The following is a 57671-nucleotide window of genomic DNA, read 5'->3' as shown; positions in this document are numbered from 1 at the left end:
TCAGAAAATGAAAGAGTATGCTGCGGAAGAATTGGTCGAGTTGGCAAACGATTGGCTGCAGGATGATGAGGAAGCAGAGTTCGATGAGATCACAAAGGAAATCTTCATCGAATCAATGAAGTTAAGCACTATATGTGTTTATCCAGAAGGTGATTTTGAAGTATATTACTCTGATGGAGATATGTTTTATGGGCATTCTATTATTGTATGTGGAAATATTAATGGGGAATTTGAAGCGGCTGAGATAGCGGGTTAATAATAATTGCACATTTTTTTTTTTTATGTTAAATTTATTTCAATTAAATAAAGCGTTAAAGGATAGCAACAATAAATAGAAGTCATCACCTATTACTGTCTAGATTGCAGACAAAGTCAAGATTGAATTCATTTCTTGACTGGTCAGTCGAGGCGCATAGTGCGGAAAGCGAATAGAACAGCCGTTCATAAGTTCGTTAGTCAACAGTCTAAAGACAGTGATTAATTGATGACTGTCTCTTTCAATTATTTTTTATGATTAGAGGGGATCTCATGTATTTGCAAGGTTCAGCAAAAGTAAATGAACAAGGTCACTTAGAAATTGGGGGCGTTGATACAATTGATTTGGTTCGAGAGTACGGAACCCCTTTATATGTTTATGATGTTGCTTTAATTCGGAAGCGGGCTGCAGATTTTAAAAGGAAATTTGAACAGTTAGGAGTTAAAGCGCAAGTTGCCTATGCAAGTAAAGCTTTTTCAACAATTGCAATGCTGCAATTAGCTAATGAGGAAGGTCTTTCACTCGATGTAGTTTCAGGTGGAGAGCTTTATACAGCGATTGTTGCAGGATTTCCACCTGAAAAAATTCATTTCCATGGTAATAATAAAAGTTTTGAAGAACTAGAGATGGCGTTAAAATATCATATTGGATGTATCGTAGTTGATAATTATCATGAGTTGGACATGTTAATAAATATTTGTAAACAAAAGAGATGTAAGGTTAACATTTTAATTCGCGTTACACCGGGAATAGAAGCACATACACATGATTATATTTTAACAGGTCAGGAAGATTCGAAATTTGGTTTTGACTTACAAAATGGCCAAGCAGAAGAAGCTCTCAAAATGGCATTGAAGTCAGAGTGGTTAAATATTCTCGGTATTCACTGTCATATAGGTTCACAAATATTCGATACAACAGGATTTCTATTAGCTATAAGAAAAATTTATGAAAAGCTAAATGAATGGAAAGAAAAATTTAATTACGAACCTAAAGTTGTTAATTTAGGCGGTGGCTTTGGGATCCGTTATACTAACGAAGATGAGCCTCTTTCTCCTTCCCAATACGTTGAGGAAATTATTTATGAAGTAAAATGCCAAGTGGAGAAATTTTCTATGTCTATGCCCGAAATATGGATTGAACCAGGGCGATCATTAGTAGGGGATGCGGGTATTACATTATATCAAGTTGGTTCAAGAAAAGAAGTTCCGAACGTACGAAAATATATTGCGGTTGATGGTGGAATGAGTGATAATATTCGTCCAGCACTTTATCAAGCAAAATATGAAGCAGTTTTAGCAAATAAACCGTATGCAAAACATGAAGAAACAGTATCTATTGCAGGAAAGTGCTGTGAATCTGGAGACATGCTTATTTGGGATTTACCACTCCCAAAAGTAAATAGCAATGATGTACTAGTTGTATTTAGTACAGGTGCTTACGGATACTCAATGGCTAATAATTATAATCGAATTCCTCGACCCGCTGTTGTTTTCGTTGAAAATGGAGAAGCAGCTCTTGTCGTCAAAAGAGAAACTTATGAAGATCTTGTCCGCCTAGACATCCCTTTAAAAGAAAAAATCAAAGGCTAAAAAATACTGAGTTCTGGGAATTTTAGCTTATAGACAAAAGTCAATATTTCAAGAAACATCTCTTGAATGGTTGATGATTGAACCATATATTAAAACATAGCATAAGTGGGATCGAATAGAACGATGTAGTTCATGACCTTATAACGAAGTGAAAATACGAGTGAAGCTGCCGAATATTGGCAGCTTGATTTTATTAGAACGAAATTTCCTTAAATAAAAAAATAAAAACTGTTATAATAGGTTTGGCAAATGTTTTTTTTAAATATTGTGATTGAATAAATGTTTTGTTGCCAATCAAGGAAAATTCAAGTTAAAGCGATGAGAAAAAAGAGATTGTGTCCTTAAAGTGAACTAAAAATGTCAACATATTGTTTCTTTTCGAAAAAACTTCCCTTTCTCTTACTAAAAGAGGAGAATAATATTTAGGAGGAGAAGAGATTAGATGAAAAAATGGATTGTATTCATCTTATTGTTAGCGATATCGATCATTTGGGGTTTAATCTATTGGTTTGTTATTGCTCCTGGAAAAGTTTGACTTTGAATCGTGGTTTTTTTAGTTTATTGTATATAGTATGATTATTTTATTCGATATAAATGAGTATAAAAGTGCAGAGAAGCATATAATAAAAGAGTAGTTATAATTAACTAAAAATGGAAATCGATACTAAATAAAACATACAAAGAGATTCTACGAAATTAATGAGGGATTAACATGTTAATTCGTTACAAAAAAGCGTTTGAAAAAATAGCAATGGGCTTATTATCGTTCATGCCAAATGAAAAAGATTTGAAAAAGCTTCAACAAACAATAAATCAATATGAAAATGAAGACGACAGACAATTGTTTTTATGGAGAGAGGGAGAAGATTTTATTGGCCTAATTGGTGTATTACTTAAAGATCCTAATATTGTTGAAGTTCAACACATATCGGTAAATCCCTCCCATCGTAAGCAAGGAAAGGGAAAATGCATGGTTAAGGCATTACATGACTTTTACACAGAAAAGGAAATTAAGCCATGTGATGAAACAGCACCGTTTCTTAACTGTTGTAAGTTTGATGACGATATACCTAAAGGGAACGAATGAAATATTCGTTCCCTAAGCTTTTTAGACAATGTCAAATAAATGCCCGAAAGACTAGCTTGGCAACGCTTGTCCTTCGAGGCGCGCAGCACAAGGCGAAATCGAATAAAATAGTCGTTGATAGTTTCCGATGAAGTGTATGTAACGAAGAATGCGACCATTTGTCAATAGTCTAAGATAATGAATGATCATTCGTTGCCTTTTCTTTTCAATAATTGTTTTCTCCTCTCTTGAATTACATTACTTCGATCCCTTAATGTATGGCGATGTATAAGAAAGTCGTTCGTTAAATCACTTGCTGCTCCCCATTTACAACCTTTGGAAGTGCATCTTTCTTGACATAATTTTTTTAGTGTTGAATCAGCAATAGGCAGTTGAATACTTTCGTACTTTTCACCAGATTCAATTTTATTTAATTGTTTTTGCATCAATGAAATGAATTCGTCATCAATAAGACCAAGGGAGCTAATTTGCCGGTATTCTTTGTTAAATAGGTCGATTGCTTTTCTTAACGTTCGTTTCGCTCCATTTTAATTATTACGACGATAATGATAGTTAGCAACAGCAAGTAAAATTAGTCCAACCCAAATCGAATCGTTTTTACTTTGTTCAGTTTTTTTCCAATATTCTTCTAAAATTTCATGGCATTCAAAATAATCTCGTTCACCGTGAAAGAAAATGAGATAATCAATATATTCGTTTGGATATTTCAACTTTTTCACTCCTTGAGAGTAAAGGCTAAACTTAGTTTATCATAAAGCAATAATAAACGTTTTGATTATGTATTTTAACAGCTTAGTAGAAGCAAAAGCGAAAGGTGAATTGGCTTTCGTTTTGGAGAATTAAACTTTCACTTCAAGTGTCAGAGAGGTCGGGACAAAACCATTTTAATCAAAGATAAATCCGAACAATGAGATAGTTAGTGCTTATATCCCGCTCCGGAAATATACTTCGCTTTCCGCGGGTAACGCCTCAACTTCCTCGGAAGCAAAAACCGCTTCCTACGGGATTTTCAGCTGTTGCTTTTCCCGCAGGAGTCTACGTATATTTTCTCCGCTGAATGAGCATATCGTTCGTTTTTAGAGTTGATTGTTTTAGTTATGTCCCAGCCTCAATGCTGCCCACTTAGTATATCCAAGCAGCTCCGACGATAATTAATAGAATAAACAGGACAACAATTAACGCAAATCCTGTTCCCCATCCATATCCACCAGACATACTTTAATCCCCCCTAGATGTCTGTATTTTCACTCTCATTGTATGTGGATTAAAAAAAATGGTTTGGGCTCTCGACCTGTTTTTTATGTGAAAATAAAAGTTCACAACATCATCCCTAAACCATTCAATGTACAAGTTTTTATTGGATAAGTACGATGAATCCTCTATACTATGTATAGCTTCTTTCGCTTAGAAAGAGCCAAAAAAATAACGGAAATTACATAGAATAATTTAATTAAAAATGAAACTTTGGTGAGGAATATGGAGCAATATAATGTAAAGATTGATGCATTTGAGGGTCCGTTAGATTTACTTCTACATTTAATTAATCGTCTTGAAATTGACATATATGATATACCAATGGCAGAGATAACGGAGCAATATTTATTTTACATTCATACGATGAAAGAATTGCAGCTTGATATTGCAAGTGAATATTTAGTAATGGCTGCAACATTGTTAGCAATAAAAAGTAAAATGCTTTTACCGAAACAAGAGGATGCTTTACAAGAGGTGGAATTTGAAGTTGATATTGGGGAAGATCCGCGAGAAGAATTGATCGAGAGATTAGTCGAATATCGAAAGTATAAAGAGGCAGCAATGGATTTAAAATCAATGGAACAAGAACGAAGTCTTATGTTTTCTAAGCCGCCGAGTGATCTTTCCCAATTTGTAAAAGAACCAATACAAGAATTAGATTTAAATGTTACATTATATGATATGCTTGGTGCATTACAAAAGCTATTTAGGAGAAAAAAACTCCAACGACCATTAGCTACAAAAATTGCTCGCCAAGAAATTTCGCTTAAAAAACGGATGGCAGAGATTTCAGCTTATTTAAATCAAAATGAAGAAAGAAGGACGAGCTTTTATGAGCTTTTTCCAGTAGCAGAACGAGAACATATTATTGTTACTTTTTTAGCGATTTTAGAATTAATGAAACGCAATGAAATTATCGTTGAACAAGAATATAACTTTGCTGAAATATTTGTAGAGAGGAATAAAAGGGGTAGGGAGATATATAATGGTTGACTCTAATTTGCTTGGGGTATTAGAAAGTCTTTTATTTACAGCAGGAGATGAGGGACTTTCTTTAAAACAAATTTTAGCAGTTCTTAAGATTAGTGAAAATGAGGCTATTGAGGCAATTGAAGCACTTAGAGATGAATATGACAATAATAAAAGACGCGGTATTCATCTTGTAGAGTTTGCAGGAACTTACCAACTTGCAACGAAAAAAGATCATGCAGTTTATTTACAAAAGCTTATTGAGTCTCCTGAAACAACAACGTTATATCAAGCGGCACTTGAAACTTTAGCTATTATTGCTTATAAGCAGCCGATTACGAGAGCAGAAATAGAAGAAATCCGAGGTGTAAAAACAGAACGACCGTTACAAACCTTAATGGGGAAAGCGCTCATTAAAGAGGTGGGACGAGCGGAAGGAACGGGGAGAGCTTATTTATATGGCACGACGAAGGAGTTTTTAGATTCCTTTGGATTAAAGAGCTTAGAGGAGCTTCCGCCATTACAAGAAAAAACAGAAAAAGATTTTATGCTTGAAGAGGCTGACTTATTTTTTGAGAACTTTCATGAAACAAATGATGAATAAAAGTAAATGTCACTCATCTTGAACGAGACAATTGTTCGTAAACGTATGGTAATATAAAAGTATTAATTGGTGTTTTAAAAGGGAGGATGTTGACTTGTTAATCAAACAATGTAGTGGATACGAATTAGAAAAAGAGAAAAAAGAATACATCTGAGGATTTTTTCAACAGAAGCGAAGTGACGTACATAGAGGCTGGGAAAGAAAAAGTACTAAGTGTTCTTTACGTTCGTTATTTTGATGAAAAATTTAATGAATTTACGACCTTTGAACAAGACCCCCTCTTTGAAGCAGGTTCAAGGCAAATATTTTTTAAAGATATTGTTGGATTAGTATGTCTTTTACAAAATCCTGATTTCAGACATCGAAAACGAGTGTATATTAATTCTGAAAAAGAACTTGCGTCGTATTTTAAAGACTTTAATGAAAAAAAGCTCCCTGAAGTATTTGAGGCGATAGAAAACAACGGTGGTTATAAAGTAAAATAATTGCTAAATTTGGACCCTCTTCTATATTGAAAGATGAAAAAGAGGGAGACCCTTCTAATATTAACTTGCAGTTGTGATATTTTGTACCTTGATCGTAGTTTAAAAGGAACTGGTTTACATATAGTGGCCAGTTCCTTTTTGTTTTAAAAAATGAATCTAAATAAGCGGAAACATCTCTAAAAGTGAATCATAAAAAAAAGTGAAACTTGTAATTGGGCGAATGAATTACTAAAAATGGGACATCACATAAGGTAGGGAGAGGGATGCTGATGAATCGTTTTCAAGAGTATGTAAAAGATGTTTTTCAGTATAACGAACAGATGAAATCATTTTTAGAATCTGAACAAGTATGTAAGGACGAGCAAATATGGAAAAGGCTTGATGTCGTGACAAATATTCTAGAGGAGGCATCAGGTGAACTAACTCCTAATCAACTGAAAAATTTGCAAATGAAAGTTGATGAATTACATGAAGAAGTAGAAAACTATTTTGATGATCGTCATAAGTTCGGTTATGTTTGGGTAAAGGATCGAAGCGTTCCAGTAGGAAAACATACATTGCCACCGTTACCATATCAATATCATGCTTTAGAACCTTATATTAATGAGGAAATAATGAAATTGCATCATGGTAAGCACCATCGTTCGTACGTGACTGGACTTAATAAGGCGGAAAAAGAATTAGAAAAAACCCGAAAACAAAATGATTTTTCGTTAGTTAAGCATTGGTCTCGGGAGCTTGCCTTTCACGGATCAGGTCATTATTTGCATACAATTTTCTGGGGCAATATGAGTCCGAATGGAGGCGGAAAACCAAAAGGTAAATTATTAAATGAAATTGAAAGTTATTTTGGAAGTTTTAAAGAATTTAAAAATCATTTTACTGAAGCGGCAAAACAAGTAGAAGGAGTTGGCTGGGCGCTGCTCGTATGGTCGCCACGATCAAGGCATTTAGAGGTGCTTCAATCTGAACGACATATGCTATTAACACAATGGGATACAATTCCAATTCTTGTTCTTGACGTTTGGGAGCATGCGTACTATTTGCAATATAAAAATAACCGCGGTGAATATGTAGAAAATTGGTGGAATATTGTGAATTGGAAAGACGTTGAAAGCCGTTTTGAAAAAGCGAGTGAGCTTAAGTGGAAGCCTTATTAAAAACAAATAATTGTAAAAAAGAGGTAGAGCCAAAAAGCTGAAGGTTCTAGCTCTTTTTAATTCGTATGAAAGATTTTCATTGTCATATCTATCCTTGTCCAGCATAAACTTGTACAAATTAACTAATAAAAAAAGCAATCATGTTTATTCTAATTTTTTGACCAGATGTTGTAGCATGAAAGCTGAACTAAAAAGGAGACGAGGTTAGTAGAATGAAAGTTGTCTTTAAACTCATGATCACCTTCTCCCTCATAGTTTCAATGTTTGCGATCATGAATTCTAAACAAGTTGATGCTGCCGAATCGGTAAGTGCTCACGGTGCAATCTTAATCGAGCAGCAAACAGGGCGAGTTCTATATGAGAAGAATGCACATGAACCGCAAAGAATTGCAAGTATTACAAAAATCATGACTGCTATTTTAGCCATTGAGTCAGGCAAATTAGAAGAAATGGTTAAAATAAGTGAAAAAGCAGTAAAAGTAGAAGGATCATCGATATATTTAACACAAGGAGAAAAAGTAAAATTAGAGGATTTAGTTTATGGATTAATGCTTCGTTCAGGTAATGATGCTGCCAATGCAATTGCAGAGCATGTCGGCGGAAGTGTTGAGGGTTTTGTTTTTTTAATGAACGAAAAAGCAAAAGAACTTGGAATGAAAAATACGATTTTTTCTAATCCACACGGGCTTGACGATCATGAAGATCATTATTCAACTCCTTATGATATGGCCCTCTTAACTAGATATGCAATGATGAATGAAACTTATCAAAAAATTTCTGGAACGAAGTCTTATAAAGGTTGGAAAAATAAAAACAGACTTCTCACAGAGCTTTACGATCATTGTACTGGGGGAAAAACGGGATTTACGAAGCGAGCAAAGAGAACTCTTGTTACAACGGCGACGAAAGGCGATCTTCATTTAATTGCAGTAACATTAAATGCTCCAGATGATTGGAATGATCATATTTATCTTTTTGAGCAGGGCTTTAAAAATTACGATATGGTTGAAGTAGTTAGAGCATCTAAAGCGAAGATAATTAAGGATTCTTTTTATAAAAATAAAGTTTTTTTAAAAACATCATTTAAATACCCTGTAACGAAAAAAGAAGAGGATTTATTTAAAATTAATTATAAAGTGCTGAAACCAAATAAAGATTGGACGAAAGATGAAGATGTCCCAAATGTCATTGGGGTTGCAGTCGTTTACTTTAAAGAAAAACCAATAAAGGAAATTCCATTGTTTTTTAAACATGAGCAGAAGGAAGAAAAAAAGTCTTTTTTTGACTTCTTTAAAAGTCTTTTTTCTTCTGTGATAGGTGTGACTCATGATGGTTAATTATATATGGGTATTTATGACGATAGTAGGTATTATTTTTGCAATTGTAAACGGAACGATGGAAGCGGTTAATGAAGCAATTTTCAAGGGGGCACAGGATGCCGTCACATTATGTATTGGTCTTATTAGTGTCCTTGTTTTTTGGCTTGGTTTAATGAGGATTGCTCAAGATGCAGGTTTATTAACTAAGCTTTCGGCATTATTTCGCCCGCTTGTAAAATTACTTTTTCCCGAAGTCCCTCCCCATCATCCAGCAATGGGTTATATTTTGTCTAACATGATGGCAAATTTATTTGGACTTGGAAATGCAGCAACGCCGCTTGGAATTAAAGCGATGGAACAGTTAAAAGCTTTGAATGGAAATAAAGATACAGCAAGCCGATCGATGATCACTTTTTTAGCGATAAATACATCGAGTATTACAATAATTCCTACAACCGTGATTGCGATTCGAATGAATTATCAATCTGCCGCTCCAACAGACATTGTTGCACCAACAATTATTGCAACATTTTGCTCTACGATGGGCGCGATTCTTATCGACCGGTATTTTCACTTTAGAAGAAGCAACAAAGGGTGAATAGAATGGAGATTATTGCTACACTTTCACTTTGGTTAATTCCAATTTTAATAGGATTTATTTTACTATATGGGACAATGAAGCGTGTTTCAACATATGAAAGCTTTGTTGAAGGCGGCAAAGAAGGAATTTCAATTGCTTTCTCAATCATTCCGTTTCTAGTTGGAATGCTTGTTGCAATTTCCATCTTTCGAGCATCAGGAGCACTCGAGTTTTTTGTCGGTTTTATGCGATCAGCACTTGAGGTAGTTGGAATTCCAGCAGAAATTGTTCCTCTCGCAGTTATTCGCCCTATTTCAGGTACAGCTGCATTAGGCATGACAACTGATATAATAGCTACCTATGGACCTGACTCGTTTTTGGGAAGATTAGCTTCAATTATGCAAGGAAGTACAGATACAACACTTTATATTTTGACTGTTTATTTTGGAGCAGTCGGGATAAAAAGGATGGGAGATGCATTAAAGGTTGGGTTATTAGCAGATTTAATTGGAATTATTGCTTCAATAATTGTTGCCGGACTTGTTTTTGGTACAAATTAATAATGAAAATGATAAAATACCTTTTTATAAAGGTGTTTTTTTTTGTTTTTTTTTTTTATTATCATACTTAAAGTAAAATTAAAGGACAATACTATTTTAATAAAATTGAAATGACTGTTATTTGAACTGCTTAACAATAAGGTTTCTTTGAAAATGAGAGAAACTATGTCATAATTCTTTACATATTACAATGTTGACAAACGCTTGTCTGAGGTTTATGAATAAGAGCTTTTGTGCTGTCACCTTAACTGGCAAGCGTTTTCAACTTAAGAGTGGAAAAGGTCGTTCTGATAATATGAAGCAATCAATCAACATACCTATGCTATAACCAATTAGTTGTTATCCTGTTTTTTGGACTAGGATAAAGAGAGGATGAATGTATTTGGAAAGACTGCAAAAAGTAATCGCTCATGCAGGAGTCGCTTCAAGAAGAAAGGCAGAACAATTAATTATCGATGGTAAAGTAAAAGTAAATGGGAAAATAGTGACAGAGCTAGGTGCTAAAGTTTCGGCTTCAGATCGCGTCGAAGTAAATGGGATCCCCATTGAAAAGGAAGAGCCTGTTTATTTTTTATTTTATAAACCTCGTGGTGTGATCTCAAGTGTAAAAGATGATAAAGGAAGAAAGGTAGTAACTGATTATTTTCCTGAAATGGATCAAAGGATATACCCAGTAGGAAGACTCGATTATGATACATCTGGTTTACTTTTATTAACTAATGATGGTGAGTTTGCAAATTTACTTATGCACCCTAGAGGAGGGATAGAGAAAGTTTATGTTGCAAAAATAAAAGGCATTCCGCAGAAAGAGATATTGCGTACTTTAGAAAGAGGAGTACATCTTGAAGACGGAAAAACAGCACCCGCTAAAGCTAAACTATTATCATTAGATAAAAGAAAACAAACAGCCATTGTTGAATTAACCATTCACGAAGGAAGGAATCGGCAAGTCCGCAGGATGTTTGAAAAGCTTGGTTATCCTGTCTTAAAATTAAAAAGAGAGCAGTACGCTTTTTTAACTTTACACGGCATGAAAACAGGTGACATTAGGGAATTAACTCCGCATGAAGTGAAGCAGCTTCGCACTATTGCTTTGAAATAAAAAATTAGTTTGAACTGTCACATTTCATTCATAATGTTAACAGTGTGAGCATGGTGAAAAATGTTATAATAATTCCGATATAATACTTATTATAAATGTAAATTTTAAAACAGGGATGATTGTGGGGTGTGCAGATGAAAAAAAAGCGGTTTGTAATCAGAACGATTATCTTACTCGTACTAGCGGGAGCCGTTGTCTATACTTTGTATGCTAATCAAAATAAAGATAAAGTAGATCAGGTGAAAATCGGTAGTAAAGCACCTGACTTTATTTTAGAGGATTTAGAAGGAAATAAACATCAGCTCTCTGATTACGAAGGTCAAGGTGTATTATTGAATTTTTTTTGAACATTTTGTAAACCGTGTGAAAAGGAAATGCCTTTCATGGACAATCAATATAAACAATTTAAAGATCAAGGTGTGCAGACAATAGCAGTAAATGTTGGTGAATCTGAGCTATCTGTTAAACAATTTGTAAAGCGGCATCAATTATCTTTTCCGGTTGTCATTGATAAAGACGATCAAGCACAAGATGCATACGGTGTAAATCCTTTACCAGTTACATTTCTGATTGACAAAGATGGAACAGTCGTCAAAATGCATACAGGTGAACTAACGGAGGAAATGATAAAACAATTTATGGAGCAAATAAAACCATGAAATTAGGGAGTTTTTAACATGAATGAAGTAAAATGTGAATGCGGTCATGTTAATCCACTGGGCACAGTTCTTTGTGAATCATGCGGAAAGATACTAACGGAAGAAGATAACAAAAAAAAGCTGATTGATATGCGTTATGAGGGAAGTGCACGACGATCACAAACGTATAATAAGACGATAATTGATAAAATATGGAATTTCTTTTCTTCGGTAAAAGTTGGTGTGTGGTTAATCGTGATTACGCTTATTGCCTCATCATTTGGAACAATATTTCCACAAGAAACGTTTATCCCGCCAACAGTGTCTGCAGCAGAACATTACGAACAAGAGTATGGTTTTTTAGGAAAATTATATTACCAACTAGGTTTTCATAATTTGTACAGCTCTTGGTGGTATTTAGTTTTAATTGCCTCAATTGGTATTTCGTTAGTTATTTGTAGTCTCGATCGGGTAATACCATTATATAGGGCATTAAAAAACCAGCGGATTGATCGCCATGAACAATTTTTAAAAAAACAGCGTATTTTTGGTATTACAGAAAACATTAAAGATGAACAATCATTAGATATCGTAAAAAGAAAGCTGGCAGAAAAACGATATAAAGTGAGTGAAAAAGACGGAAATATTCTTGCGGAAAAGGGACGATTTTCGCGTTGGGGTCCTTACGTTAACCATATTGGTCTTATCATTTTTTTAATAGGAGGCATGCTCCGTTTCGTTCCAGGAATGTATGTTGACGAAGTTTTATGGGTTCGTGAAGGTGAAACAAAAGTGATTCCCGGTACTGATGGGGAATATTACTTAAAAAGTGAACGCTTTCTCCTTGAAGTTTATGATAAAGAGAAAGACAAGGAAGTTTTCCAAGAGGCGCTTGATCGTTCCGGAATGATTGCAAAGAATTTCCAAACAGATGCGGTTCTTTATAAAAGAAAAGGCGAAAAGATCGCCGGGGCGACACCTGAACTTGAAAAAGTAAAAGACTACAGCATTGTAGTAAATGAACCTTTAAAATTTGATCAATACGCAGTATATCAAGTTGAATATAAACTAGATGAGTTAAATAAAATGTCTTTTAATTTAATGAATAAAGAAACCGAAGAATCTTTTGGAACGATTAAAATTGATCTTTATAATCCAGATAAGAAATACCCTTTACCAAACGGCTATGCAGTCGAAATTCTCGAGTATTTTCCTGATTTTGAATTCAATGAAAATAAAGAACCAGTAACAAAATCTCGTACACCGAATAATCCAGCTTTTGCATTTAAAATTATTACTCCTGATAAAAAAGAAGGCGAAATTAGCTTTGTGGCCATTCGTCAAACGATTGAACCATTTGGAGATAATACTTATAAGATGGCTTTTGCAGGTGTAGAAACAAAAAATGTTTCTGGTTTAATAGTTCGAAAGGATTTAACCCTTTGGGTTCTTGGGTTAGGCGGTGCGATTTTTATGATCGGAGTCATTCAAGGTTCCTACTGGAATCATCGCCGTATTTGGCTACAGCGTAAAGGTAATGATGTTTGGATTGCGGCTCATACAAACAAAAACTGGCATGGTTTAAAACGAGAACTCGAATTAATTTTAAAAGACACGTCCATTCGTGAACCGGAAGATCAAGTAAAAAGTAATAAGAATGGATAAGGGGGTAATAATATGGCAGCGTTAAGTAGTAATTTATTTTTTGTTTCTTTTTTTCTTTATTTAATTGCTACGCTTTTTTTTTTGGTGGTACGATTATTCAAAAAAAAAAGCTTGCAAGAAAAAAAAAGAAACATGGGTAGTCGCTGGGCCACCATTGGGATTATTTTAACGATTGCAGGATTTATTTCACAATTAGGTTATTTTATTTTTAGATGGATTGCAGCGGGTCATGCTCCAGTAAGTAATATGTTTGAATTTACTACGTTTTTCGGCATGATGCTTGTTGGAGCATTTATCGGTATTTATTTTATCTATAAAACGCCTGTTCTTGGCTTGTTTACATTACCGATCGCATTACTGATCATTGCTTATGCAAGTATGTTTCCGAAGGAGATTTCACCGCTAATTCCAGCTTTACAAAGCTATTGGCTGCAAATTCACGTTACTACTACGGCTATAGGTCAAGCGATATTAGCAATTAGTTTTGCAGCAGGTGTTATTTACCTAGTAAAAGTGGTAGATCAAACAAAATTTAGCATAAAAACTTTTTTCCTAGAGACAGTTATGTTTGGTCTCATTACTACATTAGGCTTTGTCATCGTTACATCTGTTTTTGCTTTCATGAATTATGAAGCGGAGTTTAATTGGATTAACAAAAATGGTGCAGAAACGGTTGAAGTATTTACAATGCCTGCACTTGTAGGTCCGCATGAAGGGGAGCTTCTTACTGAAGATAGACTTGAACCTTTAGTCGAAATGCCTGCGATTGTAAATGCAAAAAAATTAAACACAGTTATCTGGTCCTTTGGAGCAGGTATTGTTTTATATATTTTGTTTAGATTCATTTTCAGAAAGCGTATTGCAGCAATATTCCAACCTTTTGTAAAAAATATGAACCTTGAGTTAGTTGATGAAATAAGTTATCGCTCTGTATTAATCGGATTCCCTGTTTTTACGCTTGGTGGATTAATATTTGCGATGATATGGGCACAAATTGCTTGGACGCGCTTTTGGGGTTGGGATCCAAAAGAAGTTTGGGCGCTTATTACGTGGTTATTTTATGCTGCTTTTCTCCATCTTCGGCTATCAAGAGGCTGGCATGGTGAAAAATCAGCTTGGCTAGCTGTGATTGGTTTTGCTATTATCATTTTTAACCTTGTTGCAGTCAATTTAGTGTTTGCAGGATTGCATTCTTATGCTTAATATTGTGTTAAGCTGACTTGGAATAAATGCCCGAAAGACTATTTGAAAATGCTTATCGAGCTACCCTACGCGAATAAACAGTCATCGTTCATAAGGTTATAACGAAGAATGCGAGCGTTTATCAATAAGTCTTAAGCCTTCACTTTTACATAGTGAAGGCTTATTTAACAACACTATAGATAAGAGAAGAAACTTTATGTACAATAATGAGCAAGGGGGATGAAATGAAATGGAAAAGGATGTTAAAGTTTTAGTGGTTGATGATGAAGAAAGAATTCGGCGTTTATTAAAAATGTATTTAGAACGAGAAGGCTATTCCATTGAAGAAGCAGCAGACGGAAATGAAGCATTAACAAAGTCGCTAGCAAAAGATTATGATGTAATACTGCTGGACTTAATGATGCCAGGAAAAGATGGAATTGAAGTATGCCGTGAATTACGAGAAAAAAAGTCAACACCTGTCATCATGTTAACAGCTAAAGGCGAAGAAATTAATCGCGTACAAGGGTTTGAAGTAGGGACAGATGATTATATAGTTAAGCCCTTTAGTCCACGCGAAGTTGTTTTTCGTGTCAAAGCTTTATTAAGACGTTCCTCAAAAACAAGTTATTTGCAAACTGATACAACGACAAAAGATGTAGTCGTCTTTCCTCATTTAACAATTGATAATGACGCACATCGTGTGACTGCAGACGGAAAAGAAGTAAGCTTGACTCCAAAAGAGTACGAATTACTTTATTTTTTTGCTAAAACACCTGATAAAGTATTTGACAGGGAACAGCTTTTAAAAGAAGTATGGCATTATGAATTTTTTGGAGATTTGAGAACAGTCGATACACATGTTAAGCGTTTACGTGAAAAATTAAATAGAGTATCTGAAAGTGCTGCTAAAATGATTGTTACAGTATGGGGAGTAGGCTATAAATTTGAGGTTATCAATGAATGAAACTATGGCGTAATTTAGTTGGTAAATTATGGATGACCTTTATATTGCTTGTTTCGTTCGTCCTTTTTATCTTAACTGTTATGCTTCTGGAATTCTTTGAGAATTATCATATAAATGAAACAGAAAAAGGGTTGACGAATACAGCAAAAAAAATAGCAAAAATAATTGAAACCCATAATAACGAAGAATTGAGATTGGCTCTTGAAATATCGTGGGAGCTTGTTGACGATGTAACGAAAGTAATCGTCGTCCGTGATTCCGATCATTACTATTATTCGCCAAATAATGATGCTATTGATTTACCGACGAGCTTTTTAACAAAAGATAAAGACTTAAAAGCTGTCTTTAAAGAGGACAAGATCGTAACCAAAGTTACCTCTATCCCTGAACAAACCGGCGAAGAAAGTGATGATCCTGTTTTAATAATCGGAGTCCCGATACATCAGTTAGATGAACAAAATGGAGCTGTATTTATATACCAATCTCTAGGTGTCATGCAAGAAACAACACGTTCAACAACAAAGTTTATTTTACTTGCCGCCGGAGTAGCAATTGTTCTGACAACATTTTTTGCATTTTTCTTATCAACACGTATTACAGCGCCGTTGCGTAAAATGCGGGAGGCCGTTATTGAAGTAATGCGGGGGAAATTTGATACGAAAGTACCCATTTTAACAAATGATGAGCTTGGTGAACTAGCGGCTGTGTTCAACCAAATGAGTCGGCAGCTGAAATTTAATATTGACGCCTTAAGTCAAGAAAAAGAGCAGCTTTCGAGTATTTTAAGCAGTATGGCCGATGGGGTTATCACCTTTAATCGGGATGGGACTATTTTGATTACAAATCCTCCAGCTGAACGGTTTTTACAGTGTTGGTTTTATGAAAAGGGACTAGTTGAAGCAAATACTGAAGCGGTTCCTTCAAAAGTAATGGAGTTATTTCAGCTTGCGGTTAATACAGAAAAAGAGCAAGTCGGTGAAATATCGTTTCAGGGTCGATCGTGGGTTATGCTCGTTAGCCCTCTTTATAACAATACGTTTATAAGGGGTGCAGTAGCTGTTATTAGAGATATGACTGAAGAAAGACGGTTGGACAAGTTAAGAAGTGATTTTATCGCAAACGTTTCTCATGAATTGCGTACACCAATTTCAATGCTGCAAGGGTATAGTGAAGCAATTATTGATGATATTGCTAGCACTGATGAAGAAAAAAAAGAAATTGCTCAAGTAATCTATGACGAGTCGTTAAGAATGGGTCGACTCGTAAATGATTTATTAGACCTCGCTAGAATGGAGGCAGGGCATATTTCTTTAAATGTTGAGGAAGTCGCAATTAAACCGTATATTAATCGTATTATTCGGAAATTTCAAGGATTAGCAAAGGAAAATGGCGTCAACTTACTCGTAAATTATCAAGATGAAGAATCAATGTTTCGATTCGACCCCGATCGAATTGAACAAATTTTAACAAACTTAATTATTAATGCGATTAGACATACGCCGGAAAACGGTTCAATTACACTAACGGTTAAATTATATGAACGAGGCCTCTATATGGAAGTTACAGATACTGGTTCTGGTATTCCTGAAGAAGATTTACCATTCGTATTCGAACGTTTTTATAAAGCAGATAAAGCTAGAACGAGGGGGAGATCAGGAACTGGGCTTGGTTTAGCAATTGCTAAAAACATAATCGATGCACATAAAGGCCATATTTCTGTACAGAGTAAACTCGGACAAGGTACGACATTTTCTTTTTATATCCCACGAAAGACTGAATAATATTATATATTGTGTGGAAAAATCTTGTTCCTTATGAAACAAAAGTTTATTAAAAAATTAATCCATCTGCTCATCTGTTTTATGGATGAGCTTCTTTTTTTAACTTTATAGAAAAAACAAAGTAATAGTTAAAGTATCTACAACTAGAAAAACTTCTTTAGTTTAAAGATCGATGAACTCCTATTTCTGACTGTTTTGTTACAGTGAATAAAAGTTTCATTTTATTATGAAAAAAATAAAATTAATACCTTCCATTTTTTACTCAAAACATTTATCATTTGATGTGTAACTTTTTTTGATACAAATTCGACTAATTGACTAAACGGGGAGGGGGATGAATTGGACTCCGTTTTTGAAGAGCTCTATGAAAAATACCATCATGATGTCTTTCAATTTCTTTTTTATATGGTGAAAAATCGCGAGCAAGCAGAAGACCTTGTTCAAGAAGTATATATACGTGTTTTAAAATCATATGGGCGCTTTGAGGGGAAGAGTAGTGAGAAAACATGGCTTTTTTCAATTGCAAGGAATGTAGCAATCGATTTTTTTCGAAGGCAAAAAGGCTGGAAAAAGGTTTTATTCGAACGATTTGATTGGTCTACACAACAAGTAAAGGATGATACCCAGCCGCTTCCAGAAGAGATTGCTACAAAAAATGATGAAATTCAATTAATATACCGCTGTCTTGATCAGTGTACAGTTGATCAAAAGATCGTTATTATTATGCGGTATTTTCAAGATTTATCGATTATTGAAACTGCAGCTGCTTTAGGATGGACAGAAAGTAAAGTAAAAACAACCCAACACCGAGCTTTAAAAATGCTTAAAAAACATTTAGAAGAACTAAGTGAAAAGGAGGGAATAGCTGATGAAAAAGTCAAAGTGGGACGATGAACAGCTTGAGGAACTATTAAGGCAAATGCCGAAAGTGACCGATTATCGTGATCCGCGTGACATTTATCAAAATATTTCCTCAAAGATAAAAAAGCGTAAAAAGCAAAATTGGATGATGCCAGCTTTTGCTGGTGCCGTTTCTTTACTTTTATTTTTAATTTTAACACCAGGTTTTTTAGATTTAAATCGTTCTGCTAATCAAGAGGCAAAAGATGAAGCTAATAATGATTTAATCAGTAAAACGAGCGACAATCACTCCATTTCTACAGAGAAAATGGAAGTTATACAAGATATGGAGCTGTCTAACGAGAATGAAAATATGAAGCCAACTTCTACTGAACAAGCGATTACCGCTGTATATGAAGAGGATTTGAAAAAATATGATAAAATCATTTACGCAATTCCTGATGAAAATATTCAAAATATCGTTCCTGTTACAATACTAGTTGATAAAGATGAGGCAAAAAACTGGTTTGAACAATTCATGGAAATGTCCTCAAGTCTCTCTGAACAAGAATGGGGACTTTCAAATTATTATCCTTTAAACGCCGTAATAGCTTATGAGGATTCTACTGTTCAGGTCGACTTACCAGCGAACCATAATTACGGACAAGGATCTGCTGCAGCTGAGACATTTTTTTAGTCGTTAAATGAAACATTTTCATCGCAGGAAGTACCAATTGATAAAATAATCTTTTCAACAGAAGGTCAACCAGGAATGAAAGGTCATGATGCAGTTATTACAGAACTTCCTATAAAAAAAGAAAATAACAATGGATATTTTTTATTTCAACCGATTAATAATAAAAAACCATTTTTAGTACCTTACCCAAAATCATACGATAATATTCAGAATGCCTTTGAAGATATGGAACAGCCGATACCTGAGTACGAACTTATGCAATCGATTTCTGAAAATATAAAGATTGAGCGCATTGTTGAGAAGGATCAATTGTTAATTATTTATTTAACAAAAGATAGCCAACTAGAAAATGACGAAAATACAGTATATTCAATTGAAGCCATTTTACTGACTGCAAAAGATTTTGGCTACGATACTGTTAAATTTGAAAATGCTCCAATTGAAAAAATCGGACCTTTTAACTTATCTGAACCAATAAAAGTACCATTATCGCCAAATAAGCGTTTTCTTGCAGAAAATCATAAAAAATAAAATGTCTAACAATATATCAGCCGAAATGGCTGTTTTTTTTTCATATAAAAGGGTTTAAACACGTAATAATAACAGCAGTGCTTCTTTCTTTTGTACATTTCTTAAAAAAATAAGTTCTAGTCGGCGTTAAACCATCATATGAATTAAAAAGAGAGTACAAGCTAACTAAGGAGGAAAAAAATGCGGGATTATTTAAAAAGGTTCTTAATTGCAGGAATCGTGGCTTTATGTGTCAGTTTGCTTTTTCTCGGCGGAAAGCACTCTCAAGCAGAAACGATTGAACAAAATGCGAATTGGATTTGGCCTGCAGAAGGGATTATTACAGATATATTTGGTACAAGGAGCGGAACTCATAAAGGGATAGATATTGGCGGTGGGCTTGGATCACCCATTTATGCTGTTGATGATGCAACTGTTAGTAAATCCTATTACTCTGAAAGTTATGGCCATGTTGTTTTTTTATAGCATGATAAAGGGGATTATGAGACGGTTTATGCTCATTTAAATAAACGAAATGTAAATGATGGTCAAAAGATTCATCAAGGTGAAGTAATCGGTGAAATGGGGAATACGGGACATTCTTCTGGGGTACATCTTCATTTTGAAATTCACCAAACGAATTGGACTTATAATAAAGAAAACGCAATTAATCCAGCTGTCATCCTCGGTGGTGTTGAGGTTGGACAGGAAATACAAGTAACAAAGCAAGCTAGTGTTGAAAAAGCAACAACGCAAAGTGATTCTGAACAAATGAATAGACAACAAGAAGTTACAGTAGCAGAAAAAAAAGAAGCTAAACTAACTGAGGAAGAGGCAAATACGGATAAAAATGCTTCCATAGTTACAACTCGATTAAATGAGTTTTATGAGGATAGGAGTTCAACAGAAGAAAAGAGGAAACAAGAAATTGTTGAGATAGAATATGAGGTTGTATTAGGCGATACATTATGGGGGATTGCAAAGCAACATGATGTAACAGTAAGGAGTATCATGGAAAGAAACAAATTGCAAAGTGATCTTCTTATTCCTGGACAAAAATTAACGGTCGTTTTATTAAAGGATCATGTTTATACAATCAATACATCTATTGAAGAGATAACGAAATGAAGCGGGGAGATTCTCCTCAAACGTTAATTGTTCAGGCGAACAATCATTGTACGGAAAAAAGTCGAATGAAATATTGAGGGTATAGAATGCTTCTAACGGGTTTATTCCTCAAATAATAGCCGTCATAAAAAGAAATAAAAGTCCGAAGCTGGGCAAGCTCCGAACTTTTTTAATCATCATAATAAAATAGAATTAATTGAAACGATATCATCTAATTGTAAAAGTGTTTTAATATTCTCTTCTGAAAGAGGTTTATCAAATGATAAGATCATAATTGCTTCTCCGCCTACTTCTTTTCGTCCAACTTGCATTGTTGCAATATTTATACCATGATCGCCAAGTATTCTTCCAACACGGCCAATCACTCCAGGACGGTCCATATGTTGAACGTAAAGTAAATTTCCTTCAGGTAAGAAATCAATATTAAAATCATTTAAAAAGACAATTCTTGGACCATAATGATCAATAAATGTACCGCGAATTGTAAATGAATGTCTTTCGCCTTTACCGGTTACAGTAATGCAGTTGGCGTAACCGTACGTGTTTGTAGAGATTTTTTCTCTTACTGTCAAATGTCTTTCTTTTGCTGCAAGCATTGCATTGACTTCATTTACATGAAGGTCGATTCGATCTTTAAAAAATCCAGAAAGTAATGCTTTTGTTAAGTAATTTGTTTCCAAGTCAGCGACAGTTCCAGAAAAAGTTACATTCAGTTCATTTATTACTTCTTTCATACATTGTGACAAGATGGCTCCCATTTGTTTCGCCAAATGATGAAATGGACGAATTTTTTCGAATACATCTTTGGACATTGAAGGTAAGTTGATTGAATTAGCGACCGGTTTTCCTTCTAAAAATAATCTCACTTCATCAGCAACTTGAGTCGCAACATTTAACTGTGCTTCTTTTGTTGATGCTCCAAGATGAGGTGTAAAAATAACATTATCATATTTCAGTAAAACGTGTTCTCCAGGCGGTTCTGTTTCATACACATCTAAGGCGGCACCAGCAACGTGACCGTTTCCGATATATTTCGCAAGTGCTTCTTCATCAATAATACCGCCGCGTGCACAGTTTAAGAAGTAGACACCTTTTTTTGTTTTGCTGATATTCTCTTCATTAATTAGCCCTTTCGTTTCATTTGTCAATGGGGTATGAACGGTAATAATGTCAGAATTGCCGAGAAGCTCATCTAGTGTATTTGGCTGTATTCCTAATTTTGCCGCTCTTTCTTTTGTAAGGAATGGATCGAAAACACGAACATTCATCCCAAATACCATTGCGCGTTTAGCAAGTTCTGAACCAATTCTCCCTAATCCGATAATCCCAAGTGTTTTACCATATAATTCAGTACCAACAAACGCATTTCTTTTCCACTCAAGGTTTTTAATTGACTGATGCGCTTGTGGGATGTTACGCATTAATGACGCCATCATTGCAAATGTATGCTCTGTAGTTGAGATCGTGTTGCCATCAGGGGCATTAACGACGATAATTCCGTGTTTTGTCGCTGCATTAATATCAATATTATCAACACCAACGCCCGCACGGGCAATAATTTTTAGACTCGGCATTTTTTCAAGTAGCTTCTCATCAACCTTTGTTGCACTTCGAACTAAAAGGGCATCAATCTTATCTAGTGGGACTGTTGGATCATCTGTTTTCTTTTGAATAATGTCTACATTCTCCATTTCTAATAATGGCTGTAAACCAACTTCATTAATTGCATCTGCTACTAAAACATAATACATTAAATTTGCACCTGCCTGTAAGAAGTAATTTTTCTGATTATTTTACAAGACGAATGATTTTATGTCAATTTGAAAAAATGTTCATCTTTTGAATGAAAACGCTTTAAATGCGATAAGGTTCAATAATCTTTACGATAAAAATAAAAAGTATGTTTTTTATAAAAAAAAAAAAACAATCTTTTTAATCTATACATTATAGATCACCTTTTTAAAAAAAGAGGAAAATTTCAAGTGAAAACTTCTCTTTATTTATGCTGCTGATAACGTACTAAGCATTCTTCAATTAAATTTGCGGCTGCTTCGGGACCTTCCCAATCACCAACTTCTGTTTTTTTTCCTTGCAGATCTTTATAATGTTCGAAGAAATAAGATATTTCTTTTAATTTATGCTTTGGAACATCTTCAAGCGTATAAATATCATCAAAACGAGGGTCATTGACAGGAACCCCAATTAACTTTGCGTCTTCCTCGCCACTGTCAATCATATTTAAAAAGCCAATGACGCGAGTGTGAATAATACACCCTGGGAAGGTTGGATTTGTCACGAGAACGAGAATGTCCAGTGGATCACCATCTAAGGCAAGAGTATGCTCTAAGTAGCCGTATTCTGCAGGATAAAACATTGGGGAAAATAATACTCGATCTAATTTAAATATTCCCCGTTCTTTATCGAACTCATACTTATTTTGGCTTCCAGTTGGAATTTCTACAAAAGCTTCCACGATTTTATTATCAAAAGCCATGTTTGCTCCTCCTTTAATGACTAAAACGATGTACAGCTGCCTTTTAATTATAGTGGAACAGTAGGTAAGTCGCAAACAAGTCAGTTGCCGAGCGAATTTTCTTCAATTGAAATGTTACATTATAAATGATAAATATTTTTGTCAGGATAAGTTTAGAACAAAAAAAGAACTAAAAAACGATTCCGATTCTCAAATAATTACTTAATGTTTTTACTAATTTTAACTTTTAATTATATTTTAAATTACTTTTAGTCTCACATCCTTTTTAGTTTGTTGAAAGGGTCCTTCAGCTTATATATTAGGAATAAATTTTTAGATTTATATAAAGTTGCTTCATATGAAAAGCGTTAAAGGATGCTGAGATAAAGGCTTTGCTATTTGTTTTCTGTTTTAGTATAATGAAATTTAAATGATAATAGTTTTATAAAATGATATATGATCTATCTTCGGGGCTGGGTGAAATTCCCGACCGGCGGTGAAAAGTTAATTCTTTAAGCCCGCGAGCTCTTTGTATAAGAGCAGGATTTGGTGGAAATCCAAAGCCGACAGTACAGTCTGGATGGGAGAAGATGGAGGTTCTGCGAACGTTCAAAAATACTTTTAATGAATGTTTATTAAGCGTGCCTTTAAAAATCTCCCTTGAGTTAAGTGACTCAAGGGATTTTTATTTAAAGGAATGCTTTTGCTGAACTTTTCTTCTTACGAGATGGATCTCAAAAGGAGAGAGGAAGATGAAGAAGTTAAGTATTAAGGCGTTTACAGCGGTTGGAATGTTAAGTAGTATTGCTTATGTTTTAATGATATTAAACTTTCCGATTCCACCATTCCCGGTCTTTCTTGAAATTGACTTTAGTGATATACCCGCTTTAATAGCAGCGTTAATTTATGGACCAGCGGCTGGAATATTAGTTGAAATTATTAAAAATATTTTAGATTATTTTATGAAAGGCAGCCCAACTGGAGTTCCAGTAGGCCACATTGCCAACGTTATTGCCGGTATAACATACATTTTACCGACATATTACATTTATCGAAAGTTTAAATCAAAAAAAGGGATGACGATCGGGTTAATGGCGGGAACGATTATAATGGCCATTTTTATGAGTGTATTAAATTATTATGTCATTTTACCAGCTTACACTCTGTTCTTGAATGCACAAGCGATGTCGGCACCTGAAACGCGGCAAATGGTTGTTGGAGCCATTTTACCTTTTAATATCGTAAAAGGCTTTTTTATCACAATTGTATTTATGCTTTTATTTAATAAACTGTCAAACTGGATCAATAAACAAGCTTCTTATTAGAATATTAAAATCATACTAACATAAGTAGTACAGACCTAGACTAAGGTTTGTACTACTATTTTTTTTAGTAAAAAAAATGAAGGAAAGTCGAATGGCCTTGGAACCTTAAAATCCATACAAAAAAAAAGGCTAACTCCACACACTTAATTGAATCAGTCTAGTATGCTTGGTCTAAAGAGATCGTGTATAAGAAAATGGAATCGATAAGACACTGTAAAGACTTCGATGATGGGCTAAAAGGGAGAAGAAATCATGAAAAAGGTTGTATTTTTGGTGTGAGTATGGCAAGCGTAATGACGGTTATAAACAATTTAATAAAAAGGATTTGTGAAGATCTAGAGGCAACTAGTTGCAAATTTTGCAACTTTAATAATGTGTTTATGATGTCTATATTTTAAACTGACATTATTTCAAAGTAAACCTTCCCTTTTTTAAATAAGCGATAAGAAATCCATAGTTTGGTATATTTTTATTCCATTGGATTCATATACTTATTCAAAAGGGGGTAATTACAATCAGTTGGATCCGTTATATTGTTGCCTATGTTTTTATTATTTCAGGGCTGATGAAGTTCATAAGTCCAGAACTGGGGCAAGTTTTTATAAGCCTCCCATTACCAAGCCCGATGAGCACTATGTATGTAATCGCACTCATCGAAATGATTTGCGGCATTTTTATTCTATTTAATAAATGGACAAGAATCGCAACGATTCCATTAATGGTGATTATGTTAGCCGCTTTATTGTTAACTAAGATTCCTACTTTGCATTCCGGTTTCATTCAATTTGCTTTTAATGCCCGTTTAGATATTGCTATGCTCGTATTATTGTTTCTTATTTTTTCACAATCTTCTAGAGGGTGATCTAAAACGTTAAACCTTAAAGACATCCCCATACACAAAGTTGTGTATCACTAGCATTGGATGATTGTGATTAAATTAATTAAATATTAATATTCACCATAATTTTCTTGTTTTAAAAAAAGAGAAACGAGGTTCTTATATGACCTTTTAACCATTTATTTATAATTAAATTCATCTCTACTTAGTTAACATGCTTATTTGGCTTCTTTATCTTTCTTCGAGTTTTTACGATCGCTAATTTCTGACTTTGGAATCTATTATCATTCTTTTGATATCGAAAAGCTTGAAGCTGTTGAGGAGACGTAGTTTATAAAACACCTGTCATCACACAAAATATCTTATTGATCACGAAATGACACCTCTATTACCATACACTAGACCACTTTACAAAATAGCGATTTCTTTCGAATATACGAATATGTTAATAATGAACACTTTAATTGTTACATCTGTCCAGCAGGTAAGATTTTGACGTACTCGACTACGCCGAAAGAAGAACATAGTCAGTATCAATTACCAAAGCAGATTTGCGCCATTTGTCCATTTCTGGAGCTGTGGACACAGAGTATGGATCATCAAAAAGTGGTGACACGTCATATTTGACAAGAGTAAATGGAGGAAAAAGCTCATCTTCATCATCACAAAGATGTAAAACCTATATAATTCGCTGATTCGAAAGAAAAGCATGGTATGCGTAGATCAACGTTAGGGGGACTCAGGCAATCCTTGCTTTCGTTAAATATAAAATTTAAAAACATGGCCAACTAGACTTGGAAAGTTCCATTCATGGTGCAATAAATGAGACTAAGAGGGGCCTAGTTACTTGAAGATAGATCGAAAAATCCAAAAAAGTTGCCAAAAAGAGGTTCGGAATGTACTGTTCCGAACCCTTTTTGTTTACAATTTGTTTTTTTGTGAACTTTTTTAAGAGAAAAAAATATTTTTATTGACATTTTAGAATGAGGGGAATAAGATAAGTATAGATATTTGCCTATGACCAACTTATATGTACTAGCCTAATAAACTTTGGGGGTTGAAAATATAATGACAGAAGCAAACTTGTTTCCTTTATCTGATGCAGAGGTAGGCTCCCGTTTCTTAATAAAAAAAATAGACATAGACGGAATGATGCGAAGACGGCTTCTAGATTTAGGATTTGTTCCTGGGGGAGAAATTATCGTTTTACAAAAAAGTCCGCTTGGAGACCCTGTTGCTTATCGTGTTAGTCAAACAACAATTGCTTTAAGAAAAGAAGAAAGCTCAAAAATTTGGGGGACGATATTATATGGATTTTAAAAGTATTGAATATACACTTGCTTTAGTTGGAAATCCAAATACGGGAAAAAGTACTTTATTTAATGCGTTAACCGGTTTAAAACAGCATACTGGTAATTGGCCGGGGAAAACAGTTCTTCACGCAGTAGGAAACTTTATTTTTAATGAAAAGAATTATAAAGTTATAGATTTACCAGGTACTTATTCTTTATATTCAAATTCTGCTGATGAGGAAGTAGCACGAAATTATATTATTTTTAACAAGCCTGATGTTACGATTGTCGTCGTTGATGCGACTTCACTTGAAAGAAATTTAAACTTAGCGCTTCAAGTATTGGAAATGACAGATAAAGTTGTTATCGCTATTAATTTGATTGACGAAGCAGAGAAAAAAGGCATTTTAATTAATGATAAGAAATTATCAGTTAAGCTAGGGGTTCCAGTTGTTAAAATATCAGCACGAAACAAAGTAGGATTAGACATGCTTTTAACTACTGTTGAACAAGTAATGGATGGAAAAATTACACTTAAACCATATAAAATAAAATAATCTAATAAAATTGAAGAACAGTTGCGCATATTGGAGCCTGAGGTAAGAAAGATTTTTGGTCATCAGTTTCCAGCGAGATGGGTTGCACTTAGATTGTTAGACGGGGATGAAGGGATGATAAAAGAGATGGAAAAATTGCTTAATCGTTCTGTCTTAATAGAAGGTGAGACTTATGAATGCAGCCTCAATTCATAACAAGGCACTTAAGCAGTTGGCGGAAAAAGCAAATGAGCTTTCTTCACACGATACGAGAGATGACATAGTGCAGTCAATTTTTAAGACGACAAAGGAAATTTGTCGAGAGACTGTTGAATTTAAGAAAACAAAACAGCAGTCTCAAACTGAAAAGTTAGATAAAGTGTTTACTTCCCCGATTTTTGGTTTTCCGATTATGCTTTTAATGTTAGGGATCGTTTTTTATATTACAATTGCAGGGGCAAACGTCCCATCTGAAATGCTTGCTAGTTTTTTTGGATGGTTAGAACGGTATATTACGAGGTTTTTCCAATTTATTCATGCTCCAGATTGGTTATATGGGGTAGTTGTTCTTGGATTGTATAGAGGTACATCTTGGGTAGTTAGTGTTATGCTTCCTCCAATGGCAATATTTTTCCCAATTTTCGCACTCTTAGAAAATTACGGATATTTACCCCGTGTAGCATTCAATATGGATCGGATGTTTAAAAAAGCTGGTGCTCACGGAAAACAATCATTAACTATGGCGATGGGGTTTGGCTGTAATGCAGCAGCAGTCATTTCAACTAGAATTATCGAATCTCCCCGAGAAAGAATGATTGCTATTTTAACAAATAATTTTGTACCATGTAATGGCCGTTGGCCGGTATTAATCATTCTTTCATCATTATTTATGGCAGTAGGCTACAGCGGAGGCGCAAAAACACTCGTTACCGCACTTGTCGTTGTTGGAATTGTTTTATTTGGGGTATTTGTAACACTTTTTGTTTCGTGGTTATTATCAAAAACATTATTGAAAGGAATTCCAACTCACTATACACTTGAGCTTCCGCCTTATCGCAGACCAAAATTTATGAATACGATTGTACGAGCTTCGATTGATAAGTCATGGAATGTGTTAAAAAGAGCAGTTGTTGTTGCCGCACCAGCTGGAGTATTGACTTGGATTTTGGCAAACATTTACATTGGTGACACGAGTATATTTATGCATGCAGTTCAGTTTTTGGATCCATTTGCAACACTTCTCGGTTTAGACGGATATATTTTGCTTGCATTTATTCTTGGACTTCCTGCTAATGAGATTGTATTACCGATTTTATTTATGGGGTACTTATCTACAGGAGCAATGATTGAGGTAGAAGATTTGGCTTCACTACAGCAAATGTTTTTAGATCAAGGCTGGACTTGGTTGACCGCTTTAAATATGATGCTATTTTCATTGTTGCATTATCCTTGCGGAACGACATTGGTTAATATTTATAAAGAAACGAAAAGTAAGAAGTGGACTTTTTTTGCTTTTGCAATTCCAACAGTCATCGCAATCGTTATTACATTCATCACTGCACAGCTTGTAAGACTGTTTGGATTAGTGTAGCTTCATTTTTAAAATGTAAATCCCGCTCACATATGTGCGGGATTTCAGATTGTTGACAAACCGCTTGCATTCTTCGTTACTTGCACTTTGTTGTAAGCTCATGAATGAGATGTTCTATTCGCTTTCACCTCGTGCTTTGACTGTTAAGCATTTAACTTTGAGATTGTTTGTCTGAAGAATAATGATTTTGGTTAAAAATTGAATCAGCGGGAGAACGATCTCCCACTGATTCATGTTTATCTTTATTCAAACTTTGTTGCGTCACCATCAAATGCTTCATCAGCAACTTTTATGGAATCAGTCGGACAGCCTTCAAAAGCATCCATCATGTCATCGATAAGAACGTCAGGGATTTCCACAATACCTTGGTTATCATCAAGTGTTACAAAAGCGATGCCCTCATCATCGTAATCATAAATGTCCGGTGCAGCTGCTCCGCAAGCACCGCAAGCGATGCAAGTCTCTTTGTCAACAATTGTATACTTTGCCATTAAAAAAACCTCCCAATGAAATAAACAATGATATTTATTTTTTTCCATTAAATGAATGGAAACGGATTCCTCATTCCCTATTTTAAAACTGATTGAAAAACTTTTCAATAGAAAACGCAATGAGAATACTTTTCATATAAGTATTTCTAAGAGTTAGTCTATATTTAAGCAAAAAAAAGATAATTGTTACTTTTTTCATGATAAAATAGATTCGAATTAAAAAATGAATTTGCTAAACCAATATTTTTTTAAAATATTATTTTTTAAAGAAATATAATAAATTCTTCATGTCATTAAATATTGGGTGAATAACGATGACTATTAGCTATTTACAAACGGTAATTTTATATTGCTTATATAAATTAAAGGGTGAAAGAACGATATCTTCCATCTATCACCTGCTTACAGGAAAGAAGTCTTCGCAAACAATTCAAGATGCTCATCTATATCAATTAACATTTTTATTTTAGACGATTCCTTCATTAGACAGAACTGTTTTGGAACACGCTGTTGAGTTATTTAAGGATAAAAAATGGATTGATGCTTATTCGACTGAATCATATGCACTCACGAATAAAGGGGAAGAAATACTACTTTCTTCTTTAAAGAAGCAACCGTTTCCAAAATATTTAAATGGGTGGCGTTACCATCATATGACAGATCGGTTTTGGAAAAGGCTATCTTTACTTATTCAAGTTTGTTCTTATCTTATTAAAAAAGAAAACCGTTATGTTCCAATCCAAAAATGCAGCCAAACAAGACAATGGATTAAAAACTTTTTACAAACAGTTCCTTGTGATCGAAACATGCTAGCGGAAAAATTATATGTTGAGTTAACAGATAGTATGGAAAATAAAATCGATCTTGATCCACGAACGTTTGTTTTAAGACTGACCGGCTATAAAAAAAAAAATGGCCTAACACCAGAGCAAGCAGCGAAAAAGCTTCAAATGGATATAACTTTGTTCCACTTTCATTTTTTAAATATTCTTCACTATCTTATTGCAGAAAGTACAATTCATAAGGATAGACTTATTATTTTACATACACTGAATGGAAAAATAATGATGCCGTTTACAAACTCTACTCGAAAGACGTACGAGTTCTTAAAAGAAGGTTATTCGATCGATGAAATAATGCACGTTCGTCACTTGAAAAAAGGGACAATTGAGGATCATCTTGTTGAAATAGCATTAAATGACCACCAATTTAATATTTTACCATTTGTAGATGAACGGAAGCAGGAGCAAATTTTACATGTTGCAAATAAAGAGAGAACAAAGCAATTAAAATACATTAAAGAGCAAGTCGACAATGCAAGCTATTTTGAAATTAGGTTAGTATTAGCAAAATTAGGTGATGAACAATGGAGCTAGAGACAGTCTTAAAAAAATATTTTCAATATCAGTCGTTTCGAGATGGTCAGAAAGAAGTGATTGAATCGATTTTAGCTAAAAAAGATACATTAGCGATGCTTCCTACCGGTACGGGAAAGTCTCTTTGTTTTCAACTGCCTGGTTATATACTAGAAGGTCAAGTAGTGATTGTGTCGCCGCTTTTATCTTTAATGCAGGATCAAGTTGAACAAATGATGATGAGAGGCGAAAAACGAGTAGTTGCGATTAATTCTTTTTTAAGTAAAAGTGAAAAAAAAAAAACAAGTATTTTCGAACATTCATCGTTATAAGTTTATATATATTTCTCCTGAAATGTTAAATGTCCCATCAGTTCTTTATCAATTGAAAAATTTGCAAATCTCACTTTTTGTTATTGATGAAGCTCACTGTATTTCTCAATGGGGTTATGATTTTCGACCAGATTACTTAGCGTTGGGACGATTACGCAATATATTAGGTGATCCGACAACATTAGCCTTGACTGCAACGGCGACTCAAGATGTTAGAGAGGATATAAAGCATTTGCTTCAGCTAACTAATGCTTTTGAATATATTTCAACTGTTGATCGACCTAATATTGCTTTTTCTGTCGTGCATTTACAAGACTATCATCATAAACTTGCAAGGGTTTATGAACTTGTTCTACGCTTTTCTCCGCCAGGGATTATTTATTTTTCAAGTAAAAAAGTTGCTGAACATGTAGCATCCTTTCTTCAGGAAAAAGGAATTGAAGGGGTAATGGCTTACCATGGAGGAATGGAAAATGAACAACGTATTCTTATCCAACAGCAATTTTTAAACGGGCAATTAAATATTATTTGTGCAACAAGTGCCTTTGGAATGGGAGTAAATAAAGAAAATGTACGTTTTGTTATCCATTTCCATACTCCTTTGCAGCTAGAATCTTATTTACAGGAGATCGGAAGGGCTGGAAGAGACGGGGAACAAAGTATCGCCGTTCTTTTATATGCTCCGGGGGATGAACAGCTCCAACACCAATTGATTGATAGTGAACTTCCAGCTGAGGAGCAAATCAACACTCTTTTTTTTCATTTGAAGGAAGGAAAGGGGATCAATCAAATTGATAGTTTACAAAACTTATGCGGATTTTCTGATGTACAATGGCGAATTTTACGCTCTTTTTTAAAAAGTAATGATGATTTTTTGGACATTTTTATGAAAATAAAGGAATATGTAAGCAAACGGCGAATATTTAAAAAAAAAAAAATTGACGAAATAGGTAAATGGGTGCATACAAGATATTGTCGTCGTGAAAAAATCTTGAATTATTTTGGGGAAACAAGGAGAATAGAGATAAAGAATTGTTGCGACAAATGCGGGTTGACAAATGAAGCCTATAAGAAAAGGTCACAACAATTAAATCAATCTAAACAACAAATCGAGATTGATTGGAAAAAGGAATTAACAGATTTATTGCTTTAATATGATTAATAGAAGTTTCACTTTTTAGCATTGTTTTATTATGATGAAAAATTAGGAGATAGAGCAGTGAGTGAACAAAAGAAATGAAAAAACGACAACTAGATTTGATTAAACAGCTTTCTGAAAAAGAGCTATTATTCCATTTATATGCTACCCAAATCTTACTCTTAGCTGTGTCTTTCTTTTTATGTATGATCTTGTTTGGAAATTTTTCAGCATTTTTCAGCATTTTTGTTTGGGATGATCCGCAAATATTGTATATTGGTGGCGGCGCTGGACTGGCTGTTGTCATAATAGATATTGTATTAATGAGGTTGCTCCCCTCTGATTATTATGATGATGGCGGATTAAATAAGAAAGTTTTTCAAAATAGAGCGACAATTCATATTGCCTTTATCGCAGTAATCGTTGCATTTAGTGAAGAAATTTTATTTCGCGGTATGATTCAAACTCATTTTGGATTAGTTGCAGCAAGCCTTATTTTCGCAGGTGTTCATTTTCGCTATTTATTTAATTGGTTTTTATTTGTAAACATTACTGTATTGAGCTTTTTCATCGGATTAATTTACGAGTGGACTGAAAATTTGCTCGTAACGATTTTTATGCACTTTATAATTGATTTTTTACTTGGTTTACTTATTAAAATTAAATCAGAAAAGAAACAGGTTATAGGAAGGGATGTCAATGAATAAAGAAAGTCCTAATAAAAACGATCAAGCACAGCTAATAGAGGACGATGCTCACGAAGAAAAATCATCATTACCATCTAGAAGTGAACTGCACAATCAAAAAAGACAAAAAAGTAATTGGAAGATAAAATATCCCGTGATCAAGTTGTTAGCCCTCTTTTTTGTTTTATTGCCGATTGTTATTTACAGTGTTTACTCTTATAACGGAAATCAAAAACATGATAAAGCTCAACAAGCTAGCACCGAAAGTAATGGATTTGAAACAGTTGACATAGCTGATAAAAATAAAAAAACTTCATATGTAGTCCGGGAAGACGATGATAAAGAAGGTAAGGAAGAAAAAGAGGACAAAGAAAGTAAAGCACAGCAAGATGCAGAAAATGTAAATAATAGTGATATTCAAAAGATAGACAGTGAAGAGCATCCTCCATCATCAAACCAAACAGAAGAAAATACTCAACAAGATCAGACTTCTTCTTCATCTAAAGAAGAAGAAGAGCAACCTAAAGAAGAAGAAACAAAAGCACCAGAACCTCAAGAAGAAGAAAAGACGCCAGAACCACAAGAAGAAAAGAAAGAGATGATCTATCATACGGTACAGCCGAATGAAACTTTATTTAGAATCTCAATGAATTATTATCAATCTCAAGCTGGAATGGATATTATAAGAAAAGCAAATGGAATCCAAGGAAATAATATTAAGGTTGGACAAGTATTGAAAATTCCAAAATAGGTATAAAACAAACCCTAGTTGTTCATTTAAAATGGGGTACAAAGTAGATAAAAGGCGCAAGAGCGCCTTTTGTTGTTCTTGGAAGATAATTCACTCTAGTTGAATGAGTATTGTCTCTTTGTAAACATATTTTTGCATTCCAAGCTCATACAATTGAGTGAAAGGTGTGATAAGAATATGGAATTACCGATTAAAGAACTTGATGATCGAACAGATCAAGCGACAAAAGAAATACTTCAACAGGTTGTTGAAAAAAAGCAAAAATTTGATCTTTATAAGCGAAATCATCTCATTATTTTATGGATCACACTGTTAATTTCCTTCTTTTTCCTTGCTTATTTATATTATACAATTATTAAACCGTATTCTTATTCTTTTGCGGCAATGTTTTCATCATTTGTCAATCATACAATGAACTTATACTTTCTTGTTATAGCGGTTGGAAGTTATGGATTAATGAATCTTCTGCGTGATAAAAAAGAGAAGGCAGAAACAGAGTATCATGAGTTAAGATGTGAAATTATAGATAAAAGTAAAGATCTGTGGAAAAAGGATGATGCGTGGGGGAATCGCCACTTCGTATTTGAGATGATGAAAAAGTATTATGGGATTAATTTATACCATGAGAGTAAATAACGATTCTTTTCAAAAATAGCGAAGATTGCCTAGAAACGGGGTGTCCAATAAGCCGATTTTCGGTTATTGGATAATCCTTTTTTATAGAATGTTCATATATCAACGTTTTTAATTTATAATTATATAAATTCCAACGATTATTGTTGATTTTTAATTACAACTTCAGTCACGGTTAATGATTTTCTTGGTTTAATATGACCGCAATCCATCAAGATTGTTCTTCTGAAAATACACCATTCCAAAACTCTGTTTTCATACCACTCATATATACCGCAAATATATTAATAAGTGATTCTTTTAATTCTAGTGCTAGACTCTCTGTAAATCCTCTTACACAAAATTTGCTTGCTTAATAAACGGATTCGGTTATTTTTTCCTCTTTACCAGGTGTTGAAATAATATTTACAATTGTTCCTTTATGATATTTCTTCATTCCTTTTAATATTAATACTTCTTGGGTACAAAAAATGGTTCCTTTTCAATTAATATCAATCATTTTGGGAATTGAATCTTCGCTTAAGTTCTCGGCATAATCAAAAAAGCCAACACTAGCGTTATTAATTAGTAATTCGATTGATCCAACATTATTTTGTAAAGATTGAATTATTTGAGTGACCTTTTGTTTAGGAAAAACATCAGAAAAGGTTTCGACAATGCCAAGAGGGATCGTGTACAGCCCGTTATCAACGCCATTTCGCTTCTTATGCTCACTCGGGAAAACCGCCTTCGCTCCACAGTATTGACAAACACCACGTCCACCCTTTTTCCTCTCATGCCCGTCAAAGCCAAAAGAATAGGGTGGCGATTTATTACACAATCGCGCTCGTTAGTTGAATAAGTTGCACCAGTACAATTAGTAACTTAAATTCTTTTCAAAACTAAAGAACACTTTACCTTCGTGAGTTCTCTCATCAAATTTAATAAACCCAAGAGAAGCCCAGAAATTTAATGCTTTTTTATTTGTAGAATGAACCGCAATTTGAATATAACTTTCTTGTTGGTTTTTCATTAATTCTTCATAAGCCATATATATTTTTTCAGCATATCCCAAACCTTGATATTTTTGGTGTACGACAAGTAAACTCAACCAAGGTTTTTGAAAACGGGGGCTTGACATTCCGTAATCTAAAACTGCTATGTAATTTTCATCTTTTTTTATTAAATATCTCTCCACCTGTAGTTCATCAGCTTCTTTGAATGTTTCTAGAATATGTTCATTGCTAAGAAATTGTTTATTATATGCGATTAAGTTATAATCCATATTTGAATTCATGATTTCTTTTTCAATGTCTATCAATTTGGTATCGTTTTTCATCAAGGGAAACATACATATTACTCCTATGCTATTTTTAATTTACTCAACAATCTGGCCCGTTTGTGGAACTACCCTTTGATAAGATAGTTCGCACGCTTCCAATTCCAATAAGCTATAATGCTGTTAGCGTCTTGAGACGATTCTATTACTTCCTCGTCAACGTGAATAAATCGCCGTTCTCGATATTATCCAAAATTAATTTTTTATGAATTTCTTACAGTAATCTGCTGTAGGAAATGAACTGTTTCCGGTACAGCCCTTCTTCCAGATCAGCCACACGCTTTAGGTTTTTTCCTTGGTCATCTGTCCGAAAATCGGTATCTTTGACGGGATATTTTACTGTTTCAGCCACCTCTGTTTCAATGTCCGTTTTGCGCTTGCACAATATGAACATGAGCAACAGGTCATAATCTAGCTTCATGGCTTTTAGCCAAAAGTTTATCCATTGTTTTTGGTTGATTAATTTTTAGCATTGACAAACCCGCACAAATCGCGTGTATATGCTGATTGTACGAATTGTCGACCTTGTCCACCGTTATTTCGGTTGCACGCATAAAGCCAATCAGATTTTTAGCAATTTTTTTGTACTGCACATACGGAGGAATCTAAAGTTTTGGTGTTTGCTCAAGCCTTGCTTGAGTCCGTCCAAGTAAACAAATATGATAGCCTAAGTTGGAATATTTTTTAGCAAGCGCAGCGCCTATTATAGCCACGATATTTTTGTTCACCCCATCTCCCTTTCCTGCGGTTAATTTTATCACAATCTTTTATGATCCAAAATAATATTCCAATTGATATTCCCTAGCTATTGGCTACGCTAAATAGCGTATTACATTATCGTACTGGCAATCAAGTAGTTGTTTGCGCTAGTTAGTGATGTCGGTGAAGGAGTTTGATTTAGCTTATGATGTACATTTATCTTATAGGATATATTAATGAATTAGCATTTAAATCAGTTTTTGAGAAGGGGTTGATTCTTTAAAACTGGGGAATATACCGGTGAATTCAAGAAATAATCTATTGAGAAATTAGAATAATTAATCCAAATAAGAAGATTTGTAAAGAGTTAAATAACCGGATAAAAGAATATGTTCATCTACATGCTAAAAGGTATGTTAACATGACCTCAGACTGTTGATAAGCACTCGATATTAAGCTTATAAAAGGCTTCCTCCTCGTGCTATACGCGTTTTCAACAAGTCTGAGGAATTTGCTTCAATTTTGAAGTTGTCTTTCATTTCGGGTTCATGAATGCCTTAAAAGATTTTCTTCTTGCCGCGTTCCTCTTTCAAAATTTCAACTGCTTCACGGAATCGTTGTGAATGAATGATTTCACGTTCTCTTAAGAAACGCAAACTGTCATTTAAATCAGGGTCATCACTCATATTAATAATCCATTGATATGTGGCGCGAGCTTTTTTCTCAGCAGCAATATCTTCATACAAATCTGTAATTGGATCGCCTTTAGCTTGAATATAAGTGGCAGTAAATGGTACACCGCCAGCATTTTCATAAAATAATGCTTTCTCATGGTTTGCGTAATGTGCTCCAAGCCCTGCTTCCTTCATTTGAGCAGGTGTTGCATCTTTTGTTAACTTATAGACCATTGTCGCAATCATCTCTAAATGAGCAAACTCTTCAGTACCAATATCTGTTAATAGACCGACTACTTTATTAGGGATTGAATATCGTTGATTTAAGTAACGTAATGCGGCAGCTAATTCTCCATCAGCGCCACCGTATTGTTCAATTAAAAATTTAGCCAGCCGCGGATTACATTCTCTTACCTTCACCGGATATTGCAGTTTTTTCTCATATACCCACATTTTCCTTCATTCCTCTCTAAAAAAATTATACTTGCCAAGGCCAAGGAGAGTCGTTCCAATTCCATGGATAGCTTGAATAACTGTTGCCATACTGCATCAAAGGCCCATACTTGCTTTCGTATAATTTTTTTATGCGTTTTCGTTCTTTTGCAAAGTGATTAAATTGGTTTATAGCTTCAAAATCTTTAGGATGAGTATCTAAATAGAGGGTTAATTCGACAAGGACAAAATCAACTGTCTGCAATTGTTCAAGTAACTTGTAATACTCTTTAGGAAGCTGCTTTTTCTTCAAGAAAGATCCTCCTCTCTTTGAATTTCATATGGACTAAAGTAAGGATCATAAAAAGCCTTCCAAAGAGTCCCCTTGAACAAAGCAAGATTTGGTGGGAATTGTGGTAAATTTGGTGGTTGGAAGCCTATATATAAATGAGGCGGGGTTGAATACGTTTTAACCTTTATAGGTTTGCAAGGATCAAAAGGACTTACGTAAGGATAGTAAACTTTTTGATGTGTAAACATAGTTGCCCTCCTTAAAAAAGCGTTATTACTATTTTATGATCTAGATTTTAATTCATGTCTTTTTTAGAAGGAAATAAATAATCATCTAGCTGTTGAAATTAATAATGAAGAAGCTTAGTTTTTTGTAAAAAGCTTTATTACATATGAGTGAATACGAACAGTATGGCAATTTAATCAATCATCCTTAGACAAATCACCAATTGGTCTCTTTAACATAAAATAAGTTAACAGCTTTGTTCACGGCAGGAGGCGTAATCATGCGGTTAGAACGATTAATGAATAATAAAATTAAAATATTTCTTACGTCGGATGATTTGTCGGAACGAGGGTTATCGAAGGAAGATATATGGAAAGACTCTCTTAAGTGGCGTCAACTATTTCATGAAATGCTTGAAGAAGCAAGTAAAGAATTGGGAATTGACTTTCAAGGATCGATTACCGTTGAGATATTTTCGTTACAAGCACAGGGCATGATTATGATCGTTACTTTACAGGAAGTGAACGATGAAAAAGAGCTTCTTGATGGATTTATTGATATGGAAGTCACTGTTGAAGGAAATGATGATATTCTATTTGAGTTCGAGAGCATAGAACATCTCATTCAGTTAGCACACAGATTATTTCCTTTAAATATAATAGGAGGCACTTTATTTTCCCTGAACGGACGCTTTTATCTTTATTTTGACAATCATACAATCAATGATCTTGAAAAAACGATCTCGTTGCTTGCCGAGTATGGCGATCCTTCCATTATTAGCATTCACCGTATGAAGGAGTATGGAAAGGAAATTATAACAAATAAAACAATCCAAACACTTGTACATTATATTAAGGACTCAATATAGAGTCCTTATTTTATTTGAATAAAATTTTAGAAAGGTGGATTAAAATTACAATTTATTCTGTCTTTTTAATGTGATATAAAAGCGTTTTCAGAAGAAAACCATAAAATGTAGAAAAGGTCATTATACTCCTTGAATAAATTTACCGAAAGTGTATACTATGTCATGAAAGCGGACAACAAACGTAAAAGCGATTGTTTAGGAGGGTTACAAATGGTGGCCGACAAAGGCACTGAAGGAACAAATCTTGAGGATAAGCATGATATTTTAAAATCTACTCAAACAGTTATTCACAAAGCTTTAGATAAACTTGGCTATCCTGAAGAAGTTTTTGAATTATTAAAAGAGCCAATCAGAATGATGACAGTTAAAATTCCAGTGCGAATGGATGATGGCACTGTAAAAGTTTTTACTGGCTATAGGGCTCAACATAATGATGCAGTAGGTCCTACAAAAGGGGGAATCCGTTTTCACCCTAATGTAACGGAAAAAGAAGTAAAAGCCCTTTCGATATGGATGAGTTTAAAATGTGGCATCGTTGATCTCCCATACGGAGGGGGAAAAGGTGGAATTATTTGCGATCCACGTGGAATGTCCTTCCGTGAACTAGAGCGACTAAGCCGCGGATACGTTCGAGCAATTAGTCAAATCGTAGGTCCTACGAAAGATATCCCTGCTCCCGACGTCTTTACTAATTCACAAATAATGGCGTGGATGATGGATGAATATAGTCGAATAGATGAATTTAACTCTCCTGGATTTATAACTGGTAAACCACTTGTACTTGGTGGCTCACATGGTCGTGAATCTGCGACTGCTAAAGGAGTGACAATCTGTATTCGCGAAGCTGCGAAAAAGCGAGGCATTAATATGGAAGGTGCTCGTGTTATTGTACAAGGATTCGGAAATGCAGGTAGCTTTTTATCTAAGTTCATGCATGACGCTGGTGCAACAATTATTGGTATTTCAGATGCATATGGTGCTTTTTGTGATCCAAAAGGACTAGATATTGATTATTTATTAGATCGACGAGATAGTTTTGGTACAATCACAAAATTATTTAACAATACAATTACAAATAAAGAACTTCTTGAATTAGAATGTGATATTCTGGTCCCGGCCGCAATTGAAAATCAAATTACCGAAGAAAATGCTCATAATATTCGAGCAAAAATTGTCGTTGAAGCAGCAAATGGACCAACAACTTTAGAAGCAACACAAATTTTAACAGAACGCGGCATTTTATTAGTTCCAGATGTCCTTGCTTCTGCTGGCGGTGTTACTGTTTCTTACTTTGAATGGGTGCAAAACAATCAAGGCTATTACTGGTCGGAAGAAGAAATTGAAGAGAAGCTTGAAAAAGTAATGGTTAGTTCATTTGAAAATATATATAATACAGCCCACACACGCAAAGTTGATATGCGCTTAGCTGCCTACATGGTAGGCGTGCGAAAAATGGCAGAAGCATCACGCTTCAGAGGCTGGATATAAAAATAAAAGCGAAGCCGACTGTATAGACGCGTCCAGCGCTGGAGCTTCAGACAGAGAAGTCCCAAAAGACTTCGACAGAAGAAGCGAAGCGTCTTGAGCGTCTAGGAGGCGTAGCTAGAAAAAATAAAAGCGAAGCCGACTGTATAGACGCGTCCAGCGCTGGAGCTTCAGACAGAGAAGTCCCAAAAGACTTCGACAGAAGAAGCGAAGCGTCTTGAGCGTCTAGGAGGCGTAGCTAGAAAAAATAAAAGCGAAGCCGACTGTATAGACGCGTCCAGCGCTGGAGCTTCAGACAGAGAAGTCCCAAAAGACTTCGACAGAAGAAGCGAAGCGTCTTGAGTGTCTAGGAGGCGTAGCTAGAAAAAATAAAAGCGAAGCCGACTGTATAGACGCGTCCAGCGCTGGAGCTTCAGACAGAGAAGTCTCAAAAGACTTCGACAGAAGAAGCGAAGCGTCTTGAGCGTCTAGGAGGCGTAGCTAGAAAAAAAAAATAAAAGCGAAGCCGACTGTATAGACGCGTCCAGCGCTGGAGCTTCAGACAGAGAAGTCCCAAAAGACTTCGACAGAAGAAGCGAAGCGTCTTGAGCGTCTAGGAGGCGTAGCTAGAAAAAATAAAAGCGAAGCCGACTGTACTAAAAAAGCGGTTGGCAAAGCGTTTCTCACATTTCTTATTTAAAAGTACCAAGTTTCTTTATTGAAGTAAAGTGAAAAATCTCCTATCATTAATGATGGGAGATTTTATTTAGTATATCGAACATATCGGACTTTTATCAGATTTCTTTTTTGCAATTATACAGTACTGCTATTTTCCTATTTTTAATTTGGAAAAATTCATCTTAATGGTTGGGGTATGTTCATTACTTTTTTAGAGTACAAGCTAAAAGAACAAGAAACAACTGGTGAAAATTGATAAGCGGCGAGTAGTTCACAAAATAAGTGTCCGAAGGGATTATCTGTTTTTAATTGGAATATTAATCATTTAACTCTTACTATTTTATTGTGATACTAATAATCCCTATAAAAAGACCGGATCGTTTAAAAAAACTCTCCCTTTTAAGGTTTCACTTTATATGAACGGTTTACATAATGAGGAGTGAAGAGAATGCAACGTGAAGATGTGATTATTGTTGGCGGGGGTCCGTGCGGGCTTGCTGCAGCTATATCATTAAAAGAGATTGGAATGAATCCTTTAGTTATTGAAAAAGGAAATGTAGTTAACGCTATTTATCATTATCCTACCCATCAAACATTTTTTAGTACGAGCGAAAAATTAGAAATTGGTGAAGTGCCTTTTATTACACAAAACTACAAGCCAAAACGAAATGAAGCATTAGTATACTATCGTGAGGTAGTTAGACGGAAACAATTAAGGATTCATTCATTTGAGAAGGTTGCCGCAGTAAAAAAAATCGACCGTGAAAAAATTTCAGTTTTAACAAATAAAAATGAGTACGAAGCTTGTTATGTTATTATAGCAACAGGCTATTACGACCATCCAAATTATTTAAAGATAAAAGGAGAAGATTTACCTAAAGTATCGCATTACTTTAAAGAAGCACATCCATATTTTGATAAAGATGTAGCGGTAATTGGCGGGAAAAATTCAAGTGTTGATGCATCGTTAGAGTTAGTGAAAGCTGGAGCCCGGGTGACAGTTTTGTATAGGGGAAGCGAATACTCCTCAAGTATTAAACCATGGATTCTTCCCGAATTTGAGTCACTCGTTCGAAATAATATGATTAAGATGGAATTTAATGCACATGTAAAAGAAATAACTGAAGATAAAGTAGTCTATGAAAAAGACGGAGCAAAAAAAGAAATTGCTAATGATTTTGTATTTGCCATGACTGGATATCATCCAAATCATCAATTTTTAAAAAAAATGGGTATTCAAATTGATGAAGCAACAGGCCGGCCAATTTATCATCCTGAAACGATGGAATCAAATATAGAAGGGATATTCATTGCGGGTGTAATTGCTGCTGGGAATAATGCAAATGAAATTTTTATTGAAAATGGAAGATTTCATGGAGAACAAATTGCACAAGCAATTAAAAATAGGGCTTAAATGATCGCTTTAGAAAGTACGATCCATAATTAGACTGCTGCGTAACGCTCGCATTCATCGTTCTCTTGCACTTCATTTTGTAAGCTAATGTGCTTTGGGCCCGTCTAGCGAGCGTTTACAGCTTGTCTTTAAAGGAGACAGCTTCAAATGTTAAAACGATCCAAAAGGATCGTTTTTTAAATTTGAAACATACTCCGCAGCCTTTTAACATCAGTAGTATGTGTTAAAGTAACGAGTAGCTTGATTCTAGCTTTTTGTCCGTTTAATCCGTTTGAAAAAATAACACCTAAGTCTTTTAGCTGCTTACCTCCTCCGTTATACCCATAAACATCTTGTGCGATTCCGTTGAAGCAGCGGGAGACGAGGACAATTGGAATTCCTTTCGACAGTAAAGCATTGATCCCATCCAAAGCTGCGGGAGGAAGGTTACCTTGACCAAAAGCTTCAATCACTGCTCCGTCATATTGCAAATCTCTAATTGCGTACAAAAGAGTCGAATCCATACCGGCATGTGCTTTTATTAAGGCAACTTTTTTTGATACATCGTTTAATTGATAATATTCCTTTTTTGTTGGTTCGTGGTGAAAGAAAACACCGCGTTTCGTTATAATACCGATTGGTCCATATTGAGGACTTTGGAATGTTGATACATTGCTTGTATGAGTCTTCGTCACGTTTTTAGCTGTATGTATTTCGTCATTAAGAACGACCAACACCCCTTTGTTTTTAGAGGCATCGTTTTCAGCGACACGGAGAGCACAAATTAAATTATATAGTCCATCAGAACCAACTTCATTACTAGAACGCATCGCACCTGTCACGATAATTGGTATGTTTGTTTTAACTGTTAAATCAAGGAAGTAAGCAGTTTCTTCTAAAGTATCAGTTCCATGAGTAATCACGACTCCATCTATCTTTTGTATTTCTATATATTCTTCAATCATATTTTTAAGTTCTAGCATTTCATTTAACGTAATATGAGGTGAAGGAAGATTAAAAGGTTCTTCAATTACGAGATGAGCAAACTTTGAAAGAAGAGCTGATTGTTCTATTAATGGATTTTTTTGATCTAGTTTAACAGCACCAGTCATAACATCCTCTTTCATTGAAATCGTTCCGCCTGTATGAATAACAAGTATGTTTTTTTTCATCATGAAATCCCCCAAAATTTTAAAATAATTATTCGTTTTCTTTCTACTAAATACATGATACGATTAAGGAAACAGCTTGGAAAGAGGAACGCTCATGCTAGTTATTTTATCTGCAGGGATTGCTCCTGGTCTAGCATTATTAAGTTATTTTTATTTAAAAGATGAGTACGATTCTGAACCAGTTTTAATGGTATTTAAAACCTTTTTATTTGGAGCTTTGCTCGTTTTTCCGATCATGTTCATTCAATATGTACTTGAAGTTGAAGGATATACTTATATTAGCTTTGTTGATGCATTTTTGTCTTCAAGTTTATTAGAGGAATTTTTTAAATGGTTTATATTAATTTATACAATTTATCACCATGTTTCATTTGATGAACCATATGACGGGATTGTTTACGGGGCATCTGTATCATTGGGATTTGCAACAGTGGAAAATATTCTTTATTTAATAGCACATGGATTAGAACATGCAATTGGACGGGCGTTATTGCCAGTTTCTAGCCATGCATTATTTGGTGTGATCATGGGATATTATTTAGGTAAAGGAAAATTTTCCCCCTCATTAAAACGTAAGTGGCTTACATATTCATTTATAATCCCATTTCTATTTCATGGAATGTACGATTATATTTTATTAACGCAAAAAAACTGGTTAGTATATATGGTACCTTTTATGATTTTTTTATGGTGGATGGGATTGAGAAAGGTAAAAAAGGCGCGGACTTTAAGCTCGGAACATTTTCAAAATCAATACGATCTGTAAAAAAGCTCTTCATTTAAATTTAAATGAAGGGTTTTTTTCTGTTCATTTTTCTTAAATTTTCTCAACTTGAAATATGATTGTATAAAAACCTATTCTCTACAAAAAATAGGTTTAAATGAAACAAAGATTTACAAGATGGGGGTTACTAAAATGAAACTTAAAAAACATTGGTTAAAGTTAGCCGTTATAATCTCCTTATGTATTGTAATCATTCCATTAAACAGTGATGATCACGCTCATAGAGTAAATGCTTTTACAAACCAAGTGATTCAGCAAGGAGCTGTTGGGGAGGATGTGATTGAATTACAAGCACGTCTACAATATCTTGGATTTTACAATGGGAATATTGACGGTGTCTTTGGTTGGGGAACATATTGGGCATTACGAAACTTCCAATATGAATTTGGCTTACCAATTGATGGGTTAGCAGGCCATGAAACGAAAGAAAAACTAAAAAATGCTTCAAAGTATAACAAAAGTTATGTACACAATCAAATTAATAAAGGAAAAAAATTCACGCATTACGGTGGAGTGAATTTACAAAAACAGACAGGGCCTCAAAAGACTGAACCAAGTAAAAAACCTACAACAGAAAGAAAACCAAGTGCTGGTAAAGAAGGAGGCGGTGCCAAGCCACAAACGGCACCAACAACACCGAAACCAACTGCAACGAATACACCGAATGGTTTTTCTCAAAATGACTTACGGTTGTTGGCGAATGCTGTACATGGTGAAGCCCGCGGTGAGCCGTATGTAGGACAAGTTGCAGTAGCTGCTGTTATTTTAAATCGACTTAACAGCTCGACATTTCCTAATACCGTGTCAGGTGTTATTTTTTAACCAGGTGCATTTACTGCAGTCGCGGATGGACAAATTTGGCTAACACCTAATGAAACATCACAAAAAGCTGTACTTGATGCAATTAATGGCTGGGATCCAACAGGGTATGCATTGTATTATTTTAATCCTGATACAGCAACTAGTCCGTGGATTTGGACAAGACCGCAAATTAAAAAAATCGGTAAACATATTTTTTGTAAGTAAAGGGGTGAGTTCATATTGATTAGAGGCATCATTATTGCATTATTAACAGTAGGAATAGCTGGTACAGCATTTTGGGGTTATCAAGAACATCGTGAAAAAAATGCGATCCTTATCAATGCGGAAAATAATTACCAACGAGCGTTTCATGACTTAACTTATCAAATTGATCTTTTACATGACAAAATCGGTACTACGTTGGCAATGAATTCTAGAGAGTCCCTCTCACCTGAATTGGCAGAAGTATGGCGGATCACATCAGAAGCCCATAATAATGTCGGACAGTTGCCGTTAACACTTTTACCATTTAATAAAACAGAAGAATTTTTGACGAAAATTGGTGACTTTAGTTATCAAACAGCCGTTAGGGATTTAGATAAAGAACCGTTATCTCAAAAAGAAACAACAGCATTGCAACAGCTTTATCAACAAGCAAGTGACATTCAAAATGAATTAAGACAAGTTCAGCACTTAGTATTAAAAAACAACCTTCGCTGGATGGATGTAGAAATGGCTCTTGCGTCAGGAAAAGAGTCAGCTGACAACACGATAATTGATGGATTTAAAACTGTAGAGAAAACAGTAGAAGGATATAGCGAAACAGATTTCGGACCGGGTTTTACAAATCCGCAAAAGAAGGATGAAAATTTTAAAAACTTAAAAGGTAAAGAAATTAATAAAGAAAAAGCTGCCCAAATTGCTAAAAAGTTTGCAAAAATAGACGGGAATGAAGAAGTAGAGGTCACTGAAAATGGTGATGGATCTGATTATGGATTTTACAGTGTATCGATATTTAATCAAAAAAATGGTCAGCAAGCGAATATGGATATTACAAAAAAAGGCGGATATCCGATTTGGTTTATCGTAAATCGAGACATAAAAGAAGCGAAAATTAGTTTAAATGATGCTAGTAATACGGCAATTTCATTTTTAAAAGAAAATGGCTATAAAGACTTAGATCTGTTTGAAAGCACTCAATATGATCATACAGGGCTGTTCACATTTGTAACGAATATAGATGGTGTAAGAATTTACCCAGATTTAATTAAGGTTAAAGTTGCCCTTGATAACGGAAACATAATCGGCTTTTCCGCTGGAGACTATTTAAAGTCTAATCGTTCACGGAGCGTTTCCAAACCGACCATTTCTTTGGAAGAAGCCCGATCAAAAATCAATCCAAACGTTAAAATAATGGAAGAAAGCCAGGCTATAATTTTAAATAAAGTAAATGAAGAAGTGCTATGTTATGAATTCCTTGGAACGTTAGGAAATGATACGTACCGAATTTTTATTAACGCCGAAAATGGGGGAGAAGAAAAAATAGAGAAACTGCAAAATGCGGAACCGATTTTTGAAGATGTTGTGTAAGGAAAAGCGACTCACGCTTTTCCTTTTTTTAGTGTGCCAGGCATGGGTTATAACTTGGTGGTGAAAGTCCACTACAGGCTTGGCAGTAGGAACTGTTAGCTGAAAGCAAGGGTGTCCATTGTGAAATGGAATCTGAAGGAAGCTGGAAGCAAACTCCTAAACTGACGAACAGAAACTGTATACAAGGTTGACTTGGAATGGACGAGTCTGCCAAACATGACAAAGTCCGATACTGCACGAGTTCCATACAGTAAATGCAGCGGTTACATGGGAGGAAAGTTATAACTCTTACCTGGGGAGGTCTCACAAGGGTTATTGAATTAACAATGGTATTAGTGATAATCGATACTTAAAAGGTTGAACCGTTGTATACGGAACCGTACGTACGGTGGTGTGAGAGGTCGACTAATCAATTAATGATTAGTCTCCTACTCGATTGCGCCAGGCATGGCGGCTATCTAGGTGGTGAAAGTCCACACTGTGGGGGTACACATCGACCAACCACTAGAGAAGCGCAAGGTCCTTATCGCGAGGTAAGTGCTGAAGGAAGCGTGTATCAAATTCTTGATTTGACGAACAGAAATCTGATCCGAAGGCTCGATAGGTGGATAAGGCTCCATAACAAGTCAAAGTCCCAAAGATGTGCGTAATCCTATCGAGTAAATCAGGCGAGTAAAAGAGGTAAGATAGCTGGTCGAAAAAAGGTTTATCGTGAGAAGTTAGCCGAAGCCATAGTAGTGATACTTATCATGAAGGGCTGAACAATTTATAATGTTTCTACACCATGAATGCACGGAAGATATACTTCAGAATGTGTTAATGAGGAAAGTATGAGCATATCTTAGAGGATACTCAAAAGAGAAGTATCTTACCGTCACGTGAAAGGAAAGGAAGAAACGAGTGTGGAGCTTCTAGAAGAAATCTTAAGCAATCAAGCAAAAGGCTTAGTTTACTGTCGAAAAGGTTATCGCTTCATTGGACTATCAAAAGTAGTTCAACGAGCATTATCAAATAAACGCTTAAGACAAAGGGGCATTCCCTTCGCCTTAGATTACTACTTAAAAGTACACACTGAAATATAAATTGAACCGCCGTATACGGAACCGTACGTATGGTGGTGTGAGAGGGACGAAAAGTATTTAACTTTCCCCTCTACTCGATTAAAATAAAACGAGAAAAATAAAAATTGTTTTTCTTCATGTTTAATTTTATTTGTTTGCTAGAAGTAGTAAGAAAATGTTATATTTTACCAAAAACGCCCAATATAAATAACAGTACAACAAAGTCTCCACTTCCTCCTTTCACCTCCTGGTATTATGAATATATTTTCATTATTTTTTTCAATCACTTATAACGAAAAGAAAGTGAAAAAATGTATTATAAAATTAATTTGTTATATAGGATAAAAAGTCTTCCCTCCCTTACATAAAAAGCTCTTATTTCTTTAAAATATAATCCGTTTTTCCCATTTTAACTGTTTTGAGAGTAGGGGAGGTTAAATAGCCCTTTCGATTTTATAGAGGGCTTTTGCATTACCTTTAAAGGAAACTAAATAAGATTAAAGTTGAAACTTTTCTGAAGAACGTTAAAATTTTGTTGAAAGTTCAAAAAATGTGTGCTCCCTAAATGTTGAACAAGAGGAAACAATCCAGACTTTCTTGTTGTTCCAGCTGCTTATTTCATCATTTGGAAAACAAAATAAAAATAGTTAGGAGAAAAAAAATGATTAGTGAAATGAAAATAATAAATCCACAAGCATTAACTAGCATATTTGGGTGTATTCCTCGTTTTAATGGTTCCGAGATATTGGAGGTGCAGCTTAAAAGGAATATCCCAATTATGTTGCTCACGTTCATGACAAAGGAAATTGTGCAAAATAAGCCCAAACATTGGCGGGCGTGGAACGTTATATATGTGAAAATGTCATTTTATCCAGTACATGATATAGTAATGAATGGATTTGGAACAAATAATTTTATAAAATGTATGACAATAAAGAACACGAAAGAATCTGGGGTGCTAAAGATTAAGTGCTATAATCAGATGCAGATTAAATGTTTGTTTGATTGGGCTAGAATAGAAGAAATCACCCCAGGCTTGATAGAGTATCCATAATTGCATGCTAGATTTAAGTTTCATTTTTTCCCCTCGTTTGCAATAAATAATAAGAGTAAAATATTTTTTTTATGGAGTGTGCTCGGTACGCTAATTTTCAATTGCAAAGCTTCATCACTATTCTATGAATAAGATGCGAAAGACTTAGTCATAATAATTAGTAAAAAGATAAAGTCGAGGAGATCAAGATGAAATTTATTGAGAGAATATTAATCAAATTAATGATTGTTCAACTCTTCTTTTTGTTATTAGCACAGCTTTTTCTTCACGAAATGAATTTATTTCCTGAATTAAAACAAATAACTGAGTATGAAGGGGTTGGCAAAGATAATTTTACTGAAGTCATTGAAACATTTCATGGTCGATAAAAGGAAGTAGGTGTTACAAAATGCCTGCTTCCTTTTTTAAGTTACGAATGTTCAATAAAAAAAACAGAGAGATTAGCGCTCTTATGGTAAAATAGGAGATGAGTAATTAATTTAATGCGATTTGGAAAACAATAGGAGGAATTATGAGCAAAAAGATTTCAATAGCTATTGACGGTCCAGCTGCAGCTGGTAAAAGTACTGTAGCCAAAATCGTTGCTGAAAAGCTATCATACATATATGTCGACACAGGTGCGATGTATAGGGCTTTAACATATAAAGCTTTGCAAACAAATATCCATTTACAAGACGAACATGCGTTAAAAAAAGTACTGGCCAATACAAACATTGACCTCTATCCTGGTAAAGAAGGCCAGCTTGTATTTTTAGATGGGAAAAATGTTACTTTACAAATTCGTAGTCCTAAAGTAACAAATTCAGTTTCAATTGTTGCGAAACATAAATCTATTCGTGAAGAAATGGTCTCCCGGCAAAAAAAACTTGCTTTAAAAGGTGGGGTTGTAATGGACGGGAGAGATATTGGAACACATGTTTTACCACAGGCGGAAATAAAAATATTTTTACTGGCAAGTGTTGAAGAACGAGCTAGACGCCGTCATACTGAAAATATATCTAATGGTATTTCATCCGATTTAGAACAGTTGAAAAAAGAGATCGAACTTAGGGATAAAATTGACTCAGAACGGGCTGTAGCGCCGCTGAAAAAAGCAAAGGATGCCATTGAAATTGATACGACTTCACAGACAATTGATGAAGTAGTTGAAAAAATAATGTCGCTTGTGAAAGAAAGGATCAGATGACTTTGTCGTTTTATTCATTTGCAAAATCAGTAGTAAAAGCTATTTTAAAGCCTTATTATAGAATTGAAACAATTGGATTAGAAAATTTCCCTCGTACAGGTGGTGTGTTGTTATGCTCAAATCATATTAGTAACCTAGATCCTCCTGTCGTCGGGATAACAGCCCCGCGTCCTGTTCATTTTATGGCAAAAGCTGAGCTATTTTCAAAGCCGATTTTAAAAAATATACTTCCCAAAATACACTCATTTCCCGTTAAGAGAGGAATGAGTGATCGGGAGGCTTTACGAACTGGTCTTTCAATTTTAAAAGACGGTAATGTTCTCGGTCTTTTTCCTGAAGGGACAAGGAGTAGGACGGGAGAGCTTGGAAAAGGATTAGCTGGTGCAGGCTTTTTTGCGTTGCGAACGGAAGCGGATGTTGTACCGTGTGCAATTATTGGTCCATATAAACCGTTTAAGAAGTTAATCGTCGTTTATGGAGAACCAATTAATATGAGCGAATTAAAAAAGAATAAAGCATCGGCAAATGAGACAACTGAATTAATAATGAATGAAATTCAAAAACTAATTAATAAATATAAATAGATGTTCTTGACAAAACAAACTATTTGTAAGAAGTTAGTAAAAAGAACTTTTTTAATTTTTTTTTTATTATAACGTTTTTTCTTCACTCTCTTGATAACTGTGATGTTTTCATCACATTTTTAATATTATTTTGCAGCAGTCATTGGATTAAGGAGGAGTACATATGGCAGAAGACATGAATAATGTAGAAGTAAGTAATTTTCAAGTGGGCGATATGTTAAAGGGACAAGTAACAAAGGTTGAAGAAAAGCAAGTCCTTGTCAATGTTGAAGGTAGCAAATTAGATGGGATTATCCCGATTAGTGAGTTATCAAGTCTACATGTAGAGAAAGCTTCAGATGTTGTTACTGAGGGAGACGAGCTTGAGCTTGAAGTAATAAAAGTTGAAGAGGATGCTCTAATCCTTTCAAAACGAAAAGTAGATGCAGAAAAGTCTTGGGATACTTTACAGGATAAGTTTACTAATCAGGAAGTGTTTGAAGCGGAAGTAAATGATGTCGTAAAAGGCGGTCTAGTTGTTGACCTTGGTGTACGCGGCTTTGTACCGGCCTCACTTGTTGAAACTTATTTTGTTGAAGATTTCAGCGACTATAAAGGTAAAAAGCTCACTTTCAAAATTGTGGAACTAGATCGTGAGAAAAACCGTTTAATTTTGTCACACCGTGCTGTCGTTGAAGAGGAACAAGAAAAACAAAAACAAGATATTTTGAATTCATTACAGGAAGGTCAAGTAATAGAAGGTACAGTTCAACGTATTACTGATTTTGGAGCTTTTGTTGATATTGGTGGAATTGATGGACTTGTCCATATTTCCCAACTAGCACACGAGCATGTTGAAAAGCCTTCTGATGTCGTTGAAGAAGGCCAGAAGGTTAATGTAATGGTTTTATCAGTTGATCGTGATAATGAACGTATTTCATTATCGATTAAAGAAACACTTCCTGGACCATGGACTGACATTGCAGAAAAAGCTCCTAAAGGTTCTGTATTAGAAGGAGTTGTAAAAAGACTTGTACCGTTTGGAGCTTTTGTTGAAGTACTTCCAGGCGTTGAAGGTCTAGTTCATATTTCGCAAATTTCTCATAAGCATATCGGAACGCCTCATGAAGTATTAAGCGAGGGTCAAGAGGTGAAGGTTAAAGTCTTGGATTCAAATGAACAAGAACAAAGACTATCTTTAAGCTTAAAGGAGCTTGAAGAAAGAGAACAGCAAGTATCAGCTAATTATGAACTTCCGGAAGAATCAACAGGATTTCAGCTCGGTGAAGTAATTGGTGATAAGCTAAAAAATTTAAAAAAATAATTGGTGATGGTTAAAGTGTCAAGGAAGAAGCGAAAGTCGGATCATTTACATTACGCTTTAAAGAAAGGACAAAAGGGTCTGTCTGGTTTTGAGGATATTACTTTTGTTCATAATAGCTTACCTGAATCATCATTAAGTGAAATTAAATTAAACAGTAGGATTGGCGAACTTTCTTTAAGTTCGCCAATTTTTATCAATGCAATGACAGGTGGCGGCGGAAAAAAGACGTATGAAGTTAATAAACAGCTCGGGTTTGTTGCTAGTCAAACAGGATTAGCAATTGCAGTAGGTTCACAAATGTCAGCAATTAAGGATCAATCTGAACGTAAAACATTTGAAGTTGTACGAGAACAAAATCCCAATGGAATTGTAATCGGTAATCTTGGTATGGAAGCAACAGTCGATCACGCAAAAATGGCAATAGATATGATCGGTGCCGATGCATTGCAAATCCATTTAAATGTTATTCAAGAATTAACGATGCCAGAAGGAGATCGCTGTTTCAAAGGTGTATTTGAAAGAATTAATGACATCGTTACATCGGTAAACGTACCTGTAATTGTAAAAGAAGTTGGCTTTGGGTTGAGTATGGAAGCAGTTAGGCTTTTGTCTGCATTGAATATTTGTGCAGTTGATATCGGGGGTTATGGAGGTACGAATTTTGCTGAAATTGAAAATGAACGGCGAGCAAGGATGCTAACTTTTTTTAATGAGTGGGGCATTCAGACGACTTCATCGATCGTAGAGGCAAAAACGATAACCAACTCACTTACTATTATCGCTTCTGGAGGAATTCAGACGAGTTTGGATATTGCAAAAGCAATTAGTCTTGGTGCAGACGCAGTCGGAATAGCCGGCTTTTTTCTAAAACTGTTAGTTGAAAAAGGAACTGAAGGACTTATAAAAGAAATTCAATTATTAAATGAAGAGCTGAAGTTCATGATGACAGCGCTTGGAGTGAAAAATATTGCCGAATTGCAAAATATCCCGCTTGTGATTACTGGTGAAACACATCACTGGTTAACTGAACGCGGAATCGATACAACGTTGTATAGTAGAAGAAAAATAAAAAATGGATAGGATCTTATTTAATATAAGGCGTTTTATAAAGATGTTGGTTTATTAGCCTATTTTGTATGAGACTGGGCTCCATATGAATGAGCCTGAAGCAATATATTGATTGACGTAACCTCAAAAAACTAAAAGCCTGATAAAGAAAGAGTGTTTTCTTTATCAGGCTTTTTTGATTTTCCGCCAATATTAATTAGCTATATTTATTATCATTTAATTTTCGTGCTTCTTCTGGGCTACTTAATTTTGCAGCTCCTTTATAGTGAAGGGCTTGGTCGCGATCAGACTCGACTGTATTACTTTTTGCTAACTTTCTTTCTTGACGATCTTTCCCCATCTTATCACCTCCCTTTACTTAACATGTAGCGACTCCAATATTTTCATGCAAAAAAGATTAAAGTACATATGGACTAGACATAATGGAGATGATAGGGGTGAATAGTATGGATGGTCAAATTTTTTATTGGTTTTCATGGATTTATTGGACGATTACAACATTTTTTGTTAGCAGGAAGTGTCCACTGCGCTTAAAACAGTCAATCATCATTTTATTAGCAATTATCATTAGCCCTTACTACTTTTCGGTATATGAGTATGATGTTTACTTTATAAGCCTGTTATTGATCGTAATCGCCTATACGTATATAGCAAAATTGAAGCAGTTGTCAATTATATATTTTATTATTTCTTCTTTTATTATTGCAATTGCTTACGTGAGCTTTAACTTATTTGAACTGTATGCTCCAATTTGGCTCATATTCAAACGAGAGTGGATGCTCTCTTTTATTATTACATTTTTAGCTGTTTTTCTTCATAAAAAAAATATGAATCGTTTTATTGTTGTTTTTTCAGGTACTATTCAAGGTGAAATGTTATATTCAATCGTGATGAAGAGATTATCGATCTCCTATCCAATTGGTTCCCTAATTTTTATCGACTTAATCGCAGTTATTATTACATTGTTGTTTGCTTGGTATGCGATTGAACAAGCAGCTGCAAGTTTAAGTCAGTATTTTACCTCTTTAGAAAAGGAGAAGCAAAAACTATTATGAATCAATATACTTTGCCAATTTTAACGGGAATGGTTTTTGGCACCTTTGCACGAATTTATATGTTAAGAACGGATTATCGTCAATATCCAACGTACTTACATGGAAAGATTATTCATATTGCGTTAGGATTTATTGCCGCAGGTTTAGGAACAGTAGCTGTACCTGCAATTATGGAAGAGGAATTTACGGCGATTACCTTTTTAACTTTAGCTGCTTCTCAATTTCGTGAAGTACGTAATATGGAAAGAAACACGTTAACTGAATTAGATCGATTTGAACTTGTTCCGAGAGGAAAAACATACATTGAAGGTATTGCGATTGCCTTTGAAAGTCGAAATTACCTTGTCATTTTCGTTTCTCTTTTCACAACACTTGCTTACTTAATATTTAATGTTTGGATCGGTATAGTTTCAGGGATGATCTCAATTGTAATTTCAAAATTTTTAATGTCTGGCGGAACGCTAAAAGATATTGTAACCATTGAATATATAAAGCCCCATTTTGAGGGGGCAGGATTATATGTTGATAACATATATATTATGAATATTGGACTTGAGGAGAGGCAAAAAGAAATTCTCCAATACGGAATGGGATTTATTTTAAAACCAAAAAATTTTAATGCACGTTCAACAATCGCAAACCTGGGACAAAGGCAGGCGATTTTACATGATGTTTCTATTGCATTGGGAGTTTATCGTGATTCGGGCACACCGGCATTAGTCCCGCTTGCCAAACGGGATTTAAATGATGGGAGAGTTGGTATTTTCCTTTTGCCGCAAGAAAAAAATATTGATCAAGCATTAAAAATAATTGCAGAAGTACCGACCCTTGAGAATGCGATAAGAATGCCTACCGAATGGAATAAAGAAATGAAAGGTTGAAATATATGGAGCTAGAAAAGTATATTTTATCAGTTATTACAACAAATCCGAAAAAAGTCATGAATGGTCCAGCTGTTTTTCTTTGTTCTTCAAAAGAAGAGATGGAATCTATTAGTGCAAATTTAGAAGCGATTTTAGATGGGATTGCTCATAAATTGACTGAAGAGCTAATTATAATTGTAAAGCATTAAGTGAATCTAGTTTCGGATTATTTCTTTTTCAATCTTTTACTGCGCTTTTCATTGTAGGAACAATCGGCATTTGATAAACTAATGGAGTTAGACCCTTCTATTATGATAAGAAGGGTTTTCATTTTACTATTTGGCTATGTTAGATAACTCAAGACCTTTCAGCATAGCTGAAAGGCGTGTAAGACGACTTTCTTACACGAATGAGCTTAAAACAAAACAGAGCCTCTTTTTTAAGAAGCGGTTTACGCTATGGAATGAAAACCAGTTCACAGCTTTAAATTATTGAGATACTAGAAAGGATGAACGATTTGGCTAAACCAGTTGTTGCAATCGTAGGACGTCCAAATGTAGGAAAGTCAACAATATTTAACCGAATTGTCGGTGAGCGGGTCTCGATTGTTGAAGATACACCTGGTGTTACCCGTGATCGAATATACAGTTCTGCCGAATGGTTAACACACAATTTTAATATAATTGATACAGGAGGAATTGAGATTGGAGATGAACCGTTTCTTGAGCAAATTCGTCATCAAGCAGAAATTGCGATTAATGAAGCGGATGTCATCATTTTTGTAACGAACGGTAGGGAAGGTGTTACGGCTGCTGATGAAGAAGTGGCAAAGATCCTGCATCGATCTAATAAACCAGTTGTCCTTGGGGTAAATAAAGTAGATAATCCAGAAATGCGTGAGCAAATTTTCGAGTTTTACTCGTTAGGATTTGGTGAACCATATCCAATTTCAGGTGCTCATGGTTTAGGACTTGGTGATTTACTTGATGCAGCCGCAGCTCACTTTTCTAAAACTGATTCAGACAATTACGAGGATGATATTATTAAGTTTTCTTTAATTGGCAGGCCAAACGTCGGAAAATCTTCACTAGTAAACGCAATTTTAGGTGAAGAAAGAGTAATTGTCAGTGATATTGCCGGTACGACAAGAGATGCCGTCGATTCCTTCTATACGTTTAATGGTCAAAAGTACGTGATCATTGATACAGCCGGTATGCGAAAAAAGGGAAAGGTTTATGAAAATACTGAAAAATACAGCGTTCTCAGAGCATTGAGAGCGATCGAACGTTCTGATGTTGTCCTTGTTGTTATAAATGGCGAAGAAGGGATTATAGAACAGGATAAAAAAATTGCTGGTTATGCTCATGAAGCAGGTCGAGCGATTGTAATAGTCGTAAATAAATGGGATGTAGTTGAAAAAGATGAAAAAACGATGAAAGTATTTGAACAAAATATTAGAGATCACTTTCAGTTTTTAGATTATGCCCCAATCGTTTTTCTATCTGCAAAAACAAAAAAACGGATTCATACGTTGCTGCCAATGATTAATCTTGTAAGTGAAAACCATGCTCTTCGTGTTCAAACTAACATTTTAAACGAGATTATGATGGACGCTGTTGCAATGAATCCGACACCGACTGATAAAGGGAAACGTTTGAAAATTTATTATGCGACACAAGTTTCTACAAAACCGCCAACGTTTGTTATTTTTGTAAATGATCCAGAACTGTTGCATTTTTCATATAAGCGGTTTTTAGAGAATCAGATTAGAGATGCCTTCGGTTTTAAAGGTACACCAATTAAAATATTTGCTAGGGCACGTAAATGATAAAAAGGGAGTGATCGTATGCAGCATAAACAAGAAAGAGTAGCAGTTATTGGCGCAGGAAGCTGGGGGACGGCTTTATCAATTGTGTTAGCAGATAATGGCCATGAAGTCCGTCTATGGGGTCATAAACAAGCTCAGATTGATGAAATAAATGAAAAACATACAAATGAAAAGTATTTACCGAATATTATTTTACCCAAAAACATTAAAGGTTTTTTCTCTTTTGAAGAAGCACTTAATGAAATAAATATTATCGTAATCGCTGTTCCAACAAAAGCGATAAGGGAAGTAATCGGCAAGATTCGCGAATTCCAAAAAACACCTTTAACAATTGTCCATGTAAGTAAAGGGATTGAACCAGATACACTGCTGCGAATCTCCGAGATGATCGAGGAGGAAATGCCAAAAGAGCTTTTAAAGGATCTTATTGTTTTATCAGGTCCAAGCCATGCAGAAGAAGTAAGTCTTCGTCATCCGACTACAGTGACAGTGTCATCAAAAAATATGGTGGCCGCTGAAAAAATCCAAGATTTATTTATTAATCAGCATTTTCGTGTTTATACGAATCCAGATCTCATAGGTGTAGAAATCGGAGGGGCATTAAAAAATATTATTGCTTTAGCCGCAGGAGTTTCAGATGGAATTGGCTACGGAGATAATGCAAAGGCTGCTTTAATAACAAGAGGACTTGCAGAAATATCTCGTTTAGGGACAAAAATGGGGGCCAATCCGCTTACTTTTGCTGGTCTAGCAGGGATAGGCGATTTAATCGTTACATGTACAAGTGTTCATTCTCGCAATTGGCGAGCAGGAAATTTACTTGGAAAAGGCCATAGTTTAGATGATGTGCTTAATAGTATGGGAATGGTTGTTGAAGGAGTCCGAACAACAAAAGCAGCACATCAGCTTGCAAAAAAATATAATGTAACGATGCCAATTACAAATGCGCTTTATGATGTTCTCTTTAACAATGTGAAAGGAAAAGATGCAGTTGATTCACTTATGGCATTATGGCTCGGGTAAAAACACATGAGATGGAGGATCTAACAAATATTGTGGATGGAAGGACGTTGCTTGAAAAATAATAAATGTACTGAATATAGGCTTTAGAGGATGCGATTCACACGTTTCTTGCATACAATGCAACGAACCAAACTGGTAATTTGAACCGGGAGTATGGGATATTTTAAATTATTTTTGACTGAAGTGAAGAATGCGCCCCTTCTTTACTTCTTTTTTTTGTTAGTAATGACCATGATGTTGAACTAGATTGCTATTTAAAAAAATTATTTTCAAAAATTGTCGCTCATAAGCTTGCAAAGTTGATTGTTAAACTGCTTTTTTTTCTTCCTGTGGAACATATGGTATAATATCTGTCGGAAAAAGGAGTGATCAATAGTGTCACCATCATTAATGAAAATGTGGATTTCTTTAGCTTCAATGGGATTTATGTTTATATCTA

At 34.9% G+C, this 57671-nt stretch carries 61 protein-coding genes, 6 pseudogenes and 1 riboswitch (2 of these 68 running past the window's edge); of the genes and pseudogenes, 52 read left to right on the top strand and 15 right to left on the bottom strand.

Going from position 1 to position 57671, the window contains the following annotated elements; genetic code table 11:
- The 3 genes from K6959_RS10255 to K6959_RS10245 all read left to right on the top strand — a co-directional run.
- Positions 1–256: the final stretch of a DUF2262 domain-containing protein gene (locus K6959_RS10255; RefSeq protein WP_163241951.1), read on the top strand. It extends 557 nt beyond the left edge of the window; 256 of the gene's 813 nt are visible here — the last part of the coding sequence; its start codon lies beyond the left edge, outside the window; its stop codon occupies positions 254–256.
- Positions 257–528: 272 nt separating this feature from the next.
- Positions 529–1848 carry a diaminopimelate decarboxylase gene (gene lysA / locus K6959_RS10250; protein ID WP_163241952.1) on the top strand — a complete coding sequence of 440 codons (1320 nt, stop codon included), beginning with the start codon at positions 529–531 and terminating at the stop codon, positions 1846–1848.
- A gap of 712 nt (positions 1849–2560) precedes the next feature.
- A complete protein-coding gene (locus tag K6959_RS10245; protein WP_163241953.1) occupies positions 2561–2935 on the top strand; it encodes a GNAT family N-acetyltransferase in 375 nt (124 codons plus the stop codon).
- 185 nt (positions 2936–3120) lie between these two features.
- Here K6959_RS10245 and K6959_RS19630 read toward each other — a convergent pair whose 3' ends face one another.
- The 3 genes from K6959_RS19630 to K6959_RS10235 all read right to left on the bottom strand — a co-directional run bounded on the left by K6959_RS19630 (position 3121) and on the right by K6959_RS10235 (position 4150).
- On the bottom strand, positions 3121–3363 hold the full coding sequence (locus K6959_RS19630) for a hypothetical protein (RefSeq protein ID WP_316252477.1): 243 nt from the start codon (positions 3361–3363) through the stop codon (positions 3121–3123).
- Positions 3364–3462: 99 nt separating this feature from the next.
- Entirely contained in the window at positions 3463–3645 is a 183-nt protein-coding gene (locus K6959_RS19625) for a DUF309 domain-containing protein (RefSeq protein WP_316252476.1), read from the bottom strand.
- A 412-nt stretch (positions 3646–4057) separates the two neighbouring features.
- Entirely contained in the window at positions 4058–4150 is a 93-nt protein-coding gene (locus tag K6959_RS10235) for a YjcZ family sporulation protein (RefSeq protein WP_163241955.1), read from the bottom strand.
- A 261-nt stretch (positions 4151–4411) separates the two neighbouring features.
- Here K6959_RS10235 and K6959_RS10230 point away from each other — a divergent pair, with 261 nt between their 5' ends.
- The 18 genes and pseudogenes from K6959_RS10230 to K6959_RS20015 form a co-directional block, all read left to right on the top strand.
- Positions 4412–5182, top strand: a complete 771-nt coding sequence (locus K6959_RS10230) for a segregation/condensation protein A (RefSeq protein WP_163241956.1) — start codon at positions 4412–4414, stop codon at positions 5180–5182.
- Positions 5175–5762, top strand: a complete 588-nt coding sequence (scpB, locus tag K6959_RS10225; RefSeq protein WP_223086443.1) for an SMC-Scp complex subunit ScpB — start codon at positions 5175–5177, stop codon at positions 5760–5762. Before K6959_RS10230 ends, scpB begins: the two co-directional genes overlap by 8 nt.
- 176 nt (positions 5763–5938) lie before the next feature.
- Positions 5939–6247, top strand: coding sequence for a hypothetical protein (locus K6959_RS10220; RefSeq protein WP_316252475.1), 309 nt, complete (start codon positions 5939–5941; stop codon positions 6245–6247).
- A gap of 269 nt (positions 6248–6516) precedes the next feature.
- Positions 6517–7407, top strand: a complete 891-nt coding sequence (locus K6959_RS10215) for a superoxide dismutase (protein WP_223086442.1) — start codon at positions 6517–6519, stop codon at positions 7405–7407.
- A gap of 212 nt (positions 7408–7619) precedes the next feature.
- The gene (locus K6959_RS10210) at positions 7620–8744 is read left to right on the top strand and encodes a D-alanyl-D-alanine carboxypeptidase family protein (protein WP_163241960.1); all 1125 of its coding nucleotides are present in this window, start codon (positions 7620–7622) and stop codon (positions 8742–8744) included.
- The gene (locus K6959_RS10205) at positions 8737–9324 is read left to right on the top strand and encodes a nucleoside recognition domain-containing protein (RefSeq protein WP_163241961.1); all 588 of its coding nucleotides are present in this window, start codon (positions 8737–8739) and stop codon (positions 9322–9324) included. The genes K6959_RS10210 and K6959_RS10205 overlap by 8 nt, the downstream gene beginning before the upstream one ends.
- Before the next feature lie 5 nt (positions 9325–9329).
- On the top strand, positions 9330–9866 hold the full coding sequence (locus K6959_RS10200) for a spore maturation protein (RefSeq protein WP_163241962.1): 537 nt from the start codon (positions 9330–9332) through the stop codon (positions 9864–9866).
- A 382-nt stretch (positions 9867–10248) separates the two neighbouring features.
- Entirely contained in the window at positions 10249–10968 is a 720-nt protein-coding gene (gene rluB, locus K6959_RS10195; RefSeq protein WP_163241963.1) for a 23S rRNA pseudouridine(2605) synthase RluB, read from the top strand.
- A 134-nt stretch (positions 10969–11102) separates the two neighbouring features.
- Positions 11103–11627: pseudogene (gene resA / locus K6959_RS10190) on the top strand (thiol-disulfide oxidoreductase ResA).
- Between the two features lie 18 nt (positions 11628–11645).
- Positions 11646–13271: a cytochrome c biogenesis protein ResB gene (gene resB, locus K6959_RS10185; RefSeq protein ID WP_163241965.1), complete on the top strand. Its 1626-nt coding sequence runs from the start codon at positions 11646–11648 to the stop codon at positions 13269–13271.
- A gap of 12 nt (positions 13272–13283) precedes the next feature.
- Positions 13284–14474, top strand: coding sequence for a c-type cytochrome biogenesis protein CcsB (ccsB, locus tag K6959_RS10180; RefSeq protein WP_223086441.1), 1191 nt, complete (start codon positions 13284–13286; stop codon positions 14472–14474).
- Positions 14475–14703: 229 nt separating this feature from the next.
- Positions 14704–15420, top strand: coding sequence for a response regulator transcription factor (locus K6959_RS10175; protein WP_223086439.1), 717 nt, complete (start codon positions 14704–14706; stop codon positions 15418–15420).
- On the top strand, positions 15417–17201 hold the full coding sequence (locus tag K6959_RS10170; protein WP_223086437.1) for an ATP-binding protein: 1785 nt from the start codon (positions 15417–15419) through the stop codon (positions 17199–17201). The genes K6959_RS10175 and K6959_RS10170 overlap by 4 nt, the downstream gene beginning before the upstream one ends.
- Positions 17202–17540: 339 nt before the next feature.
- Positions 17541–18095 (top strand): RNA polymerase sigma factor SigX, encoded by a 555-nt coding sequence (gene sigX / locus K6959_RS10165; protein ID WP_163241969.1) that lies wholly within the window; start codon positions 17541–17543, stop codon positions 18093–18095.
- Positions 18070–18738 (top strand): hypothetical protein, encoded by a 669-nt coding sequence (locus tag K6959_RS10160; protein ID WP_223086435.1) that lies wholly within the window; start codon positions 18070–18072, stop codon positions 18736–18738. Before sigX ends, K6959_RS10160 begins: the two co-directional genes overlap by 26 nt.
- A gap of 75 nt (positions 18739–18813) precedes the next feature.
- Entirely contained in the window at positions 18814–19269 is a 456-nt protein-coding gene (locus K6959_RS10155) for a hypothetical protein (protein ID WP_223086433.1), read from the top strand.
- A gap of 180 nt (positions 19270–19449) precedes the next feature.
- On the top strand, positions 19450–19734 hold the full coding sequence (locus tag K6959_RS19150; protein WP_262421766.1) for a M23 family metallopeptidase: 285 nt from the start codon (positions 19450–19452) through the stop codon (positions 19732–19734).
- An 18-nt stretch (positions 19735–19752) separates the two neighbouring features.
- A pseudogene (locus tag K6959_RS20015) lies at positions 19753–20376 on the top strand (peptidoglycan DD-metalloendopeptidase family protein); the annotation flags it as partial.
- Positions 20377–20552: 176 nt separating this feature from the next.
- On the opposite strand, the gene serA reads toward K6959_RS20015, so the two are convergent.
- Positions 20553–22127 (bottom strand): phosphoglycerate dehydrogenase, encoded by a 1575-nt coding sequence (gene serA, locus K6959_RS10140; protein WP_223086431.1) that lies wholly within the window; start codon positions 22125–22127, stop codon positions 20553–20555.
- A gap of 245 nt (positions 22128–22372) precedes the next feature.
- On the bottom strand, positions 22373–22870 hold the full coding sequence (locus tag K6959_RS10135) for an inorganic diphosphatase (protein ID WP_223086430.1): 498 nt from the start codon (positions 22868–22870) through the stop codon (positions 22373–22375).
- Positions 22871–23308: 438 nt separating this feature from the next.
- A riboswitch (FMN riboswitch) is annotated at positions 23309–23445 on the top strand.
- A 156-nt stretch (positions 23446–23601) separates the two neighbouring features.
- On the opposite strand from K6959_RS10135, the gene K6959_RS10130 reads away from it, so the two are divergent.
- The 5 genes and pseudogenes from K6959_RS10130 (at position 23602) to K6959_RS10110 (ending at position 28431) form a co-directional block, all read left to right on the top strand.
- Positions 23602–24174: an ECF transporter S component gene (locus K6959_RS10130; RefSeq protein WP_163241974.1), complete on the top strand. Its 573-nt coding sequence runs from the start codon at positions 23602–23604 to the stop codon at positions 24172–24174.
- 565 nt (positions 24175–24739) lie between these two features.
- On the top strand, positions 24740–25036 hold the full coding sequence (locus tag K6959_RS10125) for a DoxX family protein (RefSeq protein WP_218943953.1): 297 nt from the start codon (positions 24740–24742) through the stop codon (positions 25034–25036).
- 1044 nt (positions 25037–26080) lie between these two features.
- Complete coding sequence (locus K6959_RS10120; protein ID WP_163241975.1) at positions 26081–26332, top strand: FeoA family protein; 252 nt, start codon at positions 26081–26083, stop codon at positions 26330–26332.
- Positions 26322–27056: pseudogene (locus tag K6959_RS10115) on the top strand (FeoB small GTPase domain-containing protein). Before K6959_RS10120 ends, K6959_RS10115 begins: the two are co-directional and overlap by 11 nt.
- On the top strand, positions 27034–28431 hold the full coding sequence (locus K6959_RS10110; RefSeq protein WP_223086428.1) for a nucleoside recognition domain-containing protein: 1398 nt from the start codon (positions 27034–27036) through the stop codon (positions 28429–28431). The pseudogene K6959_RS10115 and the gene K6959_RS10110 overlap by 23 nt, the downstream one beginning before the upstream one ends.
- A 242-nt stretch (positions 28432–28673) precedes the next feature.
- Here the strand turns inward: K6959_RS10110 and K6959_RS10105 are convergent, their stop codons facing one another.
- A complete protein-coding gene (locus K6959_RS10105; RefSeq protein ID WP_163241978.1) occupies positions 28674–28922 on the bottom strand; it encodes a ferredoxin in 249 nt (82 codons plus the stop codon).
- Positions 28923–29236: 314 nt separating this feature from the next.
- Between K6959_RS10105 and K6959_RS10100 the strand changes: the two genes are divergently transcribed.
- From K6959_RS10100 to K6959_RS10075, 7 genes are all read left to right on the top strand, one after another.
- Positions 29237–29392, top strand: a complete 156-nt coding sequence (locus tag K6959_RS10100) for a hypothetical protein (RefSeq protein WP_223086427.1) — start codon at positions 29237–29239, stop codon at positions 29390–29392.
- A 27-nt stretch (positions 29393–29419) separates the two neighbouring features.
- Entirely contained in the window at positions 29420–30298 is an 879-nt protein-coding gene (locus tag K6959_RS10095) for a YpbB family protein (protein WP_223086425.1), read from the top strand.
- Positions 30289–30609 (top strand): DEAD/DEAH box helicase, encoded by a 321-nt coding sequence (locus K6959_RS19140; RefSeq protein WP_262421765.1) that lies wholly within the window; start codon positions 30289–30291, stop codon positions 30607–30609. The genes K6959_RS10095 and K6959_RS19140 overlap by 10 nt, the downstream gene beginning before the upstream one ends.
- Positions 30566–31762 (top strand): RecQ family ATP-dependent DNA helicase, encoded by a 1197-nt coding sequence (locus K6959_RS10090; protein ID WP_262421764.1) that lies wholly within the window; start codon positions 30566–30568, stop codon positions 31760–31762. Before K6959_RS19140 ends, K6959_RS10090 begins: the two co-directional genes overlap by 44 nt.
- 83 nt (positions 31763–31845) lie before the next feature.
- Positions 31846–32454: a CPBP family intramembrane glutamic endopeptidase gene (locus tag K6959_RS10085; protein ID WP_163241981.1), complete on the top strand. Its 609-nt coding sequence runs from the start codon at positions 31846–31848 to the stop codon at positions 32452–32454.
- Positions 32447–33184, top strand: a complete 738-nt coding sequence (locus K6959_RS10080) for a LysM peptidoglycan-binding domain-containing protein (protein ID WP_163241982.1) — start codon at positions 32447–32449, stop codon at positions 33182–33184. Before K6959_RS10085 ends, K6959_RS10080 begins: the two co-directional genes overlap by 8 nt.
- Positions 33185–33361: 177 nt before the next feature.
- Positions 33362–33820: a YpbF family protein gene (locus K6959_RS10075; protein ID WP_223086423.1), complete on the top strand. Its 459-nt coding sequence runs from the start codon at positions 33362–33364 to the stop codon at positions 33818–33820.
- Between the two features lie 208 nt (positions 33821–34028).
- Here K6959_RS10075 and K6959_RS19620 read toward each other — a convergent pair.
- The 7 genes and pseudogenes from K6959_RS19620 to K6959_RS10045 all read right to left on the bottom strand — a co-directional run.
- A pseudogene (locus K6959_RS19620) lies at positions 34029–34109 on the bottom strand (SDR family oxidoreductase); the annotation flags it as partial.
- Positions 34110–34298: 189 nt separating this feature from the next.
- On the bottom strand, positions 34299–34637 hold the full coding sequence (locus tag K6959_RS10070; protein ID WP_223086422.1) for an SDR family oxidoreductase: 339 nt from the start codon (positions 34635–34637) through the stop codon (positions 34299–34301).
- A 36-nt stretch (positions 34638–34673) separates the two neighbouring features.
- On the bottom strand, positions 34674–35147 hold the full coding sequence (locus K6959_RS10065; RefSeq protein WP_163241984.1) for a GNAT family N-acetyltransferase: 474 nt from the start codon (positions 35145–35147) through the stop codon (positions 34674–34676).
- A 202-nt stretch (positions 35148–35349) separates the two neighbouring features.
- Positions 35350–35556: a hypothetical protein gene (locus K6959_RS19135; RefSeq protein ID WP_246234690.1), complete on the bottom strand. Its 207-nt coding sequence runs from the start codon at positions 35554–35556 to the stop codon at positions 35350–35352.
- 835 nt (positions 35557–36391) lie between these two features.
- Entirely contained in the window at positions 36392–36961 is a 570-nt protein-coding gene (locus tag K6959_RS10055) for a manganese catalase family protein (protein WP_223086420.1), read from the bottom strand.
- Between the two features lie 25 nt (positions 36962–36986).
- Positions 36987–37253 carry a spore coat protein CotJB gene (locus K6959_RS10050; RefSeq protein ID WP_163241986.1) on the bottom strand — a complete coding sequence of 89 codons (267 nt, stop codon included), beginning with the start codon at positions 37251–37253 and terminating at the stop codon, positions 36987–36989.
- The gene (locus K6959_RS10045) at positions 37250–37480 is read right to left on the bottom strand and encodes a spore coat associated protein CotJA (RefSeq protein ID WP_163241987.1); all 231 of its coding nucleotides are present in this window, start codon (positions 37478–37480) and stop codon (positions 37250–37252) included. The genes K6959_RS10050 and K6959_RS10045 overlap by 4 nt, the downstream gene beginning before the upstream one ends.
- A gap of 257 nt (positions 37481–37737) precedes the next feature.
- On the opposite strand from K6959_RS10045, the gene K6959_RS10040 reads away from it, so the two are divergent.
- The 3 genes from K6959_RS10040 to K6959_RS10030 all read left to right on the top strand — a co-directional run bounded on the left by K6959_RS10040 (position 37738) and on the right by K6959_RS10030 (position 41881).
- Entirely contained in the window at positions 37738–38325 is a 588-nt protein-coding gene (locus K6959_RS10040; RefSeq protein ID WP_223086419.1) for a genetic competence negative regulator, read from the top strand.
- Positions 38326–38535: 210 nt separating this feature from the next.
- Positions 38536–39813 (top strand): Glu/Leu/Phe/Val family dehydrogenase, encoded by a 1278-nt coding sequence (locus tag K6959_RS10035; RefSeq protein WP_223086417.1) that lies wholly within the window; start codon positions 38536–38538, stop codon positions 39811–39813.
- A gap of 1102 nt (positions 39814–40915) precedes the next feature.
- Positions 40916–41881: a YpdA family putative bacillithiol disulfide reductase gene (locus tag K6959_RS10030; protein WP_223086416.1), complete on the top strand. Its 966-nt coding sequence runs from the start codon at positions 40916–40918 to the stop codon at positions 41879–41881.
- A 176-nt stretch (positions 41882–42057) separates the two neighbouring features.
- Here the strand turns inward: K6959_RS10030 and K6959_RS10025 are convergent, their stop codons facing one another.
- Entirely contained in the window at positions 42058–43035 is a 978-nt protein-coding gene (locus tag K6959_RS10025) for an asparaginase (RefSeq protein WP_163241991.1), read from the bottom strand.
- 91 nt (positions 43036–43126) lie between these two features.
- Here K6959_RS10025 and prsW point away from each other — a divergent pair, with 91 nt between their 5' ends.
- From prsW to fni, 10 genes and pseudogenes are all read left to right on the top strand, one after another.
- A complete protein-coding gene (gene prsW, locus K6959_RS10020) occupies positions 43127–43798 on the top strand; it encodes a glutamic-type intramembrane protease PrsW (RefSeq protein WP_223086414.1) in 672 nt (223 codons plus the stop codon).
- A gap of 150 nt (positions 43799–43948) precedes the next feature.
- A pseudogene (gene sleB / locus K6959_RS10015) lies at positions 43949–44842 on the top strand (spore cortex-lytic enzyme).
- A 15-nt stretch (positions 44843–44857) separates the two neighbouring features.
- Positions 44858–46207: a germination protein YpeB gene (gene ypeB / locus K6959_RS10010; protein ID WP_223086413.1), complete on the top strand. Its 1350-nt coding sequence runs from the start codon at positions 44858–44860 to the stop codon at positions 46205–46207.
- A gap of 902 nt (positions 46208–47109) precedes the next feature.
- Positions 47110–47289 (top strand): hypothetical protein, encoded by a 180-nt coding sequence (locus tag K6959_RS10005; RefSeq protein ID WP_246234511.1) that lies wholly within the window; start codon positions 47110–47112, stop codon positions 47287–47289.
- 640 nt (positions 47290–47929) lie between these two features.
- Positions 47930–48322 (top strand): immunity 50 family protein, encoded by a 393-nt coding sequence (locus tag K6959_RS10000; RefSeq protein ID WP_163239843.1) that lies wholly within the window; start codon positions 47930–47932, stop codon positions 48320–48322.
- Positions 48323–48510: 188 nt separating this feature from the next.
- Positions 48511–48690 carry a DUF5359 family protein gene (locus tag K6959_RS09995; protein ID WP_163239845.1) on the top strand — a complete coding sequence of 60 codons (180 nt, stop codon included), beginning with the start codon at positions 48511–48513 and terminating at the stop codon, positions 48688–48690.
- A 143-nt stretch (positions 48691–48833) separates the two neighbouring features.
- The gene (cmk, locus tag K6959_RS09990; RefSeq protein ID WP_163239847.1) at positions 48834–49508 is read left to right on the top strand and encodes a (d)CMP kinase; all 675 of its coding nucleotides are present in this window, start codon (positions 48834–48836) and stop codon (positions 49506–49508) included.
- The gene (locus tag K6959_RS09985) at positions 49505–50092 is read left to right on the top strand and encodes a lysophospholipid acyltransferase family protein (RefSeq protein WP_179959005.1); all 588 of its coding nucleotides are present in this window, start codon (positions 49505–49507) and stop codon (positions 50090–50092) included. The genes cmk and K6959_RS09985 overlap by 4 nt, the downstream gene beginning before the upstream one ends.
- A 163-nt stretch (positions 50093–50255) precedes the next feature.
- Positions 50256–51395 (top strand): 30S ribosomal protein S1, encoded by a 1140-nt coding sequence (rpsA, locus tag K6959_RS09980; RefSeq protein WP_163239849.1) that lies wholly within the window; start codon positions 50256–50258, stop codon positions 51393–51395.
- Between the two features lie 15 nt (positions 51396–51410).
- A complete protein-coding gene (gene fni, locus K6959_RS09975) occupies positions 51411–52475 on the top strand; it encodes a type 2 isopentenyl-diphosphate Delta-isomerase (RefSeq protein ID WP_163239851.1) in 1065 nt (354 codons plus the stop codon).
- 184 nt (positions 52476–52659) lie between these two features.
- Here fni and K6959_RS09970 read toward each other — a convergent pair whose 3' ends face one another.
- Positions 52660–52803: a YpzI family protein gene (locus tag K6959_RS09970; protein ID WP_163239853.1), complete on the bottom strand. Its 144-nt coding sequence runs from the start codon at positions 52801–52803 to the stop codon at positions 52660–52662.
- Positions 52804–52909: 106 nt separating this feature from the next.
- On the opposite strand from K6959_RS09970, the gene K6959_RS09965 reads away from it, so the two are divergent.
- The 6 genes and pseudogenes from K6959_RS09965 to K6959_RS09940 form a co-directional block, all read left to right on the top strand.
- Complete coding sequence (locus tag K6959_RS09965; protein ID WP_223086411.1) at positions 52910–53518, top strand: YphA family membrane protein; 609 nt, start codon at positions 52910–52912, stop codon at positions 53516–53518.
- Positions 53515–54399: a YIEGIA family protein gene (locus K6959_RS09960; protein WP_163239857.1), complete on the top strand. Its 885-nt coding sequence runs from the start codon at positions 53515–53517 to the stop codon at positions 54397–54399. The genes K6959_RS09965 and K6959_RS09960 overlap by 4 nt, the downstream gene beginning before the upstream one ends.
- Positions 54400–54404: 5 nt before the next feature.
- The gene (locus K6959_RS09955) at positions 54405–54590 is read left to right on the top strand and encodes a capping complex subunit for YIEGIA (RefSeq protein ID WP_163239859.1); all 186 of its coding nucleotides are present in this window, start codon (positions 54405–54407) and stop codon (positions 54588–54590) included.
- A gap of 308 nt (positions 54591–54898) precedes the next feature.
- Positions 54899–56209, top strand: coding sequence for a ribosome biogenesis GTPase Der (gene der, locus K6959_RS09950; RefSeq protein WP_163239862.1), 1311 nt, complete (start codon positions 54899–54901; stop codon positions 56207–56209).
- Positions 56210–56227: 18 nt separating this feature from the next.
- A pseudogene (locus K6959_RS09945) lies at positions 56228–57294 on the top strand (NAD(P)H-dependent glycerol-3-phosphate dehydrogenase).
- Positions 57295–57607: 313 nt separating this feature from the next.
- Positions 57608–57671, top strand: the start of a protein-coding gene (locus K6959_RS09940; protein WP_223086410.1) for a DUF2768 domain-containing protein. The gene runs 137 nt beyond the window's last position; 64 of the gene's 201 nt are visible here — the first part of the coding sequence; the start codon lies at positions 57608–57610; its stop codon lies beyond the right edge, outside the window.

Origin of the sequence: Bacillus aquiflavi, from assembly GCF_019915265.1 — a bacterium.
In the GTDB taxonomy this organism is placed as follows: Bacteria; Bacillota; Bacilli; order Bacillales; family Cytobacillaceae; genus Bacillus_BT; species Bacillus_BT aquiflavi.
Note: the sequence above shows the minus strand (reverse complement) of the source record. Positions and strands in the feature narration are given on the sequence as shown.

Bases quoted from the DNA above. Each gene is read 5' to 3' on its own strand.
- lysA (WP_163241952.1), top strand. From the start codon at position 529: ATGTATTTGCAAGGTTCAGCAAAAGTAAATGAACAAGGTCACTTAGAA.
- K6959_RS10245 (WP_163241953.1), top strand. From the start codon at position 2,561: ATGTTAATTCGTTACAAAAAAGCGTTTGAAAAAATAGCAATGGGCTTA.
- K6959_RS10235 (WP_163241955.1), bottom strand. From the start codon at position 4,150: ATGTCTGGTGGATATGGATGGGGAACAGGATTTGCGTTAATTGTTGTC.
- K6959_RS10230 (WP_163241956.1), top strand. From the start codon at position 4,412: ATGGAGCAATATAATGTAAAGATTGATGCATTTGAGGGTCCGTTAGAT.
- scpB (WP_223086443.1), top strand. From the start codon at position 5,175: ATGGTTGACTCTAATTTGCTTGGGGTATTAGAAAGTCTTTTATTTACA.
- K6959_RS10215 (WP_223086442.1), top strand. From the start codon at position 6,517: ATGAATCGTTTTCAAGAGTATGTAAAAGATGTTTTTCAGTATAACGAA.
- K6959_RS10210 (WP_163241960.1), top strand. From the start codon at position 7,620: ATGAAAGTTGTCTTTAAACTCATGATCACCTTCTCCCTCATAGTTTCA.
- K6959_RS10205 (WP_163241961.1), top strand. From the start codon at position 8,737: ATGGTTAATTATATATGGGTATTTATGACGATAGTAGGTATTATTTTT.
- K6959_RS10200 (WP_163241962.1), top strand. From the start codon at position 9,330: ATGGAGATTATTGCTACACTTTCACTTTGGTTAATTCCAATTTTAATA.
- resB (WP_163241965.1), top strand. From the start codon at position 11,646: ATGAATGAAGTAAAATGTGAATGCGGTCATGTTAATCCACTGGGCACA.
- ccsB (WP_223086441.1), top strand. From the start codon at position 13,284: ATGGCAGCGTTAAGTAGTAATTTATTTTTTGTTTCTTTTTTTCTTTAT.
- K6959_RS10175 (WP_223086439.1), top strand. From the start codon at position 14,704: ATGGAAAAGGATGTTAAAGTTTTAGTGGTTGATGATGAAGAAAGAATT.
- K6959_RS10170 (WP_223086437.1), top strand. From the start codon at position 15,417: ATGAAACTATGGCGTAATTTAGTTGGTAAATTATGGATGACCTTTATA.
- K6959_RS10160 (WP_223086435.1), top strand. From the start codon at position 18,070: ATGAAAAAGTCAAAGTGGGACGATGAACAGCTTGAGGAACTATTAAGG.
- K6959_RS10155 (WP_223086433.1), top strand. From the start codon at position 18,814: ATGAAAGGTCATGATGCAGTTATTACAGAACTTCCTATAAAAAAAGAA.
- K6959_RS19150 (WP_262421766.1), top strand. From the start codon at position 19,450: ATGCGGGATTATTTAAAAAGGTTCTTAATTGCAGGAATCGTGGCTTTA.
- serA (WP_223086431.1), bottom strand. From the start codon at position 22,127: ATGTATTATGTTTTAGTAGCAGATGCAATTAATGAAGTTGGTTTACAG.
- K6959_RS10135 (WP_223086430.1), bottom strand. From the start codon at position 22,870: ATGGCTTTTGATAATAAAATCGTGGAAGCTTTTGTAGAAATTCCAACT.
- K6959_RS10130 (WP_163241974.1), top strand. From the start codon at position 23,602: ATGAAGAAGTTAAGTATTAAGGCGTTTACAGCGGTTGGAATGTTAAGT.
- K6959_RS10125 (WP_218943953.1), top strand. From the start codon at position 24,740: ATGAAGTTCATAAGTCCAGAACTGGGGCAAGTTTTTATAAGCCTCCCA.
- K6959_RS10120 (WP_163241975.1), top strand. From the start codon at position 26,081: ATGACAGAAGCAAACTTGTTTCCTTTATCTGATGCAGAGGTAGGCTCC.
- K6959_RS10110 (WP_223086428.1), top strand. From the start codon at position 27,034: ATGAATGCAGCCTCAATTCATAACAAGGCACTTAAGCAGTTGGCGGAA.
- K6959_RS10105 (WP_163241978.1), bottom strand. From the start codon at position 28,922: ATGGCAAAGTATACAATTGTTGACAAAGAGACTTGCATCGCTTGCGGT.
- K6959_RS10100 (WP_223086427.1), top strand. From the start codon at position 29,237: ATGACTATTAGCTATTTACAAACGGTAATTTTATATTGCTTATATAAA.
- K6959_RS19140 (WP_262421765.1), top strand. From the start codon at position 30,289: ATGGAGCTAGAGACAGTCTTAAAAAAATATTTTCAATATCAGTCGTTT.
- K6959_RS10085 (WP_163241981.1), top strand. From the start codon at position 31,846: ATGAAAAAACGACAACTAGATTTGATTAAACAGCTTTCTGAAAAAGAG.
- K6959_RS10080 (WP_163241982.1), top strand. From the start codon at position 32,447: ATGAATAAAGAAAGTCCTAATAAAAACGATCAAGCACAGCTAATAGAG.
- K6959_RS10075 (WP_223086423.1), top strand. From the start codon at position 33,362: ATGGAATTACCGATTAAAGAACTTGATGATCGAACAGATCAAGCGACA.
- K6959_RS10065 (WP_163241984.1), bottom strand. From the start codon at position 35,147: ATGTTTCCCTTGATGAAAAACGATACCAAATTGATAGACATTGAAAAA.
- K6959_RS19135 (WP_246234690.1), bottom strand. From the start codon at position 35,556: ATGAAGCTAGATTATGACCTGTTGCTCATGTTCATATTGTGCAAGCGC.
- K6959_RS10055 (WP_223086420.1), bottom strand. From the start codon at position 36,961: ATGTGGGTATATGAGAAAAAACTGCAATATCCGGTGAAGGTAAGAGAA.
- K6959_RS10045 (WP_163241987.1), bottom strand. From the start codon at position 37,480: ATGTTTACACATCAAAAAGTTTACTATCCTTACGTAAGTCCTTTTGAT.
- K6959_RS10040 (WP_223086419.1), top strand. From the start codon at position 37,738: ATGCGGTTAGAACGATTAATGAATAATAAAATTAAAATATTTCTTACG.
- K6959_RS10035 (WP_223086417.1), top strand. From the start codon at position 38,536: ATGGTGGCCGACAAAGGCACTGAAGGAACAAATCTTGAGGATAAGCAT.
- K6959_RS10030 (WP_223086416.1), top strand. From the start codon at position 40,916: ATGCAACGTGAAGATGTGATTATTGTTGGCGGGGGTCCGTGCGGGCTT.
- K6959_RS10025 (WP_163241991.1), bottom strand. From the start codon at position 43,035: ATGATGAAAAAAAACATACTTGTTATTCATACAGGCGGAACGATTTCA.
- prsW (WP_223086414.1), top strand. From the start codon at position 43,127: ATGCTAGTTATTTTATCTGCAGGGATTGCTCCTGGTCTAGCATTATTA.
- K6959_RS10000 (WP_163239843.1), top strand. From the start codon at position 47,930: ATGATTAGTGAAATGAAAATAATAAATCCACAAGCATTAACTAGCATA.
- K6959_RS09995 (WP_163239845.1), top strand. From the start codon at position 48,511: ATGAAATTTATTGAGAGAATATTAATCAAATTAATGATTGTTCAACTC.
- cmk (WP_163239847.1), top strand. From the start codon at position 48,834: ATGAGCAAAAAGATTTCAATAGCTATTGACGGTCCAGCTGCAGCTGGT.
- K6959_RS09985 (WP_179959005.1), top strand. From the start codon at position 49,505: ATGACTTTGTCGTTTTATTCATTTGCAAAATCAGTAGTAAAAGCTATT.
- rpsA (WP_163239849.1), top strand. From the start codon at position 50,256: ATGGCAGAAGACATGAATAATGTAGAAGTAAGTAATTTTCAAGTGGGC.
- K6959_RS09970 (WP_163239853.1), bottom strand. From the start codon at position 52,803: ATGGGGAAAGATCGTCAAGAAAGAAAGTTAGCAAAAAGTAATACAGTC.
- K6959_RS09965 (WP_223086411.1), top strand. From the start codon at position 52,910: ATGGATGGTCAAATTTTTTATTGGTTTTCATGGATTTATTGGACGATT.
- K6959_RS09960 (WP_163239857.1), top strand. From the start codon at position 53,515: ATGAATCAATATACTTTGCCAATTTTAACGGGAATGGTTTTTGGCACC.
- K6959_RS09955 (WP_163239859.1), top strand. From the start codon at position 54,405: ATGGAGCTAGAAAAGTATATTTTATCAGTTATTACAACAAATCCGAAA.